Annotated in this window: 45 protein-coding genes, 1 rRNA gene and 1 pseudogene (1 of these 47 only partly in view); 18 read left to right on the top strand and 29 right to left on the bottom strand. The window is 72.2% G+C overall.

All coding sequences use genetic code 11. The features are described from left to right. Window positions 1-92, top strand: a 5S ribosomal RNA gene (gene rrf / locus AB0E19_RS21575); the annotation flags it as partial. Window positions 93-345: 253 nt separating this feature from the next. Here rrf and AB0E19_RS21570 read toward each other — a convergent pair. Genes AB0E19_RS21570 through AB0E19_RS21555 form a run of 4 tightly spaced genes read right to left on the bottom strand, consistent with a single transcriptional unit; the run spans window position 346 to window position 3,971 of the window. Further along, a complete protein-coding gene (locus AB0E19_RS21570) occupies window positions 346-1,011 on the bottom strand; it encodes a response regulator transcription factor (RefSeq protein WP_362182440.1) in 666 nt (221 codons plus the stop codon). Next, complete coding sequence (locus AB0E19_RS21565; RefSeq protein ID WP_362182436.1) at window positions 1,008-2,273, bottom strand: histidine kinase; 1,266 nt, start codon at window positions 2,271-2,273, stop codon at window positions 1,008-1,010. Before AB0E19_RS21565 ends, AB0E19_RS21570 begins: the two co-directional genes overlap by 4 nt. A gap of 13 nt (window positions 2,274-2,286) precedes the next feature. Then, complete coding sequence (locus AB0E19_RS21560; RefSeq protein ID WP_362182433.1) at window positions 2,287-3,069, bottom strand: ABC transporter permease; 783 nt, start codon at window positions 3,067-3,069, stop codon at window positions 2,287-2,289. After that, a complete protein-coding gene (locus tag AB0E19_RS21555) occupies window positions 3,066-3,971 on the bottom strand; it encodes an ABC transporter ATP-binding protein (RefSeq protein ID WP_362182430.1) in 906 nt (301 codons plus the stop codon). The genes AB0E19_RS21560 and AB0E19_RS21555 overlap by 4 nt, the downstream gene beginning before the upstream one ends. A 145-nt stretch (window positions 3,972-4,116) precedes the next feature. Between AB0E19_RS21555 and AB0E19_RS21550 the strand changes: the two are divergent. Then, window positions 4,117-4,662, top strand: a pseudogene (locus AB0E19_RS21550) (GNAT family N-acetyltransferase); the annotation flags it as partial. Between the two features lie 9 nt (window positions 4,663-4,671). After that, window positions 4,672-5,241 (top strand): GNAT family N-acetyltransferase, encoded by a 570-nt coding sequence (locus tag AB0E19_RS21545; protein WP_362182463.1) that lies wholly within the window; start codon window positions 4,672-4,674, stop codon window positions 5,239-5,241. 8 nt (window positions 5,242-5,249) lie between these two features. Here AB0E19_RS21545 and AB0E19_RS21540 read toward each other — a convergent pair whose 3' ends face one another. Genes AB0E19_RS21540 through AB0E19_RS21515 form a run of 6 tightly spaced genes read right to left on the bottom strand, consistent with a single transcriptional unit; the run spans window position 5,250 to window position 12,159 of the window. Continuing rightward, window positions 5,250-6,686: a type VI secretion protein gene (locus AB0E19_RS21540; protein WP_362182427.1), complete on the bottom strand. Its 1,437-nt coding sequence runs from the start codon at window positions 6,684-6,686 to the stop codon at window positions 5,250-5,252. A gap of 1 nt (window position 6,687) precedes the next feature. After that, the gene (locus AB0E19_RS21535; protein WP_362182424.1) at window positions 6,688-8,085 is read right to left on the bottom strand and encodes an ATP-binding protein; all 1,398 of its coding nucleotides are present in this window, start codon (window positions 8,083-8,085) and stop codon (window positions 6,688-6,690) included. Window positions 8,086-8,105: 20 nt separating this feature from the next. Then, window positions 8,106-9,659, bottom strand: a complete 1,554-nt coding sequence (locus AB0E19_RS21530; RefSeq protein ID WP_362182421.1) for an SCO6880 family protein — start codon at window positions 9,657-9,659, stop codon at window positions 8,106-8,108. Next, window positions 9,656-10,990, bottom strand: a complete 1,335-nt coding sequence (locus AB0E19_RS21525; RefSeq protein ID WP_362182418.1) for a hypothetical protein — start codon at window positions 10,988-10,990, stop codon at window positions 9,656-9,658. The genes AB0E19_RS21530 and AB0E19_RS21525 overlap by 4 nt, the downstream gene beginning before the upstream one ends. Beyond that, window positions 10,980-11,798, bottom strand: coding sequence for a hypothetical protein (locus AB0E19_RS21520; RefSeq protein WP_362182415.1), 819 nt, complete (start codon window positions 11,796-11,798; stop codon window positions 10,980-10,982). The genes AB0E19_RS21525 and AB0E19_RS21520 overlap by 11 nt, the downstream gene beginning before the upstream one ends. Before the next feature lie 52 nt (window positions 11,799-11,850). Continuing rightward, entirely contained in the window at window positions 11,851-12,159 is a 309-nt protein-coding gene (locus AB0E19_RS21515) for a hypothetical protein (protein ID WP_030495498.1), read from the bottom strand. Window positions 12,160-12,497: 338 nt separating this feature from the next. On the opposite strand from AB0E19_RS21515, the gene AB0E19_RS21510 reads away from it, so the two are divergent. Both AB0E19_RS21510 and AB0E19_RS21505 read left to right on the top strand, forming a co-directional pair. Beyond that, entirely contained in the window at window positions 12,498-13,538 is a 1,041-nt protein-coding gene (locus AB0E19_RS21510; RefSeq protein WP_362182412.1) for a bifunctional lytic transglycosylase/C40 family peptidase, read from the top strand. 164 nt (window positions 13,539-13,702) lie between these two features. Next, a complete protein-coding gene (locus AB0E19_RS21505; RefSeq protein WP_362182409.1) occupies window positions 13,703-14,434 on the top strand; it encodes a phosphatase PAP2 family protein in 732 nt (243 codons plus the stop codon). Here the strand turns inward: AB0E19_RS21505 and AB0E19_RS21500 are convergent. Further along, on the bottom strand, window positions 14,431-14,607 hold the full coding sequence (locus AB0E19_RS21500; RefSeq protein WP_362182466.1) for a hypothetical protein: 177 nt from the start codon (window positions 14,605-14,607) through the stop codon (window positions 14,431-14,433). The genes AB0E19_RS21505 and AB0E19_RS21500 overlap by 4 nt on opposite strands. Window positions 14,608-14,692: 85 nt before the next feature. Here AB0E19_RS21500 and AB0E19_RS21495 point away from each other — a divergent pair, with 85 nt between their 5' ends. Both AB0E19_RS21495 and AB0E19_RS21490 read left to right on the top strand, forming a co-directional pair. Next, a complete protein-coding gene (locus AB0E19_RS21495; RefSeq protein ID WP_362182406.1) occupies window positions 14,693-15,520 on the top strand; it encodes a hypothetical protein in 828 nt (275 codons plus the stop codon). A 102-nt stretch (window positions 15,521-15,622) separates the two neighbouring features. After that, window positions 15,623-15,796 (top strand): hypothetical protein, encoded by a 174-nt coding sequence (locus AB0E19_RS21490; protein WP_360607846.1) that lies wholly within the window; start codon window positions 15,623-15,625, stop codon window positions 15,794-15,796. A gap of 9 nt (window positions 15,797-15,805) precedes the next feature. Here AB0E19_RS21490 and AB0E19_RS21485 read toward each other — a convergent pair whose 3' ends face one another. Next, complete coding sequence (locus AB0E19_RS21485; RefSeq protein WP_360607848.1) at window positions 15,806-16,159, bottom strand: metal-sensitive transcriptional regulator; 354 nt, start codon at window positions 16,157-16,159, stop codon at window positions 15,806-15,808. Window positions 16,160-16,356: 197 nt separating this feature from the next. On the opposite strand from AB0E19_RS21485, the gene AB0E19_RS21480 reads away from it, so the two are divergent. Together AB0E19_RS21480 and AB0E19_RS21475 are read left to right on the top strand one after the other, a co-directional pair. After that, window positions 16,357-16,977 carry a DUF47 family protein gene (locus tag AB0E19_RS21480; protein ID WP_116159771.1) on the top strand — a complete coding sequence of 207 codons (621 nt, stop codon included), beginning with the start codon at window positions 16,357-16,359 and terminating at the stop codon, window positions 16,975-16,977. A gap of 6 nt (window positions 16,978-16,983) precedes the next feature. Beyond that, a complete protein-coding gene (locus tag AB0E19_RS21475; protein WP_362182400.1) occupies window positions 16,984-17,982 on the top strand; it encodes an inorganic phosphate transporter in 999 nt (332 codons plus the stop codon). A gap of 99 nt (window positions 17,983-18,081) precedes the next feature. Here the strand turns inward: AB0E19_RS21475 and pstB are convergent, their stop codons facing one another. The 11 genes from pstB to mshD all read right to left on the bottom strand — a co-directional run bounded on the left by pstB (window position 18,082) and on the right by mshD (window position 29,593). Then, window positions 18,082-18,858 carry a phosphate ABC transporter ATP-binding protein PstB gene (gene pstB / locus AB0E19_RS21470; RefSeq protein WP_362182397.1) on the bottom strand — a complete coding sequence of 259 codons (777 nt, stop codon included), beginning with the start codon at window positions 18,856-18,858 and terminating at the stop codon, window positions 18,082-18,084. Between the two features lie 26 nt (window positions 18,859-18,884). Next, window positions 18,885-19,958 (bottom strand): phosphate ABC transporter permease PstA, encoded by a 1,074-nt coding sequence (gene pstA, locus AB0E19_RS21465; protein WP_362182394.1) that lies wholly within the window; start codon window positions 19,956-19,958, stop codon window positions 18,885-18,887. Continuing rightward, window positions 19,955-20,938, bottom strand: a complete 984-nt coding sequence (pstC, locus tag AB0E19_RS21460) for a phosphate ABC transporter permease subunit PstC (protein WP_362182391.1) — start codon at window positions 20,936-20,938, stop codon at window positions 19,955-19,957. Before pstC ends, pstA begins: the two co-directional genes overlap by 4 nt. 109 nt (window positions 20,939-21,047) lie before the next feature. Beyond that, window positions 21,048-22,187, bottom strand: a complete 1,140-nt coding sequence (pstS, locus tag AB0E19_RS21455) for a phosphate ABC transporter substrate-binding protein PstS (protein ID WP_362182388.1) — start codon at window positions 22,185-22,187, stop codon at window positions 21,048-21,050. A 264-nt stretch (window positions 22,188-22,451) separates the two neighbouring features. Next, window positions 22,452-22,892, bottom strand: coding sequence for an NUDIX hydrolase (locus AB0E19_RS21450; protein ID WP_362182385.1), 441 nt, complete (start codon window positions 22,890-22,892; stop codon window positions 22,452-22,454). Beyond that, window positions 22,889-23,890, bottom strand: coding sequence for a CHAD domain-containing protein (locus AB0E19_RS21445; protein ID WP_362182382.1), 1,002 nt, complete (start codon window positions 23,888-23,890; stop codon window positions 22,889-22,891). The genes AB0E19_RS21450 and AB0E19_RS21445 overlap by 4 nt, the downstream gene beginning before the upstream one ends. Further along, window positions 23,877-26,126 (bottom strand): RNA degradosome polyphosphate kinase, encoded by a 2,250-nt coding sequence (locus AB0E19_RS21440; RefSeq protein ID WP_362182379.1) that lies wholly within the window; start codon window positions 26,124-26,126, stop codon window positions 23,877-23,879. The genes AB0E19_RS21445 and AB0E19_RS21440 overlap by 14 nt, the downstream gene beginning before the upstream one ends. Window positions 26,127-26,361: 235 nt before the next feature. After that, window positions 26,362-27,342, bottom strand: coding sequence for an ABC transporter permease subunit (locus AB0E19_RS21435; RefSeq protein ID WP_362182376.1), 981 nt, complete (start codon window positions 27,340-27,342; stop codon window positions 26,362-26,364). Continuing rightward, window positions 27,339-28,181, bottom strand: coding sequence for an ABC transporter ATP-binding protein (locus AB0E19_RS21430; protein ID WP_362182373.1), 843 nt, complete (start codon window positions 28,179-28,181; stop codon window positions 27,339-27,341). The genes AB0E19_RS21435 and AB0E19_RS21430 overlap by 4 nt, the downstream gene beginning before the upstream one ends. Further along, the gene (locus AB0E19_RS21425) at window positions 28,178-28,570 is read right to left on the bottom strand and encodes a GntR family transcriptional regulator (RefSeq protein ID WP_360607869.1); all 393 of its coding nucleotides are present in this window, start codon (window positions 28,568-28,570) and stop codon (window positions 28,178-28,180) included. The genes AB0E19_RS21430 and AB0E19_RS21425 overlap by 4 nt, the downstream gene beginning before the upstream one ends. Before the next feature lie 96 nt (window positions 28,571-28,666). Further along, window positions 28,667-29,593 carry a mycothiol synthase gene (gene mshD / locus AB0E19_RS21420; protein ID WP_362182368.1) on the bottom strand — a complete coding sequence of 309 codons (927 nt, stop codon included), beginning with the start codon at window positions 29,591-29,593 and terminating at the stop codon, window positions 28,667-28,669. 162 nt (window positions 29,594-29,755) lie between these two features. Between mshD and AB0E19_RS21415 the strand changes: the two genes are divergently transcribed. The 3 genes from AB0E19_RS21415 (at window position 29,756) to AB0E19_RS21405 (ending at window position 33,078) form a co-directional block, all read left to right on the top strand. Continuing rightward, a complete protein-coding gene (locus AB0E19_RS21415) occupies window positions 29,756-31,555 on the top strand; it encodes a bifunctional metallophosphatase/5'-nucleotidase (protein WP_362182366.1) in 1,800 nt (599 codons plus the stop codon). 122 nt (window positions 31,556-31,677) lie between these two features. Then, on the top strand, window positions 31,678-32,538 hold the full coding sequence (locus tag AB0E19_RS21410; protein WP_362182364.1) for a phosphatidylinositol-specific phospholipase C: 861 nt from the start codon (window positions 31,678-31,680) through the stop codon (window positions 32,536-32,538). 54 nt (window positions 32,539-32,592) lie between these two features. Continuing rightward, the gene (locus AB0E19_RS21405) at window positions 32,593-33,078 is read left to right on the top strand and encodes a DUF664 domain-containing protein (RefSeq protein ID WP_362182361.1); all 486 of its coding nucleotides are present in this window, start codon (window positions 32,593-32,595) and stop codon (window positions 33,076-33,078) included. Between the two features lie 4 nt (window positions 33,079-33,082). Here AB0E19_RS21405 and AB0E19_RS21400 read toward each other — a convergent pair whose 3' ends face one another. From AB0E19_RS21400 to AB0E19_RS21380, 5 genes are all read right to left on the bottom strand, one after another. After that, window positions 33,083-34,513: a HAMP domain-containing sensor histidine kinase gene (locus AB0E19_RS21400; protein WP_362182358.1), complete on the bottom strand. Its 1,431-nt coding sequence runs from the start codon at window positions 34,511-34,513 to the stop codon at window positions 33,083-33,085. Continuing rightward, a complete protein-coding gene (locus AB0E19_RS21395) occupies window positions 34,510-35,241 on the bottom strand; it encodes a response regulator transcription factor (RefSeq protein ID WP_362182355.1) in 732 nt (243 codons plus the stop codon). Before AB0E19_RS21395 ends, AB0E19_RS21400 begins: the two co-directional genes overlap by 4 nt. Window positions 35,242-35,261: 20 nt before the next feature. Continuing rightward, window positions 35,262-36,359: a trypsin-like peptidase domain-containing protein gene (locus AB0E19_RS21390; RefSeq protein WP_362182352.1), complete on the bottom strand. Its 1,098-nt coding sequence runs from the start codon at window positions 36,357-36,359 to the stop codon at window positions 35,262-35,264. Window positions 36,360-36,470: 111 nt separating this feature from the next. Beyond that, window positions 36,471-37,493, bottom strand: coding sequence for a LacI family DNA-binding transcriptional regulator (locus tag AB0E19_RS21385; RefSeq protein WP_360607887.1), 1,023 nt, complete (start codon window positions 37,491-37,493; stop codon window positions 36,471-36,473). 72 nt (window positions 37,494-37,565) lie between these two features. After that, window positions 37,566-38,420, bottom strand: coding sequence for a response regulator transcription factor (locus tag AB0E19_RS21380; protein ID WP_362182348.1), 855 nt, complete (start codon window positions 38,418-38,420; stop codon window positions 37,566-37,568). Window positions 38,421-38,689: 269 nt separating this feature from the next. Between AB0E19_RS21380 and AB0E19_RS21375 the strand changes: the two genes are divergently transcribed. Both AB0E19_RS21375 and AB0E19_RS21370 read left to right on the top strand, forming a co-directional pair. Further along, the gene (locus AB0E19_RS21375) at window positions 38,690-39,508 is read left to right on the top strand and encodes an alpha/beta fold hydrolase (protein WP_362182345.1); all 819 of its coding nucleotides are present in this window, start codon (window positions 38,690-38,692) and stop codon (window positions 39,506-39,508) included. Window positions 39,509-39,553: 45 nt separating this feature from the next. Next, on the top strand, window positions 39,554-39,808 hold the full coding sequence (locus AB0E19_RS21370; RefSeq protein ID WP_169087723.1) for a MoaD/ThiS family protein: 255 nt from the start codon (window positions 39,554-39,556) through the stop codon (window positions 39,806-39,808). 54 nt (window positions 39,809-39,862) lie between these two features. On the opposite strand, the gene AB0E19_RS21365 is transcribed toward AB0E19_RS21370, so the two are convergent. Beyond that, a complete protein-coding gene (locus tag AB0E19_RS21365) occupies window positions 39,863-41,062 on the bottom strand; it encodes an RNA-guided endonuclease TnpB family protein (RefSeq protein ID WP_362182341.1) in 1,200 nt (399 codons plus the stop codon). Between the two features lie 149 nt (window positions 41,063-41,211). Here AB0E19_RS21365 and AB0E19_RS21360 point away from each other — a divergent pair, with 149 nt between their 5' ends. From AB0E19_RS21360 to AB0E19_RS21345, 4 genes are all read left to right on the top strand, one after another. Continuing rightward, window positions 41,212-42,402, top strand: coding sequence for a hypothetical protein (locus tag AB0E19_RS21360; RefSeq protein ID WP_362182338.1), 1,191 nt, complete (start codon window positions 41,212-41,214; stop codon window positions 42,400-42,402). A 125-nt stretch (window positions 42,403-42,527) separates the two neighbouring features. Beyond that, the gene (locus tag AB0E19_RS21355) at window positions 42,528-43,214 is read left to right on the top strand and encodes a DUF2993 domain-containing protein (RefSeq protein WP_362182335.1); all 687 of its coding nucleotides are present in this window, start codon (window positions 42,528-42,530) and stop codon (window positions 43,212-43,214) included. Between the two features lie 427 nt (window positions 43,215-43,641). Continuing rightward, complete coding sequence (locus AB0E19_RS21350; protein WP_362182332.1) at window positions 43,642-44,487, top strand: sulfurtransferase; 846 nt, start codon at window positions 43,642-43,644, stop codon at window positions 44,485-44,487. A 47-nt stretch (window positions 44,488-44,534) separates the two neighbouring features. Next, a protein-coding gene (locus AB0E19_RS21345; RefSeq protein WP_031009709.1) for a DUF1416 domain-containing protein crosses the window boundary here: on the top strand, window positions 44,535-44,565 show its 5' end (the start). Its footprint extends 260 nt past the window's final position; 31 of the gene's 291 nt are visible here — the first part of the coding sequence; its start codon is at window positions 44,535-44,537; the stop codon falls past the right edge of the window.

The raw sequence follows: 44,565 nt of genomic DNA, 5'->3' as shown, positions 1-44,565 counted from the left end.
CGCCCGGTTACATTCCGAACCCGGAAGCTAAGCCTTTCAGCGCCGATGGTACTGCAGGGGGGACCCTGTGGGAGAGTAGGACGCCGCCGAACAATCATTGTGGGAAAGCCCCGCACCTTATGGTGCGGGGCTTTTCTGCGTTTCCGGGGCGGTTCAGTCGAAGGGGGCAGGGGCCTCCGCGAAGGCCGCGGCGGCCATCGCTTCGGGGCCGGGGCAAGGCACGTCCTGAGGGTGATCGAGGAGTGGCTCCAGGGCGGTGGACACCTCACTCCTGTGGTTCCGGCGTCGAGTACCGCATCGGCCCGTCGTCGACCGGGCTGTTCGCCCGGCAGCCGGGGCGGTGCCTCAGGCCGGTTTCGCCAGGCCCGTGTCGTAGGCCAGGATCACCGCCTGGATGCGGTCCCTCGCGCCCGTCTTCGCCAGGACGCGTCCCACGTGGGTCTTCACCGTGGATTCGGCGAGGTGGAGGCGTTCGGCGATCTCCGTGTTGGTCCAGCCCTGGCCGATGACCGTGAGGATCTCGCGTTCGCGGTCCGTCAGGGCGGTCAGGCGGGGGTCCTCGGGGGCGACGGCGCGGGAGGGCGGGGGCAGGTGGTGGATGTAGGTGTCCAGGAGGCGGCGGGTGAGGCTGGGGGCGACCACCGCGTCGCCGGCGGCCACCGCGCGGACGCCCGCGAGGAGTTCCTCGGGCTGGGCGTCCTTCACCAGGAAGCCGCTCGCGCCGGCGCGCAGTCCTTCGTAGGCGTACTCGTCCAGGTCGAAGGTGGTGATGATGAGGACGCGGGTGCGGGCGCCCGCGGCGATGATCCGGCGGGTGGCCTCGATGCCGTCCAGGCCCGGCATGCGGATGTCCATCAGGACCACGTCCGGATGGTGGGCGGCGACCTGGCGGACGGCCTCGGTGCCGTTCGCGGCCTCGCCGACGACCGTCATGTCGTCCTGGCTCTCCAGGAGCATGCGGAAGCCGAAGCGCTGCATCGGCTGGTCGTCGGCGATCAGAACCGTCGTCACGAGCGGTCCTCCTCCGGGGTGGTGGGGATACGGAGGCGCACCTGCCAGCCGGTGCCGTCCGGCAGGGGGCCGCTGTCGAGTGTGCCGTCGTAGAGGGCCGCGCGCTCGCGCATTCCTGTGAGGCCCTGGCCCTGCCCGGGGGCGGCGGTTGCGGTGCCGGTGTCGGTGACCGTGACCAGGAGCCCGTCGGGGGTGGACACGAGGCGGACGGCGGCCGTGGCCCCCCTGCCCGCGTGCTTGAGGGTGTTCGTCAGCGACTCCTGGACCACGCGGTAGACCGTCAGCTGGGCGCCCGGGGGCAGCGGCGGGAGGGAGCCGGGGAGGTCCGCCGCGACCGGCAGGCCCGCCTTGCGTACGCCCTCCAGGAGGGGGCCCAGGTCCTCCAGGGTCGGCTGGGGGGCGCGGGCCGCCGACGGGGCGGTGTCGTCCGGAGCGGACAGGACGCCCAGGAGGCGGCGGAGTTCGTCGAGGGCCTGGCGGCTCGTCGTGCCGATGGCGTCCAGGGCCTGGGCGGCCCGCTCGGGACTCTTGGCCGCCGCGTACCGGCCGCCGTCCGCGAGGCCCGTGATGACCGAGAGGTTGTGGCCGATGATGTCGTGCATCTCCCGCGCGATCCTGGCCCGTTCGGCGGCGGCCGCGAGGCGCACCTCCTGGTCGCGCTCGATCTCCAGGCGGCGGGCCCGGTCGACGAGGCTCGCGGTGTGGTCGCGGCGGGAGCGGACCGTGATGCCGGTCAGGGCGACGAAGACGTACGCCCACAGGGCCGAGGTGACGTGGATGTGCCACTCGGCGCCGTCGAAGCGGAGCGCGCCGGTCAGGAGCGGGACCAGGAGCAGTCCGAACGCCCACAGGAGGCGGCGTGGGGGGCGGGTCAGGGCGATGTGGAACAGCGGGAAGACCTGGAGGAACGCGGCCTGGAGGAAGGCGCCGGACGCCTCGCTGACGAGGGCCGCCGCCGCCATCACCACGAGGACCGTGGTGGGCCGGCTGCGGCGGGCGTACAGGGGGAGCGCGAGGGCGAGGCTGAGGGCGACGATCAGGGGGGCGGGGAGGGACGGGTCCCGGGCGACGTTCCGCCAGCCGCCCGTCGCGTCGACCAGGGCCGCGACCGTCCAGAAGGAGGTGAGGGCGCCGTCCCAGAGCCAGGGGTGGGCCGCGTCGGCCGCCCGGACGCGGGTGAAGAGCTGGTGCGTCCACCGGCTGGGCGCCGTCGGCTCCGGCGTCTCCGTCCTCGCCATGGGCGCCGTCGTCTCCGTCGTCATCCGGCCATCATCCTCATACGTCCCGGCGGCGGAGCAACAGTGCGGGCAGCGCGAGCGCCGCCGCCGTCCACAGGACGAGGGCGAGCAGGGCGGCTCCGGCCGAGGGGGCGTCCGGGAGCGGGGTCGCGGAGCCGAGTACGCCGGCGGCCTGGGTGGGGAAGTACCGCAGGGCGGTGTCGACGGCGTCGTACGGGAGCATCCCGATGACCTCGGGGAGGACGAGGACGCCGCCGATGAACGCGCCGAGCGCGCCGGGCACGGAGCGGAGCGCGGCACCCAGGCCGAGGGCGAGGAGCGAGAGCAGGGTGAGGCCGGCGGCGTTGCCGGCGAGGGCGCCGAGGACGCCGTCGTCGCCCAGTGCGGCGGCCTGGTCGGTGTCGTCGAGGAAGACCTGGGCGGTGAGGAAGGTCGTCAGGTTGGTCGTCAGGCAGAGGGCGAAGACCGTGGCGCCGAGGACCGCGGCCTTCGCCCACAGGACGGGGAGGCGGCCGGGGACGGCGGTGAAGGTGGCGCGGGCCAGGCCCGTGGAGTACTCGCCGGCGGTGACCAGGATGCCGAGGACGGCGAGGCAGACGCCGCCGAGCTGCGAGCCGAAGAGGGTGAGGACGACGGTGTCGACGTCCGAGTCGCCGCCGTCGGAGGTGTACGTGGAGCCCATGAGGACGCCGACGCCGAGGACGAGGACGACCGCCGGGACGATCGTGCTCCAGGTCGAGCGGAGCGTCCACAGCTTGTGCCATTCGGAGCGGAGCACGCGGGCCGGGGTGATCCCGTACGGGCTGGTGATGGTGGTCATGCGGCTGCTCCCTGGTACTCGACGGAGTCGTGCGTGAGGTCCATGAACGCCTGCTCCAGGGAGGCGGTCTCGGGGGTGAGGGCGTGGAGTTCGACGGCGTGGGCGGCGGCGATCCGCCCGATCGCGGGCGCGTCGAGGCCGGTGACCCGGAGGGTGCCGGGGCCCTCGTCGGTGGTGTGGGCGGGGGCGGGGAGGAGGGTGCGGAGGCGGTCGGCGTCGGGAGTGACGACGAGGACGGAGGCCGTGCCCGCGTCGCGTACGAGCTCGGCGACGGTGGTGTCGGCGAGCAACCGGCCCTTGCCGATGATCACGAGGCGGTCGGCGGTCAGGGCCGTCTCGCTCATCAGATGGGAGGAGACGAGGACCGTGCGGCCTTCGGCGGCGAGGTCCCGCAGGAGGGTGCGGACCCAGCGGACGCCCTCCGGGTCGAGGCCGTTGACGGGCTCGTCGAGGACGACGGCGGCCGGATCGCCGAGGAGGGCGGCGGCGATGCCGAGGCGCTGGCCCATGCCGAGCGAGAAGCCCTTCACGCGGCGGCCGGCGACCTCGGTGAGGCCGGTGACGCCGAGGACGTGTTCGACGCGGGTCCGCGGGATGCCGTGGGTGTGGGCGAGGGCCATGAGGTGGTGGAAGGCGGTGCGGCCGGGGTGGAAGGAGCGGGCGTCGAGGAGGGCGCCGACCCGGCCGAGCGGCGCGGGGTGGCCGGCGTAGGCGCGGCCGTCGACGGTCGCGGTGCCGCGGGTGGGGGCGTCGAGGCCGAGGATCATGCGCAGGGTGGTGGACTTCCCGGCGCCGTTGGGGCCGAGGAAGCCGGTGACGGTGCCGGGGCGGACGGTGAAGGAGAGGTCCCGGACGACGGTGCGGTCGCCGTACCGCTTGGTGAGTCGCTCTGCTCGGATCATGGCTTCGACGCTAGGGAGCGGGCGGGGCGCGGGCGTCCGACCGTGGTCGGCAGCGGGCCGGGCGGTGTGGTACCGGGGTACCACGCACGGCGCTGAGCTGCGAATTCCCCTTGTCGGCGGGGGCGGTCGCGGGTCAGGATGCCGCATGAACCTCACGATCCGTACCGTCCTGGCCGACGAGTGGGAGAAGGCGCGTGAGCTGCGGCTCGCCGCGCTCCTCGACCCCGTCGCGCACCTCGCCTTCCTGGAGACCCACGAGGACGCGGCCGCGCGTCCGGACGACTTCTGGCAGGAGCGGACGGCGAGCGCCTCGACGACCGGCGAGGGGCGGGTGCGGCAGTTCGTCGCCGAGGCGCCCGACGGGCGGTGGCTGGGGAGCGTGACGGCGCTCGTCGAGAGGCCCGCGGACGAGGTGCGCTTCGGGGAGCCGGCGAAGGTCGACCAGACGCATCTGGTGGGCGTCTACGTCCGGCCGGAGGCGCGCGGCGCCGGGGTGGTCGACGCGCTGTTCCGGGCGGCCGTGGAGTGGTCGTGGACGGTGGAGGGGATCCGGCGCGTCCGGCTGTACGTGCACGAGGGGAACGCCCGCGCCGCCGCCTTCTACCGTCGCTTCGGCTTCGTGCCGTCGGGTGAGCGGGTCCCGGTGCCGGGGGGCACGGGTGCGTACGAGGACGAGTACGAGCTGCCTCGGCGGCCGTCGGTGGCCCGGCACGGCGGGTACGTGCTCCGGGCGATCCGTTCCGCGGAGTGGGAGCGGGTGCGCGAGCTGCGCCTCGCGGCGCTGCGGGACCCGCTGGCGCCGCTCGCCTTCGTGGAGTCGTACGAGGAGGCGGCGGCCCGTCCGGACGGCTTCTGGCAGGAGCGGGCCGAGGGCGGTTCGGAGGACGGCGGCACCCGGATCCGGCAGTTCGTGGCCGAGGGGCCGGACGGGCGCTGGGCGGGCACGGTGACGGTGTTCGTGGAGCTGCCCGAGGACGGGAAGAGCCTGTTCGGCGACGAGGTGACGGTGCCTCAGGTCGATGTGGTGGGGGTGTACGTCCGTCCCGAGGCGCGCGGGAGCGGCTTGGTGGACGCGCTGTTCGCCACGGTCCTGGAGTGGGCGTGGGCGCTGGACGCGGGCGTCGAGCGGGCGCGGCTGTACGTCCACGAGGACAACGTCCGGGCGGCGGCCGCGTACCGGCGTCTCGGGTTCGTGGCGACGGGGGGCCGGGCGGACACGGTCGGCTCGGGCGAGCTCCACGATCTGGAGTACGTGCTGCGGCGGCCGTGACCGTCCGGTCAGTGGAGTGAGTGCTCGGGCCAGCGGGTCCGGGACTGTTCCGGGGAGCGCATCAGGGCCAGGGTGGGGAGGCCCTGCCGGGGGCCGTCGGCGACGAGGGCCGGGAGCTCCGGGAGCGGGGCGACGGCGGCGACGTCGTCGAGGACCAGGGTGAGTGGTGGGTCGAGCCGACCGTCGGATGACCGTGCGGCCATGCGGCGGCCGTGCTCGACCACGTGCGACGCGAGCGCGGTGAGGAGGGGCATCGCGCCCGGGTGGGTGCGCGGGTCCTCGATCGCCTCGCCCACCACGTAGAGGGTGCCCCCTTCGGCGAGGAAAGATGCCAGGGCCAGCGAATCCGTTCGATTCGGGGTGCAGGCCTCGCGGATGTGGACCGAGGAGAAGGCGGAGAAGGCCCGGGCCGTCAGTTCCTGGGCCATGCGCCGGGTGTCGGGGTGGGCGGTGAGCGCCGCTTCGAGGAGTCCGGCGAGGCCGGACGCGGCCTTGGGGTGGCCGCGGAGGATGCGTACGGGCTCGTGGGCGTCGGTGCCCTGGGCCCAGCGGTGGACCTGGCGGAAGGGGCGGCCGTCGACGGCGGCGGCGTGCAGCCAGCAGCGCAGGAGCGTTTCGGCGGTGGTGGCGGTGGCCGCGTCGAGCCGGGCGTGCGGGCGGACCGGGGCGAGGAGGGCGGCGGCGCGGGCCTGGGCGGTGTCGGGCTCGGCGCAGCCCTCGGCGGGTGACCAGTGGAGGCGGGCCGGGGTGTCGCAGAGGTGGCCGGGGTCGTAGACGAGGACCGGGCCGAGCTTGCCGCGGACGTCCTTGGTGTCGGACCAGACGGTGGGGTCGGAGGTGACGACGAGGACCGGGCCCTCGGCGTCGTGGATCGCCTGGACGGCCAGGGGGCGGCGGGTGTCGGGCGGGCCGTAGACCGTGCCGCCGGAGGGCCGGGGCCGTTCCGGCGGTGCGGTCTTCTGTATGGGGACGGGGACGGGGACGGGGGCGGGCTCGGGGGCGGGCTCGGGCTTCTCCCGTATGGCGACGGGCTCGGGCTCGGGCTCTTCCCGTACGGGGGCGGAAGTCCCGGCGTACGGGCCCGCCTTGCGGTGCGCGCGGACGGCGCGCCAGCGGGCGTAGGTGCCGAGGAGGAAGACGGCGAGGACGGCGAGGACCATCGCCTGGCCGATGACCAGGCCCCAGAAGAGGCCGTAGCCGGAGAGCTGGCCGGGCGGGGTGTCCGGCCACGCGGCCTGGAGGTCGGTGGGGGCGGTCGCGAGGGCGCGGAGGGCCGGCGGGGTGCTGGTGAGCCGCACCCCGTCGGGCCAGGCGCCGTGCGCGAGGAGGCCCGCCAGGCCGGTCGCGGACCAGACGAGCAGGGAGAGGCCGAGGATCAGGGCGAAGAGCCCGATCAGGAAGCCGTCGGAGACGCCGCCGCCCTGCTTCTGCCGTGCCTCCGTCACGTCACGCCACCGTCGACTGGGAACTGTCGTCCAGCTGTCGCTCCATCATCAGCGCGCGCTGCTCGGTCTCCCACTCCAGGTCGGGGTCGGCGGGGCCGGAGGACTCGGTCATGGCGCGGTCGGTGTAGACGAGCGGGCGCTCCCGTTCGGTGATGAGGTGTTTGACCACCTGCACGTTGCCGTTGACGTCCCAGACGGCGATGCCGGGGGTGAGGGTCGGGATGATCTCGACGGCCCAGCGGGGCAGGCCGAGGACCCCGCCGGTGTGGCGGGCCTCGTCGGCCTTCTGGGCGTAGACGGTCCGGGTGGAGGCCATCTTGAGGATCGCCGCGGCCTCCTTGGCGGCCGCTCCGTCGACGACGTCGGAGAGGTGGTGGACGACCGCGACGAAACTCAGGCCGAGGCGGCGGCCGAACTTGAGCAGGCGCTGGAACAGCTGGGCCACGAAGGGGCTGTTGATGATGTGCCAGGCCTCCTCGACGAGGAAGATGCGCTTCTTCCGGTCGGGGCGGATCCAGGTGTGTTCCAGCCACACGCCGACGATCGCCATGAGGATGGGCATGGCGATGGAGTTGCGGTCGATGTGGGAGAGGTCGAAGACGATCAGGGGCGCGTCGAGGTCGATGCCGACGGTGGTGGGGCCGTCGAACATGCCGCGCAGGTCGCCGTCGACGAGCCGGTCGAGCACCAGGGCGACGTCCAGGCCCCAGGCCCGTACGTCGTCTATGTCGACGTTCATCGCCTCCGCCGATTCGGCCTCGGGGTGGCGCAGGCGCTCGACGATGTCGGTGAGGATCGGCTGCCGTTCGCTGATGTGCTCGTTGACGTGGGCGTGGGCGACCTTGAGGGCGAAGCCGGAGCGCTCGTCGAGGCCGTGGCCCATCGCCACCTCGATGATGGTGCGCAGCAGGGCGAGCTGGCCGGTGGTGGTGATGGCGGGGTCGAGCGGGTTGAGGCGGATCCCGGCGTCGTTGGCGACCATGGGGTCCAGGCGGATGGGGGTTATCCCCAGCTCCTGGGCGATGAGGTTCCACTCGCCGACGCCGTCCTCGCCCTGGGCGTCGAGGACGACGACCTGCCGGTCGCGGAAGCGGAGCTGGCGGAGCACGTACGTCTTCTCCAGGGCCGACTTGCCGTTGCCGGACTCGCCGAGGACGAGCCAGTGGGGGGCGGGGAGCTGCTGTCCGTACAGCTGGAAGGGGTCGTAGACGTAGCCCTTGCCGCTGTAGACCTCGCGGCCGATGATCACGCCGGAGTCGCCGAGCCCGGGGGCGGCGGTCGGCAGGTAGACGGCCTGGGCCTGCCCGGTGGAGGTGCGCACGGGCAGGCGGGTGGTCTCCACCTTCCCGAGGACGAAGGAGGTGAAGGCTTCGGTGAGGACGGACAGCGGATCTCGCATCGGTCGGTGCCCCTTCGGCCTTAGCGGCGGATGCCGGTCGCGAACGGCAGGGTGTTCACAAAGGCCCGGTGGTGCTCGCGGTCGCACCACTCCAGCTTCAGGTAGGACTTGCCGGCGGAGGCCCTGATCGTGCGCTTGTCGCGGGCCAGGGCCTCGGGCGAGCGCGCCGATACGGTGATGTACCCGACGAGGTTGACGCCTGCCGCGCCGCTGGCGAGATCTTCACCCCGCTGGTCGAGCCGGCCGTGGGCGGCGATGTCGCGGGGGTCGACGGTGCGGTTCATCTTGGCCTGGCGGGAGGCCTCGGCCTCGTCGTTGGTCTTCTCGGTGAGCATGCGCTCGATGGCGATCTCGGTGGGCTCCAGGTCCATGGTGACGGCGACGGTGCGGATGACGTCGGGGGTGTGGACGAGGAGCGGGGCGAGGAAGTTCACGCCGACCGGGGTCATCGGCCACTCCTTGACCCAGGCGGTGGCGTGGCACCAGGGGGCGCGGGTGGAGGACTCGCGGGTCTTGGCCTGGAGGTAGGTGGACTCCATGGCGTCGAGTTCGGCGGGCCAAGCGTTTCGTTTCGTCATGGCCTGGATGTGGTCGATCGGGTGGTCCGGGTCGTACATGGAGTGGACCAGGGAGGCGAGCCGGGACTGGCCGAGGGGCTGGCGGACCCGGATGTCGGCCTCGGTGAGGCGGGCGCAGATGTCGGTGAGCTCGCGGGCCATGACGACGGCGAGCCCGCCGTCGCGGTCGAGGCGGCGGGCGCCGGTGGCGTGCCGGGTGGCGTGGGCCATGGCGTTGGCCTCGGCGGCGAGGTCGCGCGTGTAGTGCATGCAGGCGACGAGGTAGGCGCGGTGCTGCTCGCTGGAGGTGGAGACCATGGACTGGAGCTGGTCGTACGACTCCTGGAGCCAGGCGGGCGCGGTCGGGTCGCCGCGCTGGGCGACGTCCTTGGCGTGGGCGTCGGGGTCGGCGGGGAGGGTGCGGGCGAGCATCTGGAGGCGGGTGACGAAGCCGTCGCCGTTGGCGACGTGCTTGAGGAGGGTGCCGAAGCGGTCGACCAGGGCCTCCTGGTCCTCGGAGTCGCGCAGGCCGACGCCGGGTCCCTCGATCTCGATGGCGGCGGTGACGGTGCGGCGGTCCGCGTGGAGGAGGACGGCGATCTCGTCGGGGCCGAAGGGGGCGGAGAGCCAGCTGACGCGGCCGATGCCCGGGGGCGGGCCGACCTCGACCTCGCGGCCGTCGAGGCGGGTGCCGGCCTCGACGGCGGTGGAGCGGTAGGCGGTGCCGCGCTTGAGCATCCGCTTGTAGCTGCGGTTGATCTCGAACCACTTGTAGAACGTGCGCTGCTTGTACGGCAGGTACACGGCGGCGATGGCGAGCATGGGCAGGCCGGCGAGGAGCGCGATCCGCAGGGGGAGGAGGGGGACGAGGAGTCCGCTCATCATGCCGAGGAAGGCGCCGACGACGATCAGGGCGATCTCGCCGGTCTCGCGGTTCTTGCCGACGATCGCGTTCGGCCGGGCGCGGCCGATGAGATACGTGCGGCGGGGCGTGACCGGCTGGGACTGGGTCGTCAACGCCCTGCACCTCCAGAGTTCTTGCGGTTGCTGTGCGGGGTGCCCGCGGTGGGGCTGCTGCTACGGGGCGGGGGCGTGGAGCTGTTGCCCTGGGAGGTGCGGCTGCTGTGGGCGGCGACGCCGCCGGAGAGCTGGTTCGCGGGGCGGGGGGCGGAGGAGGAGCCCTGGCCGCCGCCGGCCCCGCCGTTGTCGCGGGTGCTGTGGGTCTTGATGCCCTGGGAGACGAGGGAGGCGGGGGAGGAGATGACGGCGGCGGCCGCGTTCTCGCCGGCGCGGTGGAGGCGGTTGTTGCGGGAGGCGACGATCTCGTCGCCGAAGCCGGGGACGAAGCGGTAGATCATCGCGGAGGAGAAGATCGCCAGGAGGATGATCGCGAGGCCGGAGACGACGGCGGAGAAGGAGTCGGGGCCGGTGCCGGAGGAGAGGGCGCCGGCGAGGCCGAGGACGATCACGATGATCGGCTTGACCAGGATGACGGCGATCATGATGCCGGCCCAGCGGCGGACGTGGCCCCACATGTTCTTGTCGACGAGGCCGGAGTAGACGACGACGCCGAGGAGGGCGCCGACGTAGAGGAGCACGGCGCGGAGGAAGAGCTCCAGGTAGAGGACGCCGGCGGCGAGGACGGTGACCAGGCTGACGATGATCAGCATGATCGGTCCGCCGCTGATGGAGTCGCCCTTCTGGAGGGCCTGCTTGAACGCGCCGAAGAACACGTCGGTCTGCTGGCCGGTGCCGGAGGCGATGACCTCGGTGACGGCGTCGGTGGCGTTGACGACGGTGTAGAGGATCAGCGGGGTGAAGGCGGAGGCGAGGACGGTCAGCCAGAGGAAGCCGACGGCCTCGGAGAGCGCGGTGGTGAGCGGCACGCCGCGCATGGCGCGCTTGGCGACGGCGAGCAGCCAGAGGAGGACGGTGAGGAAGGTGGCGGCGGCGAAGACGACGGCGTACCGGGAGAGGAACTCGGTGTTCGTGAAGTCGACCTCGGCGGTCTCCTTCACGGCCTTCGAGAGGTAGTCGACGACGGCGACGGCGGCGTCGGCGCAGCCGCGGGCGAGGGAGGTGAGGGGGTCGAGGGCGCCGGCGGGGGCGTCGCCCGTGCCGCCGGTGCCACCGGTCCCGCCGTCGGCCTGGCCGCGCTCGCAGATCCGGCGCGCCTGGCCGAAGAGGAGGCTGCAGTCGTTGTTGGTGGGCGTGGGCGACGGAGTGGGCGCGGTGGGCGTCGGCGTGGGCGCCGCGTGGGCGGTGGAGGCGAGGAGGACGGGGAGGGTGAGGAGCGTGGTGGCGAGCGTCGCCTTGACGCGTCCCGCCCGGCTGCTGCTAGCGGGCATAGGTGAACCCTCCGAACTGCTCGACGGCCTCGGCGATCTCCTCCGCGACGGAGGCGCGGCCGTCCCCGTTGACCGGTGTCGGTCCCTCGTGTTCGTCCGTCGAGGTGAGGCGCCAGCCCTGCGCGGTCCAGCCGAGTTTCTGGGTGCTGGTGAACCAGGCGGAGGTGACCGGCTTGGTGGAGCCCTCGCCCGCGAGGCCGGTGAGGTTGACGTACCAGACCTCGACGGTGGCCTTGTCCTCGGAGTACTCGGTGACCTTGGTGCCGATCGGTACGGCGCGGGCCACGAAGGTGAGGCCGCTGGGCGCGGTCCCGTTCGCTTCGAGGCCGGTGTTCGCCAGGAGTTCGGGGGAGTACGAGGTGTCGAGGCGCTTCAGGAGGTCGTCGACGACCTCGGGGGCGTAGACCGCGCGGACGAGGGCCTCGCGGGGCCCCTTCTGGTACATGTCCGGGGAGCCCAGGGCCGTTGCGAAGTTCGCGGCGGCCGACTGGGCGCCCTGTTCGTCGTGGGCGTGGCCCGTGGGGACCGTGCCGTTGGTGTGGGGGACGGGGCGGGTGCCGGTGGGGGCGGTGGCGGACTTGCCGGGGGTGCCGGAGGAGGCGGGCGGGTCCGACGGCTCGCCGCCGCGGTTGGCGAAGGCGATCGCGGCGACGAGCAGCACCACGACGCCCACGCCCATGAGCAGGGAGCGGGAGCCCCGGGCGGTGCGCCGGGGGCCGCCGTGGACGTCACCGGTGTTGCCCTCGGGCAGGCGGGTACGGGTCTGGCCCGAGCCGCCGTAGCCGTCGTGCTCGTCGCCGGGACTCATGCCGGGTACGCCCCCTCGTTCGTTCGTGGGTGGGACCGCTGGTGACGCGCGGTCAGATCGCCATTCCGTAGACGATGGTGAAGAGCGTCCCCAGGGAGCCGATGATGAAGACGCCGGTGAGGCCGGCGACGATCAGGCCCTTGCCCTGTTCCGCGCTGAAGGTGTCGCGGAGCGCCGTCGCGCCGATGCGCTGTTTGGCCGCTCCCCAGATGGCGATGCCGAGGCAGAGCAGGATGGCCACCGCCATCACGACCTCGATCATGATCTTCGCTTCGGCGCCGAGGCTCCCGAAAGGGCCCCAGTTCGGGGCGATTCCACCGATGATGGTGGTGATGTCGCCCTTCTCGGCCGCCAGGTACATAGAACTCACCGCCCCTGTCGGGTCGTTGGTCACCCCTGCCGGACGGCATGGGTCATCGCCACTATCTTCGCTGATGAAACCGCTCGCGTGTGACTGCTTGGCGGCTCTCTTTACCCGATCCCCGCACACTTGACCGGTCTGACCGTCTTGACCTGCGGTGGTGCGGCCGGATTCCATGCAAAGACGCGTATGGTCACTCTGTGTATCACGGAGGGTGACTCCGGGCAATGATTGTCGTTGTTGCACTCTTGGGGCCGCGTCGGGCGGGCACCGTTTCCGGGTGGGGGGACCCCGCCTAGACTGGCGCCCGGGGCGTACTGCCAGGAGCCGAGGGGTGGTTGACGGTGCGTAGGGCGGGCAAGGCGTGGCTGCTGACCGGCGGGGCCTTCGGGCTCTGCGCCGGCTTCCTGGCCCTGCTGCTGGTCGGTACGTACGCGGCGGCCGCCGGCATCCTCGGCGGCGCGGGCACGGCGGCGACGGGCACGGTGGCGCTGGCCAAGGGCTCGGTGCCGGCGATGTACCAGGGGCTGGTGCAGAAGTGGGGCAACCTCTGCCCGGCCATCAACCCGGCGCTCCTCGCGGCGCAGCTGTACCAGGAGAGCGGCTGGAACCCGCGGGCGGTGTCGCCGGCCGACGCGCGGGGCATCGCCCAGTTCATCCCCGGCACGTGGGCGAGCCACGGGGTCGACGGCGACGGCGACGGCGACCGGGACATCTGGGACCCGAAGGACGCGATCCCGTCGGCCGCCTCGTACGACTGCTCACTGGCGGGGTACGTGAAGGACGTGCCGGGCGACCCGGCGAGCAACATGCTGGCGGCGTACAACGCCGGCGCCTACGCGGTCATCAAGTACGGGGGCGTCCCGCCGTACAAGGAGACGCGGAACTACGTGCGGATCATCCGCTCGCTGGAGAAGAGCTTCGCCCGGCCGCAGGGCCGGATCGCCCCCTCGCAGCAGGCGGCCGGCGCCATCCACTACGCGCAGGGCAAGCTGGGCACCCCCTATCTGTGGGGCGGCACCGGCACGGCCGCGCAGGGCGGGCGCTTCGACTGCTCGGGCCTGACCCAGGCCGCGTACGACGCGGTGGGCATCACGCTGCCGCGCGTCGCCAACGACCAGTACAACGCGGGTCCGCACCCGAGCCGGGAGGAGCTGCTCCCCGGCGACCTCGTCTTCTTCTCCGACGACCTGACGAACTCTCGCGCCATCCGACATGTCGGCATCTATGTGGGCGGCGGCTACATGATCGACGCGCCGCGCACCGGGGCGGTGATCCGCTTCGACCGCATCGACACGCCCGACTACTTCGGGGCCACCCGGGTCACCGAGGACGGCGCCGCCGCGCTGCCGACCCGTCCGCCCGGGCGGCAGGCCTGAACTGACGGTCCGCCGGTACGGGACTCTCCGTCAGGCACGGGCCCTGAGCTGCGGGGGAGCATCACTCTTCGGTAACGTCATCATGATCAACCGGGTCCGGTGGAACGACTCCCTCAGCAGGTTCGTTCCCCCTCCGACGACACGAGAGCAAGGGGCCGCGGCAGATGGCTGAACTCGCATCGGACGGTTCCAGTCCCGATGTCGCGCTGCTGTACGACATCAACGGGCTGGCGAAGGCCGCTCCCCCGTGGTTCGACCGGGTCATGGAGTTCACCGGCGAGTACGGGATCATGCTCGCGATGGTCCTCGTGACGCTCTGGTGCTGGTGGAGCGTCCGTCGGCGCGGCGCCCTCGCCGACTCCGTCTCCGCCGTCGCCGGGATCGTCTGGGCCCCCCTCGCGGCCGGCATCGCCCTGCTCGTCAACATCCCCATCCGCGGCTTCGTCGAGCGCCCCCGCCCCTTCGAGGACCACGACGGCCTGGAGGTCCTGGTCGGGGGGAAGACGGACTACTCCTTCGTCAGCGACCACGCCACGATGGCGATGGCGATCGCCGTCGCCCTCTTCGTCGCCCACCGCCGCTTCGGGCTCGTCGCCATCGGCCTCGCCCTCGCCGAGGGCTTCGCCCGCGTCTACATGGGCGTCCACTACCCCACCGACGTCCTCGGCGGCCTCGCCCTCGGCACCGCCGTCGCCCTGCTCCTCGCCCCGCTGACGCTCGCGCTGCTCACGCCGCTGATGTCCGCCGTCGCCCGCTCGCCCCGCGCCGGCCGGCTGGTCCGCTCCCGCCGGGCGGAGACGGCCGGGGCCGGCCGCCCGGAGGCCGTCGGCATCCCGGAACCCCGCGTCGGAGGCCCGGCCGAGGACGGCCGCGGCGAGCGCGGCCTCGCGGCCTAGGCCGGTACGTCCCCGCCGCTCGGCGCCCTCTCGTGGTCGGTGGCGTCCGTGCGGGCGCGGTCGCGGGAGCGGCGGGCAGGGCCGCTCCAGCCGCAGGAGCAGCGGGCCAGCGCGAAGGAGCCGCGCTCCATGGTCGTCGTGTGATGCGGGGCGGTCGCCGGCAGCTCGTGCACGACCCCACCGTACTGCGCGTGACGGCTCGCCCGTGCCGTCGTTATCCGCATCGGGAATCCAGGCTTTTTTGGGGGGCGACGGGCGATGGTGGTACGGCGGTACCGGCTTCCGCGAGGCGTCGGCGGCGGGGCGCTCGCCGTCACCGCGTCCCTGGTCGCCGCGGCGGTCACCGGCTGCGCCGCCCCCGAGGAGCCGGCGCCGGCCCCGGACCCGGCCGGCACCGTCCGGGGCGCCGCCGACGCCCTGGTCAGGGCGGGCACCTCCAAGGCGTCGACCGCGATGGAGATGGCCTCCGGCGGCACCCGGGTCACCATCCGCGGCGAGGGCGGCTACGACTTCCGCCGCCGCACCGGCCACCTCCGGGTGGTGCTCCCCACGGACGCGTCCGGCGCCAGCGCGCACCGGCCGATCACCGAGCTCCTCACCCCCGGCGCCCTCTACATGAAGAACCGCGGCGCGGGCGTCCCCGCCGACAAGTGGGTACGGGTCGACACCACCACCCTCGACGACGGCAACCTCGTCACCGGCGGGGCCACCGATCCCGGTGCGGCGGCCGAGCTGCTGCGCGGCGCGCGGGAGGTCACGTACGTGGGGGAGACGGAGCTGGCCGGGGTGAAGGTCCGGCACTACCGGGGCGTCGCCGACATCGCGGCGGCCGCGAAGGTCGCCGCGCCGCAGCTGCGGGGCGCGCTCACCGCGGCGGCGAAAGGGTTCTCCACGGACGCCGTGCCCTTCGAGGCGTATCTCGACGGGGACGGCCGGCTGCGGAAGGTCCGCCACCGGTTCACCTTCAGCAACCAGGGGCGGACGGTCGCCGTCTCCTCGACGACCCTCCTGTACGGCTTCGGGACGCGGGTCCTCGTGACGCTGCCGCACGGGCGGGACATCTACGCGGGCAAGGTCGAGGTCTGACGGGTCCGGACCATCGGCAAATGGTCCGTCCGTGTCATGCGCGGGCCGTGGCCCGATCCGTACGCTGGGACACCGACTCCGTCCGGAAGAGGGTGAAGGCGCGTGGCTCCGCTCGGTACCGCAACCGCAACCGCGATCGCCGACCCCGACGGCATCGCCCTCGCCGAGATAGAGCTCTGCGGCGACCTGATCATCGCGGCCTCGGCCGCGGACGGGGAACGGCTCAGCGCCGACCTGATCGACGAGGTGCTGCGGGTCGAACCGGCCGGGCGCTGAACCGCCGGCTCAGGTGCGGAGCATCCGGCCGATCGCCTTGGTGGCCTCCTCGACCTTCGCGTCGAGGTCGCCGCCGTTGTTCGCCGCGTCCGCCACGCAGTGCCGCAGGTGTTCCTCCAGGAGCTGGAGGGCGAAGGACTGCAGCGCCTTCGTGGAGGCCGAGACCTGGGTGAGTATGTCGATGCAGTAGACGTCCTCGTCGACCATCCGCTGCAGACCGCGGATCTGGCCCTCGATCCGCCGCAGCCGCTTGAGGTGTTCGTCCTTCTGCTTGTGGTAGCCGTGCACCCCGTGGGCGTGGTCGGCCGGCTCGACGGATTCGACGGTGTCGGGGGTGACCTGGTCCGCCTCGGTGGTCGTCATCGCGTCCTCCCGTTGTCCAGATAAGGGGGCTTATACCCCTCGTGGGTATATGGTACCGATCCCCGCCGTTGTGGGGGCGGGGGTCTCGTGCAGTTCACTGTGCCTGATGGGCGACACTGAGAGGACGCCGGTTAGCCGTGGCCGGATGATGCGCCTAGCATCAGCCTGACCGAAACCCAGCACCCCGAGGACCTCACGTGCGATTTCGTCTGACCCCCAGGGAGACGAGCTTCTACGACATGTTCGCCGCGTCCGCGGACAACATCGTCACGGGCTCGAAGCTCCTGATGGAACTGCTCGGAGCGGAGCCTTCCGCCCGGGCCGAGATCGCGGAGCGGATGCGGGCAGCGGAGCACGCCGGCGACGACGCCACGCATGCGATCTTCCACCAGCTGAACTCCTCGTTCATCACGCCGTTCGACCGTGAGGACATCTACTCCCTCGCCTCGTCCCTCGACGACATCATGGACTTCATGGAGGAGGCCGTCGACCTGGTCGTCCTCTACAACATCGAGGAACTGCCCAAGGGCGTCGAGCAGCAGATCGAGGTCCTGGCCCGGGCGGCGGAGCTGACCGCCGAGGCGATGCCGAACCTGCGGACGATGGCCAACCTCACGGAGTACTGGATCGAGGTCAACCGGCTGGAGAACCAGGCCGACCAGATCCACCGCAAGCTGCTCGCCCACCTCTTCAACGGCAAGTACGACGCCATCGAGGTGCTCAAGCTCAAGCAGGTCGTGGATGTGCTGGAAGAGGCGGCCGACGCCTTCGAGCACGTGGCGAACACCGTGGAGACCATCGCGGTCAAGGAGTCCTGAGGCTTCGTGGACACCTTCGCCCTGATCGTGACCATCGGTGTCGCGCTCGGCTTCACGTATACGAACGGCTTCCACGACTCCGCCAACGCGATCGCCACCTCGGTGTCGACGCGGGCGCTGACCCCCCGCGCGGCGCTCGCGATGGCGGCGGTCATGAACCTCGTCGGCGCCTTCCTGGGCCAGGGGGTCGCCAAGACGGTCTCCGAGGGGCTCATCGAGACCCCGACCGGCGACAAGGGGATGGGCATCCTCTTCGCCGCGCTCGTCGGCGCGATCATCTGGAACCTGGTCACCTGGTACTTCGGTCTGCCGTCCTCCTCCTCGCACGCCCTCTTCGGCGGCATGGTGGGCGCGGCGCTGGCCGGCGGGACCGACGTCATCTGGTCGGGCGTCATCGACAAGATCGTCATCCCGATGTTCGTCTCCCCGGTGGTCGGCCTCATCGCCGGTTACCTGGTGATGTGCGCGATCCTGTGGATGTTCCGCAAGGTCAACCCCCACAAGGCCAAGCGCGGTTTCCGCATCGCGCAGACGGTGTCGGCCGCGGGCATGGCCCTCGGCCACGGCCTCCAGGACGCCCAGAAGACGATGGGCATCGTGGTGATGGCGCTGGTCATCGCCGACGTGCAGGACGCGGGCGACGAGATCCCGGTCTGGGTGAAGATCGCCTGCGCGATGATGCTCTCGCTCGGTACGTACGCGGGCGGCTGGCGCATCATGCGGACCCTCGGCCGCAAGATCATCGAGCTGGACCCGCCGCAGGGCTTCGCGGCGGAGACGACCGGTGCGTCGATCATGTTCGGCTCGGCCTTCCTCTTCCACGCGCCGATCTCCACCACGCACGTCATCACCTCCGCGATCATGGGCGTGGGTGCGACGAAGCGGGTGAACGCGGTCCGCTGGGGCGTCGCCAAGAACATCGTGCTCGGCTGGTTCATCACCATGCCGGCGGCGGCGCTCGTCGCGGCGGCGAGCTACTTCGTGGTGAAGCTGGTCTTCGGCTAGCGGCCGTCGGACGGAAATGGTTGGGCCCGGCTCCCCTGGGGGGAGCCGGGCCCTTCTGCGTCGTACGGCGGCACCGCCATGCAGCGCCGTACGACTGCTTTATCCGAAGCGGCCGGAGATGTAGTCCTCGGTCGCCTGGACGCTCGGGTTGGAGAAGATGCGCTCGGTGTCGTCCAGCTCGATGAGCTTGCCGGGCTGGCCGACCGCCGCCAGGTTGAAGAAGGCGGTGCGGTCCGAGACGCGGGCGGCCTGCTGCATGTTGTGCGTCACGATGACGATCGTGAAGCGCTCCTTCAGCTCGCCGATCAGGTCCTCGATCGCGAGGGTCGAGATCGGGTCGAGGGCCGAGCAGGGCTCGTCCATGAGGAGCACGTCCGGCTCGACCGCGATGGCGCGGGCGATGCACAGGCGCTGCTGCTGACCGCCGGAGAGGCCGGAGCCCGGCTTGTTGAGGCGGTCCTTGACCTCGTTCCACAGGTTCGCGCCCTTGAGGGAGCGCTCCACGACGTCGGCGAGCTCGGACTTCTTGTACGAGCCGTTCAGCCGCAGGCCCGCCGCCACGTTGTCGAAGATCGACATGGTGGGGAAGGGGTTGGGGCGCTGGAACACCATGCCGACGGTGCGGCGCACGGCGACCGGGTCGACGCCGGAGCCGTACAGGTTCTCGTCGTCCAGCATCACCTTGCCCTCGACGCGGCCACCGGGGGTGACCTCGTGCATGCGGTTCAGGGTGCGCAGGAAGGTGGACTTTCCGCAGCCGGAGGGGCCGATGAAGGCCGTCACCGAGCGGGGCTCGACGGTCATGGAGATGTCGTCGATCGCCTTGTGGCTGCCGTAGTAGGCGGAGAGGCCGCTGACGTCGATTCGCTTGGCCATATCAGTTCACATCCAGAGTGCCGCGGTCAGCGGCCGGTCTTCGGGGCCTTCCAGCGGGCGATGCCGCGGGCCACCAGGTTGAGGATCATGACGAAGGCGATCAGGACGAGCGCGGCGGCCCAGGCGCGGGCCACGGCGGCGTCGGTGCCGACCGCGTACTGCTCGTACACGTAGAGCGGCAGGGAGGACTGGGCGCCTTCGAAGGGGTTCGGGTTGATGAGCTTCGTACCGAACACGAGGAGCAGGACGGGGGCCGTCTCACCGGTGATGCGGGCGATCGCGAGCATGACGCCCGTGGTGATGCCGCCGATCGCGGTCGGGAGGACCACCTTCAGGATCGTGCGCCACTTGGGGACACCGAGGGCGAGGGAGGCCTCGCGGAGCTCGTTCGGGACGAGCTTGAGCATCTCCTCGGTGGAGCGGACCACGACCGGCATCATCAGGATGGCGAGGGCCATCGCGCCGGCGAACCCGGAGGGGCCGAAGTCCAGCATCAGGGTCCAGGTGGACAGGATGAAGAGGCCGGCGACGATCGACGGGATGCCCGTCATGACGTCGACGAAGAAGGTGACGGCCTTGGCGAGCTTCCCGGTGCCGTACTCGACCAGGTAGACCGCGGTCAGCAGACCGATCGGGGCGGCGATCAGGGTGGCGATGCCGACCTGCTCGATGGTGCCGAGGAGCGCGTGGTAGACGCCGCCGCCCTCCTCGACCTCGAGGACGCCGTTCATCGAGTGGGTGAGGAAGTACCCGTCGAGCACTTCCAGGCCCTTGCTGACCGTCACCCAGGCCAGCGAGAGCAGGGGGATGACGGCGAGGACGAAGCAGACCCAGACGAGGCTGGTGGCGATCCGGTCCTTGGCCTGACGGGAGCCCTCCACCTTGGTGGTGATCGCGTAGGTGGCGAGGAGGAAGACCAGGGCGGCGGTCAGGCCCCACTGGACCTTGCTGTGCCAGCCGGCGGCGAGGCCGATGCCGACACCCGCGGCGACGGAGCCGACGGCGATGGCGGCCGGGGTCCAGCGCGGGAGGCGGGCGTGGGCGAGCGGGCCGCGGGGCTTGGCGAACGCGGTCGGGCGTTCCTGGACGGCGTGGCTCATGCGTTGGCCCCCGAGTACTCCTTGCGGCGGGCGATGATCCACCGGGCCGCGCCGTTGACCAGCAGGGTGATGACGAAGAGGACGAGACCGGAGGCGATCAGCGCGTCGCGGCCGTACTCGTCGGCCTCGTTGAACTTCGCGGCGATGTTCTGGGCGAAGGTGCCGCCGCCCGGGTCGAGCAGGTGGCCCGAGAGCACGAAGCTGGGGGAGAGGACCACGGCCACGGCCATCGTCTCGCCGAGCGCGCGGCCGAGGCCGAGCATCGAGGCGGAGATGATGCCGGAGCGGCCGAAGGGCAGGACGGCCATGCGGATGACCTCCCAGCGCGTGGCGCCGAGGGCGAGCGCGGCCTCCTCGTGCATCTTCGGGGCCTGGAGGAAGACCTCGCGGGTCACGTTGGTGATGATCGGGAGGATCATGATCGCCAGCAGGATGCCCACGGTGAAGAGGTTGCGGGCGACGCCGTCGGCGGACTTGTCGAAGATGTACGTCCAGCCGAGGTACTCGTCGAGCCACTGGTTGAGGCCGTCCAGGTACGGGACCAGGAAGATCGCGCCCCAGAGGCCGTAGATGATGCTGGGCACGGCGGCGAGCAGGTCGACCACGTACGCGAGCGGCTTGGCAAGCTTGCGCGGGGCGTAGTGCGAGATGAAGAGCGCGATCCCGATCGCGACCGGCACGGCGATGACCATGGCGATGACCGAGGAGACGATCGTGCCGAAGGCGAGGACGGCGATGCCGAAGACCGGCGGGTCGCCGGCCGGGTTCCACTCGAAGGTGGTGAAGAAGTTGGCGCTGTCCTTGGAGAGGGCGAGGACGGTGCGGTAGGTCAGGAAGGCCGCGATCGCGGCCATGATGACGAGCAGGGTGATGCCGGAGCCCTTGGAGAGGCCGCTGAAGATGCGGTCTCCCGGGCGGGTCGCGCTCTTGGCGCGCCGGCTCCTGTTCTTGTCCAGGGCTGGTGGTGTCGTGGTAACCATCGGTTTCTCCGGTCTGCGGAGCCGTACGGGGTACGGGCTCCTGGCGGCGGTGCACCGGATGCCGGGGGCGGCCCTCCACGGGAGGTGGGGGGCCGCCCCCGGCCGGGGGTCAGGACAGGGTCGGGACGATCGCCCGGACCTTGGCGGCGATCTCGGCCGGCATCGGGGCGTAGTCGGCGTCGGTGAGGACCTTCTGGCCCTCCTCGCTGATCGCGTAGTTGAGGAACGCCTTCAGGGTCGGCAGGGTCTCCGCCTTGTTGCCCTTGTCGCAGGCGATCTCGTAGGTGACCAGGACGAGCGGGTAGGCGCCCTCGGCCTTGGTCTCGTAGTTGAGGGAGAGGGCCACGTCGTTGCCGGTGCCCTTGATCTTGGCGTCGGCGATGGCCTTGGAGGCGTTCTCCGAGGTGGCGGCGACCGGGGCGGCCGCGCCGGTGTTCACGCTGACCGTGGAGATCTTGTTGGCGGTGGCGTGGGAGAGCTCGAAGTAGCCGATGGAGCCCTCGGCGCCCTTGACGGCCTGGGCGACACCGGAGGAGCCGTTGGCGGCCTGGCCACCGGGGGCGGGCCACGACTTCGTCTTCGGGTCGTACTTCCAGTCGGCCGCGGCGGCGGTCGAGAGGTACTTGCCCAGGTTCTGGGTGGTGCCGGACTCGTCCGAGCGGTGGAAGGCCTGGATGGTGGAGTCCGGAAGCTTGGCGCCCGGGTTCAGCTTGGCGATCGCCGGGTCGTTCCACTTGGTGATCTTCGTGTCGAAGATCTTGGCGATGGTGGAGGCGTCCAGGACGAGGTTGTCCACGCCCTCCAGCTTGTAGCCGATGGCGATGGGGCCGCCGACCATGGGCAGGTTGACGCCCGTGCCGCCCTTGCAGATCTTCTTCGACTCGGCGACCTCTTCGTCCTTCAGGGCGGAGTCGGAGCCCGCGAAGGCGACCTGGCCCTGGTTGAACTTGGTGATGCCACCGCCGGAGCCGATGCCCTGGTAGTTGACCTCGACGCCCTCACAGGCGGCCTGGAAGTTCTTGACCCACAGGTCCATCGCGTTTTCCTGCGCGCTGGAGCCCGCGGCGAGCAGCTGACCCTTGGCACCGTCGCACTTGATGTTCGACGCGGCGGCCGAGGTCTGCTTGCCACCGCTCTTGGTGGGCTCGTTGTTGTCGTCCGAGCCACACGCCGACAGGACCAGCGCACCGGAGACGACGAGGGCACCGATCGCGGAGGCGCGAAGCCCGTTGTTGCGCGAAAGCTTCACTTTCGGGGGTTCCTTCCAGAGGCCGCCGTGGTGCGGACCGGGTGTCCGTCGCTCGGAGGGCGGCGCGTGTCGGGTTGTCGGGTGCATCGTCAGGCTCCGTGCACCGCGTAAGGCCGAAATTAGGCAGATCAGGTGAAGCGGCCAGCCGTGAAGAGTGAACGCGAGGTGAACCGTGCCGTAAGCCACGGTGCGGCCGGGCACGCGGTGCCGCGGCACGGCCGCGCACGGTGGCCGTGCCGACGTGCGGGTCGCCGTCCAGGCCGTCTACCGGGCGTCGGGCGGCTGACGGTCCGGGGCCGTCGCCCCCGCGAGGAGGACGTCGAGCAGCTCGCGGTCGCGCGGCCGGGTCAGACGGGCACGGGCCGCGGCCGGCGCCAGCCAGTGCAGGCGGTCCACCTCGCGGCCGGGGACGAAGGCGCCGTCGAGGGCGCGGGCCGCCCAGTAGACGACCTCCTTGGGGCGGCCCGCGACGGGGTAGCGGACGGTGGGGAGGCGGGCGCCCAGCTCGCAGTGGTGCCCGGTCTCCTCCAGGACCTCGCGCAGGGCGCAGGCCTCGGCGCTCTCGCCGCGCTTGCGCTTCCCCTTCGGGTGGGACCAGTCGTCCCACTTCGGGCGGTGGACCAGCGCGATCTCGATGCCGGGACCGGCGGGCGACGGGCGCCACAGGACGCAGCCCGCCGCCAGGACCGGCTCCGGGACGGTCATGGGACGGGGGCGGCGGCCGTGTGCCAGACGCGCTGGAAGGCGAAGCGGGCCGCTTCGACCTCGTGCCGCTGGTCGGCGTGGAGGACCCCGAGGGCGTACGCGGTGGCCGGCGCGATCCGGGGGGTGCGGGCCGCGGCGGCGGCGGCCGCGGCCGCCTCGGCGGCGTCACGGTGCCGGTCCAGGGCCCGGGCCGCCTCGTACAGCGGGGCGTCCGGATCCGGGCCGAGGGTCATGACCTCGGTGGCGTACCGGTGGAGGCGGAGCAGCAGCCGGGTGTGGTGCCAGGGCGCGTCCTGGTTCTCGCCCGCCGCCAGGGCCAGCGCCTCCGCGTTGTACGGGTGGGCGGCGCGGGTCAGCGGCAGCGCGTCGACCGCGTCGAGGAGGCGCCGGCGGGCGACCGACGCGGAGGCGTCGAGCACCTCGGGGGCGGGGGCCGCGCCCGCCGGGCCGAGCGGCACCTCGGAGGCGAGCAGGGCGACGGCGTCGGCGAGCGCGTGGAAGCGGGAGGAGCCGAGGGCCTGGAGGGCCGCCGAGTGGGCGCGGGTCCTGGCCAGGGTGAGCTGCCGGTCCAGGAGGGCGCCGGCCCGGGCGGCGCCGACGGTGAGGCCGGCGCTCTCCGAGCCGCGGGAGGCCGGCACCGGCCCCGGGCCGCCGGCCAGCCGGTTCAGCGCGTCCATCAGCCGGATCAGCCGCGAGGTGCACGCCTGTTCCTGGGCGAGGGTGCCGGAGAGCCAGGCCAGCTCGGTCCTGAGCTGGTCGGCCCAGGCGGTGTCGAGCAGCGGCCGGAAGGTGTGCAGGCTGCCGCTGATGCGCCGGGCGGCGGCCCGCAGCGTACCGGCGGCCTCGTCCGCTCCCGAGGTGTCCGCGCCGCTCTCGCCGTGCTGCCGCAGGCCGCGGAGGAAGTCCGCGGCCCGGGCGTGCAGGTAGGGGGCCAGGACCTCGCCCGCGGTCAGGTCCCTCGTCGCCTGCGGGGACTGCGTGGGGTCAGGGTTGTGCACGCCGGCGCCTCCGCGCGTCGATGAGCATCTCCTGCACGTGCCGCAGCGGCTTGCCCTCGGGATCGGTCGCGTGACGCGTCCAGTTCCCGTCCGGGCCGAGGTGCCAGGAGGAGGTGGTGTCGGACATCCCGGTCTCCAGGAGCCGGGTGAGGGCCGCCCGGTGGGCGGGGTCGGAGACCCGGACCAGGGCCTCGATGCGCCGGTCCAGGTTGCGGTGCATCATGTCGGCGCTGCCGAACCAGACCTCCGGCTCGCCGCCGTTGCCGAAGGCGAAGATCCGGGAGTGCTCCAGGAAGCGTCCGAGGACGGAGCGGACCCGGATGTTGTCCGAGAGGCCGGGGACGCCCGGGCGCACGGCGCAGATGCCGCGGACCCAGATGTCGACCGGGACGCCGGCCTGGGAGGCCCGGTAGCAGGCGTCGATGACGGCCTCGTCGACCATCGAGTTGACCTTGATCTTCACGTACGCCGGCCGGCCGGCCCGGTGGTGGGCGATCTCCTTGGTGATCCGGGAGACGAGCCCGTCGCGGAGCGACTTCGGGGCGGTCAGCAGACGCCGGTAGGTCTCGCGGCGCGAGTAGCCGGAGAGCCGGTTGAAGAGGTCGGAGAGGTCCGCGCCGACCTGCGGGTCGGCGGTGAGCAGGCCGAGGTCCTCGTAGAGCCGGGCCGTCTTCGGGTGGTAGTTGCCGGTGCCGACGTGCGAGTAGCGGCGCAGCAGGTCGCCCTCCTGGCGGACCACCAGGGACAGCTTGCAGTGGGTCTTGAGGCCGACGAGGCCGTAGACGACGTGGCAGCCGGCCTCCTCCAGCTTCCGCGCCCACTTGATGTTGGCCTGCTCGTCGAAGCGGGCCTTGATCTCGACGAGGACGAGGACCTGCTTGCCGGACTCGGCGGCGTCGATGAGGGCGTCGACTATCGGGGAGTCGCCGGAGGTCCGGTACAGCGTCTGCTTGATCGCGAGGACGTCCGGGTCGGCCGCCGCCTGCTCCAGGAAGGCCTGGACGGAGGTGGAGAAGGAGTCGTACGGGTGGTGCAGCAGGACGTCCCGCTCGCGCATCGCGGCGAAGACGTCGGGCGCGGACGCGGACTCGACCTCGGCGAGGTCCCGGTGGGTGCCGGCGACGAACTTCGGGTACTTGAGCTCGGGCCGGTCCTGCGAGGCGATCCCGAACAGGCCGGTGAGGTCGAGCGGACCGGGCAGCGGGTAGACCTCGGCGTCGGAGATCTTCAGCTCGCGCACGAGCAGGTCGAGGACGTACGGGTCGATGGACTCCTCGACCTCCAGGCGGACCGGCGGGCCGAAGCGGCGCCGCATGAGCTCCTTCTCCAGGGCCTGGAGGAGGTTCTCCGCGTCGTCCTCCTCGACCTCCAGGTCCTCGTTCCTGGTCACCCGGAACATGTGGTGCGCGAGCACCTCCATGCCGGGGAAGAGCTCCTCCAGGTGCGCCGCGATCACGTCCTCCAGGGGGACGTACCGCTGCGGGGAGGCCTCCAGGAAGCGGGAGAGCAGCGGCGGGACCTTGACGCGCGCGAAGTGGCGGTGGCCGCTGACCGGATTGCGTACGACCACGGCGAGGTTGAGGCTCAGCCCCGAGATGTACGGGAAGGGGTGCGCCGGGTCCACGGCGAGCGGCGTCAGCACCGGGAAGATCTGCTGCCGGAAGAGCGTGAAGAGCCGCGCCTGCTCCTTCTCGGTGAGCTCGGGCCAGCGGATCAGGTGGATGCCCTCGTCGGCCAGGGCCGGGGCGACGTCCTGCTGGTAGCAGGCCGCGTGCCGGGCCATCAGCTCGCGCGAGCGGGTCCAGATGAGGTCGAGGACCTCGCGCGGCTGGAGGCCGGAGGCGGAGCGGGTGGCGACGCCGGTGGCGATGCGGCGCTTGAGGCCGGCGACCCGGACCATGAAGAACTCGTCGAGGTTCGAGGCGAAGATCGCGAGGAAGTTCGCCCGTTCGAGGAGGGGGGTCGTCGGGTCCTCGGCGAGTTCGAGGACCCGCTCGTTGAAGGCGAGCCAGCTGCGCTCGCGGTCCAGGAAGCGGCCCTGCGGCAGCTCGCGCGAGGCGTCGCCGTCCGCGCCCTCGTAGGCGTCGATCTCGGAGTCGAGTCCGGAGTCGAAGGCGCCGGTGTCGGCCTCGGCCTCGGCGGCGTGCGGGCGGTTCGCCGCTATGGAACCCAGGGACGGCTGCGGGGACGCGGTGGCGGAGGTCTGGACCGGGACCTCGGCGGGCTGCTGGCTCATGGCCCCATTCTTCCGCGCGAAGGGGTCCTCGGGCGCGTCGGAGCGGGCCGTGGGGGAGGGCAGTCTCCCCTTGGGGAGTCTCCCCGGGGCGGGAGCCCCGCCAGGAGTGATCACGGATCGCTTCATTGCGTGAGCGTCGCAAGCGCGTCTGAATGGCCGGTAACGACGACATGTCGTGCGGGAATCGGGGGCGGGGCCTGTGCCGGGCCCCGCCCCGTTCCTTCACCCGTACGGGTTATGCGTGACGGGCCCGCAGCACCCGGAAGGCGGCGAAGACCACGAGGGCGGCGAGCGCCAGGACGATACCGGTCTCGATGAGCTGGGTGGGCCAGAAGTGGGAGGAGGGGTGGTAGTCGATGTATTGGGTGGTGACGTCGTGCTCGGCGTAGCACTGCTTCTCCACCTTCTCCCACAGCTCCGGGTCGGCGTCGGAGCCGGGCGTCGCGTTCGCCCGCGTCCAGCAGACCGAGGGGTCGAAGGGCGCGCCGGAGGAGGTCAGCATGCCGCTGTCCATGTACAGGTGGTCGGGGGCGAGCCCGGACTGGGAGCCGAGCGGGAAGGTCTCCCTCTCCGCCGACAGCAGCGACCAGCGGTATCCGTTGAAGACGGCCAGCACCGAGCCCGTGACCAGCGCCGCGACGGCCATGGCCGGCACCGTGCGGCGGACGAGCTGGCCGACGAGGGCGCCGACGGCGACGGCGGCGAGGACGTGGGCGAGGACGGTGATGCCGGTCGCCGTGTAGGTCGCCGGGTCGCCCCAGTGGTAGTCCCACCCCTCCCGCACGCCGAGCCGGCCGAACCAGAAGATCCCCATGACGGCGAGCGCGGCGAGCACGCCGACGGCCGCCGCGACGGTGAGCTTCGAGCGGAGCCACTCCACCGGGCCGACCGACTGGGTGAGGGAGAGCTGGTACGTCCCCGACTCGTACTCGCGCGCCACCATCGGACCCGCGACCACCGCGGCGACGAGGCCGGGCAGCACGATGGCCGCGCCGCCGACGTACTCCACGATCCGGCGGAGCTTCAGGTACCCGTCGTTGTCGGTGGAGGAGATCCACATGCCGTCCTGCGCCGGCAGCGGTTCCTGCGCGGCCCAGATCCGCAGCCCCCCGACCACGGCCAGCGCCAGCAGGGCCAGGGCGCCCGCGAGCCACAGGGTCCGCCGGTACTGGCGGGCCGTCACCCAGGCGGGGCCCTTGAGGGCGAGGGTGCTCATGCGGGGGCTCCTTCGGGGTTGCGGAGGTGGGCGAGGAGGAGCTCCTCCAGGGACGGTTCGCTGGTCTCCCAGGGGCCTTCGACGGGGCCCTCCCGGCGGACGAGGGCGGTGAGTTGACGGCCCGTCGTGCGGGAGTCGACCACGCGGTGCGGGGCGAGGTCGGCGACGGGTCCGCGCAGCAGGGTGTGCGCGGCGAGCAGGTCGTCGACGGCGCCGTCGAGGCGGATCCGGCCCCCGGCGAGCAGCATCAGGTGGTCGCAGGCGCCCTCCAGCTCGGTGAGGATGTGGGAGGACATGACGACCGTGGTGCCGCGCTCGGCGGCGTCGGACATCAGCAGGCCCATCAGCTGGTGGCGGGCGAGCGGGTCGAGGTCGGCCATCGGCTCGTCCAGGAGGAGGAGTCCGGCGCGCTTGCCGAGGGCGAGCGCGAGGGCGACGCGGGTGCGCTGGCCGCCGGACAGGTGGTGGACGAGGGTGTCGGAGGAGAAACCGCCGCCCTCGACGACCCGGAGCGCGGCGGCGTCGTCCCACCGGCCGGGGTTGAGCTCGCGGCCCATGCGGAGGGTGTCGGCGACGGTGAGCCGGGGGTGCAGCGGCTTGGTCTGGGCGACGTAGGCCAGGTCCTCGCGGGCGGGGGCGGTGAGCGTGCCCTCGGTGGGGCGCAGCAGGCCGGCGGCGAGGGCGAGCAGGGTGGACTTGCCGGCGCCGTTGGGGCCGACGAGGGCGCAGATCCGGCCGGCGGGGAGCGCGAAGTCGCACGCCCGCAGGGCCCAACCGCCCCTCCGTCCCCCGTACTTCTTGCCCAGGAGCTCGGCTCCCAAGGCGGTGGTCGTACTCACTGTTCGTCGTCCCCCTCGAAGTGCTGTGCCAGTACGGCGGTGAAGAGCGCCGCCACGTCCTCGCGGTCCATGCCCTCGGCGCGTGCGCGGCGGGCCCAGGCGTCGAGCTCGCCCCGGAGGGGGGAGTCGGCGGGGGCGGTGGTGCCGAGCGTGGCGCGGACGAAGGTGCCGAGGCCGCGGCGGGCCTCGACGAGGCCTTCGCGTTCGAGCTCGCGGTAGGCCTTGAGGACCGTGTTCGGGTTGATGGCCGTCGCCTCGACGACCTCGCGTGCGGTGGGCAGTCGGTCGCCCGGCTCCAGGAGGCCCATCCGGAGGGCCTGTTTCGTCTGCTGGACGATCTGGAGGTAGGTGGCGACGCCGCTGCGCCGGTCGATGCGGTACTCGACCACGTCCCTTCCACCACCCTTTCACTAATCAAGTAGTGAAAGAGTGGATCAAGAAAGGGGGCGGTGTCAACCGCCCCCTCGCCGAAGGCCCGTGGAGTGTTACGACTCCGAGCGGTACATCAGGTCCACCTCGTGCGTCCGGAAGCCGAGCCCCTCGTAGACCCGCACCGCCGCGGTGTTGTCGGCGTCCACGTACAGCATCGCCGTCGGCAGCCCCTGCGCCGCCAGGTGCCGCAGCCCCGTCGCGGTGAGCGCCTTGCCGAGGCCGCCGCCCTGCGCCCCCGGCAGGATCCCGACCACGTACACCTCGCCGAGCCGCTCCTCGGCGTGGACCTTCGTCCAGTGGAAGCCGACCAGCTCCTCGTCCCTCTCGGCGAGGAAGAAGCCCTTCGGGTCGAACCACGGCTCCGCGATCCGGTCGTCCAGGTCCCGCTGGGTCAGCGAGCCCTGCTCCGGGTGGTGGGCGAAGGCGGCGGCGTTGACCGCGAGCCAGGCCGCGTCGTCCTGCCCCGGGACGAAGGTGCGGATCGTGACGCCCTCGGGGAGGGCCGGCTCGGGGATGTCCAGCGGCGTCAGCGGTCGGCGCAGCTGGCGCAGTTCGCGGAAGAGGGTGAGGCCGAGGACCTGGGCGAGGTGGCGCGCGGACGGCTTGCCGCCGTGCGCCCAGACGCGCAGCCGCTTGCCGGTGGCGGCGAGCAGGGCCGTGCCGAGGGCCCGCCCGTGTCCGCGGCCGCGCTGGTCGGGGTGGACGAGCAGCTCGGCGGCCGGCGCCTCGACGGGGTCGGTCTCCTCCAGCTGGGCGTAGCCGTAGAGGTGGGAGCCGACGGTGAGGAGGAAGTGCCGCACCCCCTCGCGCCGCCCGTGCCGGAGGTAGAGCCGCCCCTGTTCGGACACCGCGTGCACGCCGTCGGCGCGGTCCGCGGCCGCGAGCAGGTCCATGACCTCCTGGACCTGCTCGGGGGTGAGCTCGTCGTACGTCTGGATCTGCCGTCCCGGTTCGAGGGCGGGCGCCGCGTCGGAAGTCATGGTGCCGAGCCTACGGCGAACCCTCCGTCAGCCGGAGGCAACTGTCTTGTAACCCGCTACCCCCTGTTGCGCTACGCGCGTTGACTCTAGGCTGCGAGCGCACACGCGGCAGACGATCAAAGCCGCGAATCGGGGCACGGGGCAAAGGGGACCTCAGGAGAGATGGCAGTGAACCGCAGGAAGAGCAAGGCCGGGCGGCGGATTCTGGCCGCCGGCGCGGGGCTGGCGACGGTCGGCGCGCTCGTCGCCGCCATGCCGGCGGGTGCCTCGTCGGACGCCGAGGGCGCGGGCGGGACGAACGGCAAGGGCTGGGGCCGGATGGTCGACGTCCAGCTGCTGTCCTTCAACGACCTGCACGGCAACCTGGAGCCGCCGACCGGTTCGTCGGCCCGGCTGACGCGGGTCAAGGAGGACGGCACGACCGAGACGATCAACAACGTCGGCGGTGCCGAGTACCTGGCCACGCACCTGGAGCAGGCCCGCGCGGGTCACCGGTACTCCATCACGGCCGCGGCCGGCGACATGATCGGTGCCTCGCCGCTGGTCTCGGGGCTCTTCCACGACGAGCCGACCATCGAGGCGCTCAACGAGATGAAGCTCGACGTGAGCTCGGTGGGCAACCACGAGTTCGACGAGGGCGCGCGCGAGCTGAGCCGCATACAGAACGGCGGCTGCCACCCGGTCGAGGGCTGTTTCGAGGAGGGCAAGACCTTCGAGGGGGCGAACTTCCCCTACCTCGCGGCCAACGTGACCGACGAGAAGAGCGGCAAGCCGCTGCTCGACCCGTACTTCATCTGGGAGAAGGACGGCGTCCGGATCGGCTTCATCGGCGTCACGCTCGAAGGCACGGCGAACATCGTCTCCGCCGAGGGCATCAAGGGCCTGAAGTTCGGCGACGAGGTCGAGACGATCAACAAGTACGCCAAGGTGCTGGAGCGCAAGGGCGTGAAGTCGATCGTCGCCCTGCTCCACGAGGGCGGCATGCCCGCCTCGGGCGCGTACAACTACGACTGCGACACCCCGGGCGCCGGCGCCGGCATCTCCGGCCCGATCGTCGACATCGCCAAGAACATCACCCCGCAGGTCGACGCCCTGGTCACCGGCCACACCCACCAGGCGTACGCGTGCACCATCCCGGACCCGTCGGGCAAGCCGCGCACGGTGACCTCGGCGGCCTCCTTCGGCCGGCTGTACACCGACACGACGCTCACCTACGACCGGCGCACGAAGGACATCGTCCGCACCGCCGTCGCCTCCGCCAACCACGTCGTCACCCGCGACTCCGAGCACGGGAAGATCAGTGATCTGATCAAGCGCTGGAAGGCGCTGGCCGAGCCGATCGCGAACCGTCCCGTCGGCCACATCGGCGAGAGCATCGAGAACCCCACCGAGGTGTACGAGAAGCCGCTGGGCAATCTCATCGCCGACGCGCAGCTGGCGGGCCTCTCGCCGGCCGACAAGGGCGGCGCCCAGCTCGCCCTGATGAACCCGGGCGGCGTCCGCGCGCCGCTGACCCTCGGGGACGGCGTGGTGACCTACGGCGAGGCGTACACCGTCCAGCCGTTCACCAACATGATGACGGTGGTCGACCTGACCGGCGCCCAGCTCGTGACCGCGCTCCAGCAGCAGGTCAGCGGTGCCAACCTGGCCGCTCCGAAGATCCTCCAGGTGTCCAAGGGCTTCACCTACACCCTGGACACGACCAAGACGGGCGCGGACCGGATCGTCGTGGACTCGGTGCGCCTGAACGGTGAGCCGATCGACCCGTCGAAGAGCTACCGGGTCGCGATGAACGAGTTCCTCACGGGCGGCGGCGACGGCTTCCCGGTCCTGGCCACCGGCACGAACAAGCTGGTCGGCGCGTCGGACCTGGACGTCTTCATCGCCTACCTGACGGCCAACTCCTCGGCCGCCCAGCCGCTCCGGGCGCCGGCGACGGACCGGATCACGGTCGTCAAGTAGCCCGCTTCGGCCGTCCCCCGAGGGGGGCGTCCCTCCGCCGGTCCGGCGGAGGGCCGCCCCCCTCTTCCGTGCCCCGCGGCACCCTGGCGCTTCTTGACGCGGACCTGTCATCATCGCGTGTCATGGAGCGACGACGCCTTCTCGCCGGGGCCCTCGGGGCCGGAGTTGCACTGCTCGCCGGGGCGCCCGCGGCGCGCGGCGCGGCCCTCGACACGCGCGCGTGGATGGGGGCGCACGGAGACGGGACCGAGCTGAGGCGGCTCACCCTCCCGGGGACGCACGACTCCGGTGCCCGGTTCGGCGGCCCCTGGAGCGAGTGCCAGAACACCACGATCGCCCAGCAGCTCGACAGCGGCGTGCGCTTCCTCGACGTGCGCTGCCGCGTCACCGGCGGGTCCTTCGCCATCCACCACGGGGCCTCGTACCAGAACATGATGTTCGGCGACGTCCTCGTCGCCTGCCGCGACTTCCTCGCCGCGCACCCCTCCGAGACCGTCCTCATGCGGGTCAAGCAGGAGTACTCCGAGGAGTCCGACGCGACCTTCCGGGCCGTCTTCGACGACTACCTCGACCGGCGCGGCTGGCGCCCCCTCTTCCGGATCGGGGACACGCTCCCGCTCCTCGGCGAGGCGCGCGGCCGGGTCGTGCTGCTCGCCGACAACGCCGGCCTGCCCGGGCTGCGCTGGGCCGACTCCCGGTACTTCGCCGTCCAGGACGACTGGAACGCGCTGCCCGACGCCAAGTACCCGAAGATCCAGGCCCACTTCCGCGCGGCCGTCGCCCGGCCCGGACCGCTGTACGTGAACTTCGTCAGCACCTCCGCCTACCTGCCGCCCCGCTGGAACTCCGACCGGCTCAACCCCTGGGTCCACGGCTTCCTCGACAGCGCCGAACTGGCCGGGAGCACCGGGCTCGGCATCGTCCCCCTCGACTTCCCCGCGACCCGCGCCGGGCTGGTGGAGGCGCTGCTGCGGCACAACTGAACCCGGGACCCATGGGCTGGAGCCCGGGTCATCCGTCGCCGCCGCCGTCCCGTTGTGGGCAATCGTTCCGCAGGGCGGAACGGGTGGGCACAACGGAACGGCACCCTTTGCGGGTGCCTCCGCACATGCGCCTGGACCCGCACCCGTACGGAGCCGTACAGCAGGTGCGGGTTCAGGCGCGTAAAGCCGAGGCCCGGCAGACGGGCGCCGTCCCTGTGCCCACCCGTCCCGCCCTGCGGGACGCCTGCCCACAGGGCCGGCGAGGAGTCGCCCCGGATCTACCGCACCCCGGACGACCGCGAGGCCGACTGGACCGGCGCGGTCGCCGACCCGGCCGTCGTCGCCGAGGCGCGGCTCCGCTGGAAGGAGGAGGCGGCGGCGACCGACGCGTACCTCGCCGCCGCGCCGGACCTCGGCGCGCGGCTCCCCGACGGCGGCCAGCTCCGCGAACTCCTCACCATGCAGATCACCGAGTACGCCCGCCACTGCGGCCACGCCGACCTGCTGCGCGAGCGCGTCGACGGGCGCGTCGGTCAGTAGCCGGTCAGGCGGTGACCTCCGGCGGGGGCGTCGGCGCGCCCGGCAGGCGGAGGTTCGCCACCGTGCCGCCGCCCTCCGCCGGGGACAGGGTCACCGAGCCGCCCGTCCGCTTCACCGTGCGGGCGACGATCGAGAGGCCCAGGCCCGAGCCGGGGAGGCTGCGGGCCGACGGGGAGCGCCAGAAGCGGTCGAAGACGTGCGGGAGCTCGTCGGGGGCGATGCCCGGGCCGTGGTCGCGGACCGTCAGTTCGCCGCGCATCAGGGTCACCTCGATCGTGCCGCGCGGCGGCGAGAACTTCACCGCGTTGTCGAGGACGTTGACCAGGGCCCGTTCCAGGGCGGCCGGTTCGGCGCGTACGTACCAGGGCGCCAGGTCCGTCGCGAAGGTCAGCTCCGGACCGCGCAGCCGGGCGCGGTCCAGGGCCGAGCGCAGCACGGTGTGGAGCCCGACCACCTCCAGCCGACCCGGGCGCACCGCGTCCGGGCGGGCCAGTTCCTGGAGGTCGCCGATGAGCGCGGCCAGTTCCGTCATCTGGGCCTTCACCGACGCCATGAGGGCCCGGCGGTCCTCCGGCGGGATCGCGCGCCCGGTCTCCTCGCTGCGGGCGAGCAGCTCGATGTTGGTCCGCAGCGAGGTGAGGGGGGTGCGCAGCTCGTGCCCCGCATCCGCGATCAGCCGCGCCTGCCGGTCCCGTGAGCTCGCCAGCGCGGCCGTCATCTGGTTGAAGGCGCGCGACAGGCGGGCGATCTCGTCCTCGCCGTCGGCCGGGATCCGTACCGTCAGGTCCTCCGTCGCCGCCACGTGCTCCACCGCCCCGGTGAGCCGGTGCACCGGCTCCAGGCCGGTCCTCGCCACCCACAGTCCGGCGGCGCCCGCGCCGATCACGCCGATGCCGGAGACGAGGAGCAGGACCCAGCCGAGCGTGGAGAGCGAGTTGTCGATCTCGGCGAGCGGGCGGGCGACGGAGACCGCGAGGCCGGGCGGGCCCTGCTGCGGGTAGGTGTAGACGCGCATCTCGCGCCCGTCGGCGTCCTTCACCGTGTGCAGGACGTACGCGAGCGTGCCCCGGGCCACGGCCAGGTCGCCCTCGCCGGCCGGGAGCGCCGCCTTGCCGGAGGTGCAGACGCCGCCGGCCGAGTCGATGATCTGCACGGTGTACGAGCCGGCCGCGGGCGGCGGGGTCTCGCCCTGCCGGCAGAGGGTGAGGAGGCTGCGCACGGCGGCCGGGTCCAGCCGGGTGTTGCGCAGCGCGGAGTCCATCTCGCCCTCCAGCTGCGCGCGCGTCACGAACCAGCAGGCCGCGGAGACGGCGGCGACGGCGACGGCCACGGCGAAGGCGGTGAGCAGCGCGAGGCGCGAGCGCAGCGGCCGGGACCGGAACCAGGCCAGGGGGGTACGGGGGCGTGGCCGGGCGGTGGGGCGGGGAAGGGTCACTCGGTGCCGCCTCCGCCGCGCAGCACGTATCCGACGCCGCGCACGGTGTGGACGAGGCGGGGCTCGCCGCCCGCCTCGGTCTTGCGCCGCAGGTACATCACGTACACGTCCAGGGAGTTGGAGCTGGGTTCGAAGTCGAAGCCCCAGACGGCCTTGAGGATCTGCTCGCGGGTGAGGACCTGGCGGGGGTGGGCCAGGAACATCTCCAGGAGGGTGTACTCGGTGCGGGTCAGTTCGACGGGCCGGCCGGCGCGGGTGACCTCGCGGGTCGCCAGGTCCATCCGCAGGTCCTCGAAGGACAGCACGTCCTCCGGCTCGCCGGCGGGCGCGGCCGGGGCGGCGTACGCGCTGCGGCGCAGCAGGGCGCGGATGCGGGCGAAGAGCTCGTCGAGCTCGAAGGGCTTCACGAGGTAGTCGTCGGCGCCGGCGTCGAGGCCGGTGACGCGGTCGCCGACGGTGTCGCGGGCGGTCAGCATGAGGATCGGCACGGTGGAGCCGGCGGCCCGGATCCGGCGGGCCGCGGTCAGCCCGTCCATGCGCGGCATCTGCACGTCGAGGACGACGAGGTCGGGGGCGTACGACTCCATGGCGGCGAGCGCGTCCACCCCGTCGACGGCCTCCCGCGTCGCGTAGCCCTCGAAGGCGAGGGAGCGGCGCAGGGCCTCCCGCACGGCGGGTTCGTCGTCGACGATGAGGATGCGTTCGGTGTCGTTCGGCTGCCCGGTCATGGGGTCAGCGTGCCATGTGCTCAGTTCCGGCCGCCGGAGCGGAGGGTGTCGAGGTCGGCCTTCAGGGTGTTCACCGGGATGGCGAATCCGAGGCCGACGCTGCCGGCGGTCGAACCGCTCGAAGAACTGGGCGAATACATGGCCGAATTGATCCCGATGATCTCGCCGTTCATATTGATCAGCGCGCCGCCGGAATTCCCGGGGTTGAGGGAGGCGTCGGTCTGGATCGCCTTGTAGGTGGTCTTCGAGGAGCCGGTGTCGCCGTTGAACTGCTGTCCGCCGAACTCGAACGGCCAGCCCTGCCGCGGGTCCCACTGCTGGCCCTGGCCGCTGCCGGCGTCCTCAGAGTCCTCAGAGTCCTCGGAGGCCTTGGCGACCGTGACGTCGCGGTCGAGGGCGGAGACGATGCCGCTGGTGACGGTGCCGGTGAGGCCCTCGGGGGAGCCGATGGCGACGACCTCGTCGCCGACCCTCACCTTGGAGGAGTCGCCGAGGGTGGCGGCCTTCAGGCCGGAGGCGCCGGCGAGCTTGATGAGCGCGAGGTCCTTGTCGGGGTCCGTGCCGACGACCTCGGCGGCGTACGTCCTGCCGTCGCTGGTCCGCACGGTGATCTCGGAGGCGCCGGAGATCACGTGGTTGTTGGTGACGATCTCGCCGTCGGCGGTGATGATCACGCCGGAGCCGGTCGACTTGCCGGAGGCGGAGCTCGCGGAGATCTCCACGGTGGAGGGGGAGACGGCCTCGGCGACCCCGGCGACCGTGCCGGAGCTGCTCGCGGAGACGTTGGTGCCGCTGACCGAGGAGGAGGCGGTGACGGGCGCGTCCTGCGCGGTGAGCTGCTGCACCAGGGTCGCGGTGCCGCCGCCGATCGCCGCCGCCGCGATGGCCACGGCCGCCATGAGGCCGACCCCGCGCTTGGCGCGCCGCCGGGAGACGGGGCCGCCGCCGGGCACCGGGCCGGCCGCCGCGTACGCCGGCTCGGCCGGGGGAGGGGTGAAGCCGCCGCCGGACCCGGACGGCCACACGGTGGTGCCCGGCTCGGTGGTGATCGGCTGCGTCGGCTCGTACGGCGGGCGCGGCGGGTAGTACGGCTGCTGGGGCTGCGTGTGGTCCGTCATGGCACCGACTCTCGGCCCGTGAGATGAGAGCCGTCTGAGGACCGGCTGAGAAGCCCGACAGAACCCTGTATGCCCGAAATAAAGGCGGAGGGTCCGCCGGCCCGGACGGGGTCAGTGGCAGCCGCAGGAGCGGCGGACCACCAGGGCCGAGGGGAACTGCTTGACGCGTTCGCGGCGGGAGCCGTTGACGCGGACGGAGTCGTCGAGGACCAGGTCGACCGCGGCGCGGGCCATGGCCGGGCGGTCGGAGAAGACGGTGGTCAGCGGCGGGTCGGTGAGCGCCGCCTCCTTCACGTCGTCGAAGCCCGCCACCGCCAGCTCGGTCGGCACGTCGATGCGCAGCTCGCGGGCGGCGCGCAGCACGCCGAAGGCCTGGTCGTCGGTCGAGCAGAAGATGGCCGGCGGGCGGTCCGGTCCCGCGAGGAGCTTCAGGGCCACCTGGTAGGCGTCGTAGCGGTTGTACGGGGCCTCGAAGAGCCGGCCCTCGGTCGTGCGGCCGGCCTCCTGCATGGCGCGCCGCCAGCCCTCGACGTGGTCGGCGACCGGGTCGCCGACGGCCGGGGTGTTGGGGACGCCGCCGAGGCACGCCACGTACGGGTGGCCGTGCTCCAGGAGGTGCCGGGTGGCGAGCTGCGCGCCGCCGATGTCGTCGGTGACGACGGCGACGTCGTCGATCGCCTCGGGCCGCTCGTGCAGCAGCACCACGCGCGCGTCCCAGGCCTCGATCTCGCTCGCGGCCTGCTCGCTCATGCCCTGGCTGACGAGGATCAGCCCGGAGACCCGCATGCCGAGGAAGGCGCGCAGGTAGTGGATCTCGCGCTCGGTGCGGTAGTCGGAGTTGCCGACCAGGACCATCTTTCCGCGCTCGGCGGCGGCCTGCTCGACCGCGTGCGCCATCTCGGCGAAGAAGGGCTGGCGCGCGTCCGGGACGATCATGCCTATGAGGTCGGTGCGGCGCGACGCCATCGCCTGGGCCACCCGGTCGGGCCGGTAGCCCAGCTCCTTGATGGCGGCGAGGACACGCTCGCGCGTGGCCGGGGCGACCGGCCGGGGTCCGTTGTTGATGACGTAACTCACGACCGCGGTCGAAGTACCCGCCAGTCGCGCTACGTCATCCCGCGTCACCTTGGCCACGCGCGGAAGTCTACGCGGGGTGACCTACCTACCGGCAGGTCGCGTTGTGGCATACGCCACGTTACCGTCCCTCTAACGAGTGGTGTCGGCCGTGGCGTCCTTGACTCCGGTACCCGTACGAGCCTCCGCACGGCCCCCGGAACGGGCCTCTTCCCGGGTGTCCTGCCCCGCTTCCATCCGCTTCGTCCCGTCGGACTCCCGGCCCGCCGCCCCCTTCGCCTCCTTGGCGCGCGCCTCCTCCGCTGCCCGCTCCACCTTCTCCGGCGTCACGAAGCGGTATCCCACATTGCGGACGGTGCCGATCAGCGACTCGTGCTCCGGGCCGAGCTTCGCACGCAGCCGCCGCACATGGACGTCGACCGTACGGGTGCCGCCGAAGTAGTCGTACCCCCACACCTCCTGCAGCAGCTGCGCCCGCGTGAACACCCGGCCCGGGTGCTGCGCCAGGTACTTCAGGAGCTCGAACTCCTTGAAGGTGAGGTCCAGGACCCGGCCCTTCAGCTTCGCGCTGTACGTGGCCTCGTCCACCGACAGGTCGCCGTTGCGGATCTCCATCGGGGAGTCGTCCGCGACGATCTGCTGGCGGCCGAGCGCGAGCCGCAGCCGCGCCTCGACCTCGGCCGGCCCCGCCGTGTCGAGCAGCACGTCGTCGATGCCCCAGTCGGCCGTGACCGCCGCGAGACCGCCCTCCGTGACCACCAGGACCAGCGGACAGCCGGGGCCGGTGGAGCGCAGCAGCTGGCAGAGCGAACGGACCTGCGGCAGGTCGCGCCGCCCGTCGACGAGGATCACGTCGGCGCCGGGGGTGTCCACCAGGGCCGGGCCCTCGGCGGGGGCCACCCGCACGTTGTGCAGCAGCAGGCCGAGGGCGGGCAGCACCTCGGTCGACGGCTGGAGGGCGTTCGTGAGGAGCAGCAGAGAACTCATCGGGCCTCTCCCCCTGCCAGGGTCGGCCGGCTCGTCGGTCGGTCGTGCTTCGTACGCTCGTCCATGACGTCGGTTCCTCCTCGGTCCCTGCGAGGACATCTGCGGTACTGCTCTGTTTCTGCGGTACTGCCGTACTGCTGTTACTGCGGTCTCACCTGTCGCTCCCGCGCCCTGAGAGCTTTTGTTCATCCGTCCGTAACAACGGCCGGAAAACGCAAAAGGACCCGGTGGCGACGTCGCCCGGATCCCTGCCTAGGAGAATAGCCCACATGAGTTCCGAGGCAGAGGGCCGATTTCACATGATGGATGTTTCCTCGCTCACTTCCGGACCTCGCCGCGCAATGCTGAGGACGGACGACGGCGTCCGGATCGAGGCGGTTCACGAACGCTTCTCCGCCAGTGTCGCCGACACCGCCGTCGTCGTCGCGCACGGCTTCACCGGCGCCGCCGACCGCCCCGCCGTCCGGCGCGCCGCCCAGGCCCTCGGCCGGCACGCGGACGCCGTCGTCACCTTCTCCTTCCGCGGCCACGGCCGCTCCGGCGGCCTCTCCACCCTCGGCGACCGCGAGGTCCTCGACCTCGCCGCCGCCGTCCGCTGGGCCCGTGAGCTGGGCCACGCGCGCGTGGTGACCGTCGGCTTCTCCATGGGCGGCTCCGTCGTCCTCCGGCAGGCCGCCCTCGACCGCGCCACCGCCACCGGACCCGACGCGGTCGCCGCCGTCTCCTCACCCGCCCGCTGGTACTACCGGGGCACGGCCCCGATGCGCCGCCTCCACTGGATGGTCACCCGCCCGGTCGGCCGGCTCGTCGGCCGGTACGGGCTCCGCACCCGCGTCGACGCCCGCCCCTGGGACCCCGAACCGCTGCCGCCGTTCGAGGCCGTCCCGCTGATCGCCCCCGCCCCGCTGCTCCTCGTCCACGGCGACCGGGACCCCTACTTCCCGCTCGACCACCCCCGGATGCTCGCCGCGGCCGCCCCCGACGGCGCACCCGTCGAACTGTGGCTGGAGCCCGGCATGGGCCACGCCGAGAACGCGGCCGGCGAGGAGCTCCTTGACCGGCTCGGCGCCTGGCTCGTCCGCCGATAGCCCATCATGGGGAGCGGCGCGCACACGAACGAAGGGAGCGCCGCTATGGCAGCGGGAACCATCCGCTACTGGGCCGCGGCCAAGGCCGCCGCAGGGGTCGCCGAGGAGCCGTACACCGCCGAGACCCTCGCCGAGGCCCTGGACGCCGCCCGCGCGGACCACCCGGGCGAGCTCGTCCGGGTCCTCCAGCGGTGCTCGTTCCTCGTCGACGGCGACCCGGTCGGCACCCGGAGCCATGAGACCGTACGGCTTGCCGAGGGCGGCACGGTCGAGGTGCTCCCCCCGTTCGCAGGAGGGTGAACCCCACAGCTTGACTTCTTCCTTCCCCCCCTCGTGGACGAGGGGGGGAAGGTCCTACGGCTCGCGCCGTGGGGTTTTCTGCTTCGTCGTCGACTGCCCGCCCGGAGTTCTCCGTTGAGGTCTTACACCGGCTCCACAGACCGACACCGCCAGCCCGGCGGCCAGAAGGTTGCGTGCCGCGTTCACGTCCCGGTCATGGGTCGTGCCGCAGCTGTCGCACGTCCAGGTGCGGACGCCGAGCGGCATCCTCTCCTGAAGGGTGCCGCAGTGGGAGCACAGCCTGGTGGAGGGGAAGAAGCGGTCGACCGCGATCACTTCCCGTCCGTACCAGGCGGCCTTGTACTCCAGCAGGGAGCGGAACTCGCTCCAGCTCGCGTCCGAGACGGCTCGGGCGAGCGTGTGGTTCTTGACCATGTTGCGCACGGTCAGGTCCTCGATCACGATCGTTTGGTTCTCACGAACGAGCCGAGTGGTCAGCTTGTGCAGGCCGTCCCGCCTGCGGTCGGTGATCCGAGCATGGATCCTGGCGACCTTCCTGTGGGCCTTGGCCCGGTTGGCGCCATCACCCTTGGCCTTGCGGGCCAGCTGCCGCTGGGCGCGGGCGAGCCGGGCGCGGTCGCGGCGCTCGTGCCTCGGGTTGGCGATCTTCTCGCCCGTGGACAGGGTCAGCAGGTGGTTCAGGCCTACATCGACCCCGATCGCCGTGTCCGTGGCGGGCAGCGGCTTGACCGTCGGGTCGTCGCAGAGCAGGGAGACGAACCAGCGGCCCGCGCTGTCCTGGGACACGGTCACCGTCGAAGGGCTCGCCCCGGCGGGGAGCGGACGCGACCACACGATGCCCAGCGGCTCCGCCATCTTCGCCAGCGTCAGCCTGCCGTCACGCCAACGGAACCCGCTGGTGGTGTACTCGGCGGACTTCCGCGACCTCTTCTTCGACTTGAACCGCGGGTACCTCGCCCGCTTGCCGAAAAAGCTCGTGAAGGCGCTCTGCAGGTGCCGCAGGCACTGCTGGAGCGGAACCGACGACACCTCGTTGAGGAACGCCAGCTCCTCGGTCTTCTTCCACGCTGTCAGCATCGCCGACGTGGCGTTGTAGTTCACCCGCTCCTGCCGTGCCCACGCCTCGGTGCGGGCTGCCAGCGCCAGGTTGTAGACCTTGCGGACGCATCCGAATGTGCGCGACAGCTCCGCTGCCTGCGCATCGGTCGGACGGAAGCGGTACTTGAACGCCCGCTTCACGCACGTCGTGGTCACGCTCACAAACTAGCGAGACTTTCGATAAGCGACCAACCTGCGGGTCAGAGCGCCGCAATCCGCCCTGGCGGCGAAGCCCAGCCCCTTGTCCTGCTCCGCAGGAGTCTCCCTCCCCAGGCTGAAGCCGGGGGTATCCCGAGAGGAACCAGTTGAGCAACGACCAGCGGTACGGCGGCGCGCCGCACGACCCGAACGCGTACGACCCCTCGGTCACCCAGACCTGGGAGGGCCAGACCTGGGACACCACGTACCAGCCGACGGTCCGCCCCGAGGACGCGGCGTACGGGTACCCGGGCGCGCAGCCGCAGGCCCAGCAGCCGTACGCCCACCCGCAGGAGGGGTACGACGGGCAGGCGTACGCCCCGTACGCGCAGCCCGAGCAGCCGTACGCGCAGCCGGAACCGAACGTACGGCCGGAGCAGTACGCGCAGCCGTACGCGCAGCCCCAGCAGCCGTACGCGCAGCCCGAGGCGTACACGCCCGCGCAGCCGCCCGCCCAGCCGGAGCCGTACGCCCCGGCCCCCGAGGCACAGGAGGCCGAGGCGCCCGCGTACTCCTCGCCCACCACCTCCGGGAACACCCGGATCACCGACGCGCAGCGCGCGCGGGCCGAGGGCCGGTCGCCGATCATCGAGCCCGGCATGCGGCCCGCCGCGCTGACCGCCGTCCTCGGGCTGCTCCTCGCCGGCGGCGCCGCGCTCGGCACGTACGGGCTCCTGCTGCCGCTGGTCGCGCTCCAGGCGCTGACCGCCGCCGGCTGGTTCCGGCTCAACGGCATGTGGCCGGCCCGGCAGGGCATCGCGCTCGCCTTCCTCGGCGGACTCGTCGCCGACGCCGCCCTGCTCGCCACCGGCCGCGAGCACGCGGCCCCCGCCCTCCTCGGCACCCTCGGCGTCTGGGTGCTGCTCTGCCTGGTCCTCCAGCTGCGCAGCCACGCCGAACCCGACGAGCGGATGTACGGCCTCATGGCCACCGTCACGTCGGCGGCGCTGACCGTCCTCGCCGCCGGACACCTCGGCGCCGAGCCGGACGCGGTGACCGTCGGCGCGGCCGCCGTCGGCGCCACCGTCCTGGCCCGCGCGCTCCCGCTGCCCGGCCCGGTCTCGCTCGTCGTCTCGCTCCTCGCCGGCGCGGGCGCCGGCATCGTCGCCGGCACCCTGAGCGGCATGGGCGCCTCCGGGGCGCTCCTCGGCCTCGCCACCGGCGTCTGCGCCCTCGTCGGCCTGCGGGTGGCCAGCTACGACTACCCGTCCCGCTTCGTGCACATGACCGCCGGGGTGGCCCTGCCGCTGACGGCCGCCGCGCCCGCCGTGTACCTTCTCGGCCGCGCCCTGGTCTGACCGACGCACGGCCCGCCCGGGGCGCCCGGGAACCGTCCGGCCCCCCGACACGTCGATCTTCGTGTCGGGGGGCCGGCACGCATCACCGGAACACTGACGAACTGGCGACGGGGGAAGAGAAAGCCATGCGAGCACTGCGGATCCTGCTGGTCGTGGCCGTCGTGCTGGGCGGAATCCTGGTGGGGGGCGACCGGCTCGCCGCCGCCTGGGCCGAGTCGGAGGTCGCGGGCCGCGCCTCGCTCGCCGGCGGCAGGACCGATTCGGTCGAGGTCGACATCAAGGGCTTCCCCTTCCTCACCCAGGCCGCCGACAAGCGCTTCGGCGAGGTCCGGGTGGTCGCGCGGGGCGCCCACACCCAGGCGGGTGACAAGTCCCTCCGGATCGACGAGATCACCTTCGACCTGCGGGACGTGACCGTCACCGGCGACTGGAGCGGCTACCGGGCCGGCGAGGCGAACGGCACGGCGCTCATCTCGTACGCGGACCTGGTCGCGGCCTCGGAGCGGGCGACGGCCATGGAGTACGGCGGCCCCGGCAAGGTGAAGGTGACGGGCAGCGTCGAGGTCCTGGGCCGCAAGGTGACCCGTACGGTCACCTCCTCGGTCACCCTGGTGGACGGCGACACCCTCAAGGTCCGCGCCGACGAGGTGCCCGGCGGCGGCATCCCGTTCCTGGAGGAGATGGTCCGCGAGCGCACCGACTTCGAGCGCCCGATCGGCCGCGTCGCCGGCATGCGGGTCGCGAAGGTGGAGCCGCGCCCCGAGGGGCTCGCGGTGACGGTGAACGGCCGGGACGTCGCGATCGCGGGCTGAGCGCGGCCTTCTTTCACATACTGAGACGACCCCGTCCGATCCGCAGAAGCACGGGCTCGGACGGCAGGAAACCGGGGCACGGCACCCCGCCCCGACCCCACTCTCGTCTCATTCTTCGGACGATCGCGTCTCACGATACGACACGCCGGTGACACGGTCGCCTGTCCGTCCCTACGATCGACGGCATGAAGCGACAGGCGGAACTCACGAAGCGGCGGGCAGTAGACCTGTGCCGCATCGCCGCCATGCTCTGTCGCTCCGTCTGAGCGGGACGCGCTCCGCGCCCGTATTCCCCCGGCCCGCCGACCCCCGAGGTCGAGGCCGCACCGCGTAGCACGACGCCGTCGGGCGCAGCCCCGACGCGTACCCGCACATGCAGCACCACCCCGCACCACACCGCCGCACACTGCCCCGGAGGAGAACAGACATGGCTCGCAGCGACGTACTGGTCGACGCCGACTGGGTCGAGGCCAACCTCGACAACCCGGCCGTCGCGATCGTCGAGGTCGACGAGGACACCGCCGCCTACGACAAGAACCACATCCGCAACGCCATCCGGATCGACTGGACCAAGGACCTCCAGGACCCGGTCCGCCGTGACTTCATCGACCAGGAGGGCTTCGAGAAGCTCCTCTCGGCCAAGGGCATCGGCAACGACACCACGGTCGTCCTCTACGGCGGCAACAACAACTGGTTCGCCTCGTACGCCTACTGGTACTTCAAGCTGTACGGCCACCAGGACGTCAAGCTCCTCGACGGCGGCCGCAAGAAGTGGGAGCTCGACTCCCGCGACCTGGTCGACGGCTCCGAGGTCCCGGCCCGCCCGGCCACCGAGTACAAGGCCCAGGCCCAGGACGTCTCGATCCGCGCCTTCCGCGACGACGTCGTGGCCGCCATCGGCACCCAGAACCTGGTCGACGTCCGCTCGCCCGACGAGTTCTCCGGCAAGCTGCTCGCCCCGGCCCACCTCCCGCAGGAGCAGTCGCAGCGCCCGGGCCACGTCCCGTCCGCCCGCAACATCCCGTGGTCGAAGAACGCCAACGACGACGGCACCTTCAAGTCCGACGCGGACCTGAAGGCCCTCTACGAGGCCGAGCAGGTCGACCTGGCGAAGGACACCGTCGCCTACTGCCGCATCGGCGAGCGCTCCGCCCTCACCTGGTTCGTCCTGCACGAGCTCCTCGAGGTCCCGAACGTCAAGAACTACGACGGCTCCTGGACCGAGTACGGCTCCCTCGTCGGCGTGCCGATCGAGCTCGGCGCCAACAAGTAAGACCGGGTCGCGCGACCTTCCCTCCCCTCTAGGACAGGACAGAGAACATGTGTGGAGCACCGATCGGCGGCCCCGACG

It is taken from the genome of Streptomyces sp. NPDC047974 (assembly GCF_040653375.1).
Taxonomy (GTDB): domain Bacteria; phylum Actinomycetota; class Actinomycetes; order Streptomycetales; family Streptomycetaceae; genus Streptomyces.
The sequence above is the reverse complement of the archived record's forward strand: the minus strand, read 5'-3'. Positions and strand labels throughout refer to the sequence as shown.

What these genes read in the sequence shown, in the direction of transcription:
- AB0E19_RS21565 (WP_362182436.1), bottom strand. Translation starts at nt 2,273, where the DNA reads ATGACGACGGAGACGACGGCGCCCATGGCGAGGACGGAGACGCCGGAG.
- AB0E19_RS21560 (WP_362182433.1), bottom strand. Translation starts at nt 3,069, where the DNA reads ATGACCACCATCACCAGCCCGTACGGGATCACCCCGGCCCGCGTGCTC.
- AB0E19_RS21555 (WP_362182430.1), bottom strand. Translation starts at nt 3,971, where the DNA reads ATGATCCGAGCAGAGCGACTCACCAAGCGGTACGGCGACCGCACCGTC.
- AB0E19_RS21535 (WP_362182424.1), bottom strand. Translation starts at nt 8,085, where the DNA reads ATGCGAGATCCGCTGTCCGTCCTCACCGAAGCCTTCACCTCCTTCGTC.
- AB0E19_RS21525 (WP_362182418.1), bottom strand. Translation starts at nt 10,990, where the DNA reads ATGCCCGCTAGCAGCAGCCGGGCGGGACGCGTCAAGGCGACGCTCGCC.
- AB0E19_RS21520 (WP_362182415.1), bottom strand. Translation starts at nt 11,798, where the DNA reads ATGAGTCCCGGCGACGAGCACGACGGCTACGGCGGCTCGGGCCAGACC.
- AB0E19_RS21515 (WP_030495498.1), bottom strand. Translation starts at nt 12,159, where the DNA reads ATGTACCTGGCGGCCGAGAAGGGCGACATCACCACCATCATCGGTGGA.
- AB0E19_RS21505 (WP_362182409.1), top strand. Translation starts at nt 13,703, where the DNA reads ATGGCTGAACTCGCATCGGACGGTTCCAGTCCCGATGTCGCGCTGCTG.
- AB0E19_RS21495 (WP_362182406.1), top strand. Translation starts at nt 14,693, where the DNA reads ATGGTGGTACGGCGGTACCGGCTTCCGCGAGGCGTCGGCGGCGGGGCG.
- AB0E19_RS21485 (WP_360607848.1), bottom strand. Translation starts at nt 16,159, where the DNA reads ATGACGACCACCGAGGCGGACCAGGTCACCCCCGACACCGTCGAATCC.
- pstB (WP_362182397.1), bottom strand. Translation starts at nt 18,858, where the DNA reads ATGGCCAAGCGAATCGACGTCAGCGGCCTCTCCGCCTACTACGGCAGC.
- pstA (WP_362182394.1), bottom strand. Translation starts at nt 19,958, where the DNA reads ATGAGCCACGCCGTCCAGGAACGCCCGACCGCGTTCGCCAAGCCCCGC.
- pstC (WP_362182391.1), bottom strand. Translation starts at nt 20,938, where the DNA reads ATGGTTACCACGACACCACCAGCCCTGGACAAGAACAGGAGCCGGCGC.
- AB0E19_RS21450 (WP_362182385.1), bottom strand. Translation starts at nt 22,892, where the DNA reads ATGACCGTCCCGGAGCCGGTCCTGGCGGCGGGCTGCGTCCTGTGGCGC.
- AB0E19_RS21440 (WP_362182379.1), bottom strand. Translation starts at nt 26,126, where the DNA reads ATGAGCCAGCAGCCCGCCGAGGTCCCGGTCCAGACCTCCGCCACCGCG.
- AB0E19_RS21435 (WP_362182376.1), bottom strand. Translation starts at nt 27,342, where the DNA reads ATGAGCACCCTCGCCCTCAAGGGCCCCGCCTGGGTGACGGCCCGCCAG.
- mshD (WP_362182368.1), bottom strand. Translation starts at nt 29,593, where the DNA reads ATGACTTCCGACGCGGCGCCCGCCCTCGAACCGGGACGGCAGATCCAG.
- AB0E19_RS21415 (WP_362182366.1), top strand. Translation starts at nt 29,756, where the DNA reads ATGGCAGTGAACCGCAGGAAGAGCAAGGCCGGGCGGCGGATTCTGGCC.
- AB0E19_RS21410 (WP_362182364.1), top strand. Translation starts at nt 31,678, where the DNA reads ATGGAGCGACGACGCCTTCTCGCCGGGGCCCTCGGGGCCGGAGTTGCA.
- AB0E19_RS21395 (WP_362182355.1), bottom strand. Translation starts at nt 35,241, where the DNA reads ATGACCGGGCAGCCGAACGACACCGAACGCATCCTCATCGTCGACGAC.
- AB0E19_RS21390 (WP_362182352.1), bottom strand. Translation starts at nt 36,359, where the DNA reads ATGACGGACCACACGCAGCCCCAGCAGCCGTACTACCCGCCGCGCCCG.
- AB0E19_RS21380 (WP_362182348.1), bottom strand. Translation starts at nt 38,420, where the DNA reads ATGAGTTCTCTGCTGCTCCTCACGAACGCCCTCCAGCCGTCGACCGAG.
- AB0E19_RS21375 (WP_362182345.1), top strand. Translation starts at nt 38,690, where the DNA reads ATGAGTTCCGAGGCAGAGGGCCGATTTCACATGATGGATGTTTCCTCG.
- AB0E19_RS21370 (WP_169087723.1), top strand. Translation starts at nt 39,554, where the DNA reads ATGGCAGCGGGAACCATCCGCTACTGGGCCGCGGCCAAGGCCGCCGCA.
- AB0E19_RS21355 (WP_362182335.1), top strand. Translation starts at nt 42,528, where the DNA reads ATGCGAGCACTGCGGATCCTGCTGGTCGTGGCCGTCGTGCTGGGCGGA.
- AB0E19_RS21350 (WP_362182332.1), top strand. Translation starts at nt 43,642, where the DNA reads ATGGCTCGCAGCGACGTACTGGTCGACGCCGACTGGGTCGAGGCCAAC.